40 protein-coding genes and 1 riboswitch are annotated in these 52,470 nt (G+C 62.7%); of the genes, 23 read left to right on the forward strand and 17 right to left on the reverse strand.

The genetic code is table 11. The features are described from left to right. Positions 1 to 137 precede the first annotated feature (137 nt). Entirely contained in the window at positions 138 to 239 is a 102-nt protein-coding gene (locus SB822_RS46870; RefSeq protein ID WP_410857893.1) for a SymE family type I addiction module toxin, read from the forward strand. Positions 240 to 272: 33 nt separating this feature from the next. Here SB822_RS46870 and SB822_RS46875 read toward each other — a convergent pair whose 3' ends face one another. From SB822_RS46875 to SB822_RS46910, 8 genes are all read right to left on the reverse strand, one after another. Further along, positions 273 to 602 carry a hypothetical protein gene (locus SB822_RS46875; RefSeq protein WP_131542572.1) on the reverse strand — a complete coding sequence of 110 codons (330 nt, stop codon included), beginning with the start codon at positions 600 to 602 and terminating at the stop codon, positions 273 to 275. Beyond that, entirely contained in the window at positions 589 to 1,299 is a 711-nt protein-coding gene (locus tag SB822_RS46880; protein WP_410857894.1) for an RHS repeat domain-containing protein, read from the reverse strand. The genes SB822_RS46875 and SB822_RS46880 overlap by 14 nt, the downstream gene beginning before the upstream one ends. A gap of 143 nt (positions 1,300 to 1,442) precedes the next feature. Further along, complete coding sequence (locus tag SB822_RS46885) at positions 1,443 to 1,763, reverse strand: hypothetical protein (protein WP_410857895.1); 321 nt, start codon at positions 1,761 to 1,763, stop codon at positions 1,443 to 1,445. After that, the gene (locus SB822_RS46890) at positions 1,760 to 2,179 is read right to left on the reverse strand and encodes a hypothetical protein (protein ID WP_201762735.1); all 420 of its coding nucleotides are present in this window, start codon (positions 2,177 to 2,179) and stop codon (positions 1,760 to 1,762) included. The genes SB822_RS46885 and SB822_RS46890 overlap by 4 nt, the downstream gene beginning before the upstream one ends. A 115-nt stretch (positions 2,180 to 2,294) precedes the next feature. Continuing rightward, positions 2,295 to 2,705, reverse strand: a complete 411-nt coding sequence (locus tag SB822_RS46895) for a hypothetical protein (protein WP_114222592.1) — start codon at positions 2,703 to 2,705, stop codon at positions 2,295 to 2,297. After that, complete coding sequence (locus tag SB822_RS46900) at positions 2,698 to 7,638, reverse strand: RHS repeat-associated core domain-containing protein (RefSeq protein ID WP_410857896.1); 4,941 nt, start codon at positions 7,636 to 7,638, stop codon at positions 2,698 to 2,700. The genes SB822_RS46895 and SB822_RS46900 overlap by 8 nt, the downstream gene beginning before the upstream one ends. A 141-nt stretch (positions 7,639 to 7,779) precedes the next feature. Then, entirely contained in the window at positions 7,780 to 10,674 is a 2,895-nt protein-coding gene (locus tag SB822_RS46905) for a type VI secretion system Vgr family protein (protein ID WP_410857897.1), read from the reverse strand. Positions 10,675 to 10,751: 77 nt separating this feature from the next. Then, positions 10,752 to 11,009: a PAAR domain-containing protein gene (locus SB822_RS46910; protein WP_007742210.1), complete on the reverse strand. Its 258-nt coding sequence runs from the start codon at positions 11,007 to 11,009 to the stop codon at positions 10,752 to 10,754. 362 nt (positions 11,010 to 11,371) lie between these two features. On the opposite strand from SB822_RS46910, the gene SB822_RS46915 reads away from it, so the two are divergent. After that, entirely contained in the window at positions 11,372 to 12,550 is a 1,179-nt protein-coding gene (locus SB822_RS46915) for a TIGR03118 family protein (protein WP_410857898.1), read from the forward strand. A 105-nt stretch (positions 12,551 to 12,655) separates the two neighbouring features. Here the strand turns inward: SB822_RS46915 and SB822_RS46920 are convergent, their stop codons facing one another. Then, complete coding sequence (locus SB822_RS46920) at positions 12,656 to 14,161, reverse strand: RNA polymerase factor sigma-54 (RefSeq protein ID WP_079488355.1); 1,506 nt, start codon at positions 14,159 to 14,161, stop codon at positions 12,656 to 12,658. A gap of 424 nt (positions 14,162 to 14,585) precedes the next feature. Here SB822_RS46920 and SB822_RS46925 point away from each other — a divergent pair, with 424 nt between their 5' ends. Further along, entirely contained in the window at positions 14,586 to 14,924 is a 339-nt protein-coding gene (locus SB822_RS46925) for a BON domain-containing protein (RefSeq protein ID WP_007576590.1), read from the forward strand. Between the two features lie 99 nt (positions 14,925 to 15,023). Here SB822_RS46925 and SB822_RS46930 read toward each other — a convergent pair whose 3' ends face one another. Then, positions 15,024 to 15,476, reverse strand: a complete 453-nt coding sequence (locus SB822_RS46930) for a PA2169 family four-helix-bundle protein (RefSeq protein WP_410857899.1) — start codon at positions 15,474 to 15,476, stop codon at positions 15,024 to 15,026. 284 nt (positions 15,477 to 15,760) lie between these two features. On the opposite strand from SB822_RS46930, the gene SB822_RS46935 reads away from it, so the two are divergent. Further along, positions 15,761 to 16,033 (forward strand): hypothetical protein, encoded by a 273-nt coding sequence (locus tag SB822_RS46935; protein WP_410857900.1) that lies wholly within the window; start codon positions 15,761 to 15,763, stop codon positions 16,031 to 16,033. 73 nt (positions 16,034 to 16,106) lie between these two features. Here the strand turns inward: SB822_RS46935 and SB822_RS46940 are convergent, their stop codons facing one another. Then, on the reverse strand, positions 16,107 to 16,733 hold the full coding sequence (locus SB822_RS46940) for a DUF1488 family protein (RefSeq protein WP_410857901.1): 627 nt from the start codon (positions 16,731 to 16,733) through the stop codon (positions 16,107 to 16,109). A 189-nt stretch (positions 16,734 to 16,922) separates the two neighbouring features. Here SB822_RS46940 and SB822_RS46945 point away from each other — a divergent pair, with 189 nt between their 5' ends. Then, a complete protein-coding gene (locus SB822_RS46945) occupies positions 16,923 to 18,134 on the forward strand; it encodes a DNA topoisomerase IB (RefSeq protein WP_410857902.1) in 1,212 nt (403 codons plus the stop codon). Positions 18,135 to 18,149: 15 nt separating this feature from the next. Here SB822_RS46945 and SB822_RS46950 read toward each other — a convergent pair whose 3' ends face one another. Beyond that, positions 18,150 to 18,443 carry a hypothetical protein gene (locus tag SB822_RS46950; RefSeq protein WP_410857903.1) on the reverse strand — a complete coding sequence of 98 codons (294 nt, stop codon included), beginning with the start codon at positions 18,441 to 18,443 and terminating at the stop codon, positions 18,150 to 18,152. A gap of 348 nt (positions 18,444 to 18,791) precedes the next feature. Between SB822_RS46950 and SB822_RS46955 the strand changes: the two genes are divergently transcribed. The 12 genes from SB822_RS46955 (at position 18,792) to pelG (ending at position 35,476) form a co-directional block, all read left to right on the forward strand. After that, positions 18,792 to 19,466 (forward strand): HAD family hydrolase, encoded by a 675-nt coding sequence (locus SB822_RS46955; RefSeq protein WP_007576581.1) that lies wholly within the window; start codon positions 18,792 to 18,794, stop codon positions 19,464 to 19,466. A gap of 106 nt (positions 19,467 to 19,572) precedes the next feature. Beyond that, the gene (locus tag SB822_RS46960) at positions 19,573 to 19,710 is read left to right on the forward strand and encodes a hypothetical protein (RefSeq protein WP_165489446.1); all 138 of its coding nucleotides are present in this window, start codon (positions 19,573 to 19,575) and stop codon (positions 19,708 to 19,710) included. Between the two features lie 78 nt (positions 19,711 to 19,788). Continuing rightward, the gene (locus tag SB822_RS46965; protein ID WP_410857904.1) at positions 19,789 to 20,283 is read left to right on the forward strand and encodes a PRC-barrel domain-containing protein; all 495 of its coding nucleotides are present in this window, start codon (positions 19,789 to 19,791) and stop codon (positions 20,281 to 20,283) included. A 66-nt stretch (positions 20,284 to 20,349) separates the two neighbouring features. Next, positions 20,350 to 20,799, forward strand: a complete 450-nt coding sequence (locus tag SB822_RS46970; RefSeq protein ID WP_410857905.1) for a DUF3175 domain-containing protein — start codon at positions 20,350 to 20,352, stop codon at positions 20,797 to 20,799. 22 nt (positions 20,800 to 20,821) lie between these two features. Then, positions 20,822 to 22,156: a cation:proton antiporter gene (locus tag SB822_RS46975; RefSeq protein WP_410857906.1), complete on the forward strand. Its 1,335-nt coding sequence runs from the start codon at positions 20,822 to 20,824 to the stop codon at positions 22,154 to 22,156. A 325-nt stretch (positions 22,157 to 22,481) separates the two neighbouring features. Then, complete coding sequence (locus SB822_RS46980; protein WP_410857907.1) at positions 22,482 to 25,310, forward strand: bifunctional glycoside hydrolase 114/ polysaccharide deacetylase family protein; 2,829 nt, start codon at positions 22,482 to 22,484, stop codon at positions 25,308 to 25,310. After that, positions 25,285 to 29,226, forward strand: coding sequence for a tetratricopeptide repeat protein (locus SB822_RS46985; protein WP_410857908.1), 3,942 nt, complete (start codon positions 25,285 to 25,287; stop codon positions 29,224 to 29,226). Before SB822_RS46980 ends, SB822_RS46985 begins: the two co-directional genes overlap by 26 nt. Before the next feature lie 21 nt (positions 29,227 to 29,247). Next, positions 29,248 to 29,799, forward strand: coding sequence for a hypothetical protein (locus SB822_RS46990; RefSeq protein WP_007576574.1), 552 nt, complete (start codon positions 29,248 to 29,250; stop codon positions 29,797 to 29,799). A 58-nt stretch (positions 29,800 to 29,857) separates the two neighbouring features. After that, the gene (locus SB822_RS46995; protein WP_410857909.1) at positions 29,858 to 31,336 is read left to right on the forward strand and encodes a PelD GGDEF domain-containing protein; all 1,479 of its coding nucleotides are present in this window, start codon (positions 29,858 to 29,860) and stop codon (positions 31,334 to 31,336) included. Continuing rightward, on the forward strand, positions 31,323 to 32,492 hold the full coding sequence (locus SB822_RS47000) for a sugar ABC transporter permease (protein WP_410857910.1): 1,170 nt from the start codon (positions 31,323 to 31,325) through the stop codon (positions 32,490 to 32,492). Before SB822_RS46995 ends, SB822_RS47000 begins: the two co-directional genes overlap by 14 nt. Before the next feature lie 10 nt (positions 32,493 to 32,502). Then, entirely contained in the window at positions 32,503 to 34,089 is a 1,587-nt protein-coding gene (gene pelF / locus SB822_RS47005; RefSeq protein ID WP_410857911.1) for a GT4 family glycosyltransferase PelF, read from the forward strand. Positions 34,090 to 34,105: 16 nt separating this feature from the next. Then, a complete protein-coding gene (pelG, locus tag SB822_RS47010; protein ID WP_410857912.1) occupies positions 34,106 to 35,476 on the forward strand; it encodes an exopolysaccharide Pel transporter PelG in 1,371 nt (456 codons plus the stop codon). Positions 35,477 to 35,518: 42 nt separating this feature from the next. Here pelG and SB822_RS47015 read toward each other — a convergent pair whose 3' ends face one another. Further along, complete coding sequence (locus SB822_RS47015) at positions 35,519 to 36,574, reverse strand: aldo/keto reductase (protein WP_410857913.1); 1,056 nt, start codon at positions 36,572 to 36,574, stop codon at positions 35,519 to 35,521. Between the two features lie 424 nt (positions 36,575 to 36,998). On the opposite strand from SB822_RS47015, the gene SB822_RS47020 reads away from it, so the two are divergent. Further along, positions 36,999 to 41,501 (forward strand): DEAD/DEAH box helicase, encoded by a 4,503-nt coding sequence (locus SB822_RS47020; protein WP_410857917.1) that lies wholly within the window; start codon positions 36,999 to 37,001, stop codon positions 41,499 to 41,501. A gap of 1,109 nt (positions 41,502 to 42,610) precedes the next feature. Further along, complete coding sequence (pdeR, locus tag SB822_RS47025) at positions 42,611 to 44,614, forward strand: cyclic di-GMP phosphodiesterase (RefSeq protein ID WP_410857914.1); 2,004 nt, start codon at positions 42,611 to 42,613, stop codon at positions 44,612 to 44,614. Between the two features lie 191 nt (positions 44,615 to 44,805). Here the strand turns inward: pdeR and SB822_RS47030 are convergent, their stop codons facing one another. The 3 genes from SB822_RS47030 to SB822_RS47040 all read right to left on the reverse strand — a co-directional run bounded on the left by SB822_RS47030 (position 44,806) and on the right by SB822_RS47040 (position 48,785). Beyond that, positions 44,806 to 45,684 carry a crotonase/enoyl-CoA hydratase family protein gene (locus tag SB822_RS47030; protein ID WP_410857915.1) on the reverse strand — a complete coding sequence of 293 codons (879 nt, stop codon included), beginning with the start codon at positions 45,682 to 45,684 and terminating at the stop codon, positions 44,806 to 44,808. A 437-nt stretch (positions 45,685 to 46,121) separates the two neighbouring features. Then, positions 46,122 to 47,222, reverse strand: coding sequence for a malate/lactate/ureidoglycolate dehydrogenase (locus SB822_RS47035; RefSeq protein ID WP_410857916.1), 1,101 nt, complete (start codon positions 47,220 to 47,222; stop codon positions 46,122 to 46,124). Positions 47,223 to 47,324: 102 nt separating this feature from the next. Continuing rightward, complete coding sequence (locus tag SB822_RS47040) at positions 47,325 to 48,785, reverse strand: M20 family metallopeptidase (protein WP_103254598.1); 1,461 nt, start codon at positions 48,783 to 48,785, stop codon at positions 47,325 to 47,327. 193 nt (positions 48,786 to 48,978) lie between these two features. Between SB822_RS47040 and SB822_RS47045 the strand changes: the two genes are divergently transcribed. Next, positions 48,979 to 49,284, forward strand: a complete 306-nt coding sequence (locus SB822_RS47045; RefSeq protein ID WP_007743449.1) for a superinfection immunity protein — start codon at positions 48,979 to 48,981, stop codon at positions 49,282 to 49,284. Between the two features lie 35 nt (positions 49,285 to 49,319). Next, positions 49,320 to 50,474: an epoxide hydrolase family protein gene (locus SB822_RS47050; protein WP_410857918.1), complete on the forward strand. Its 1,155-nt coding sequence runs from the start codon at positions 49,320 to 49,322 to the stop codon at positions 50,472 to 50,474. 18 nt (positions 50,475 to 50,492) lie between these two features. Here the strand turns inward: SB822_RS47050 and SB822_RS47055 are convergent, their stop codons facing one another. Continuing rightward, positions 50,493 to 50,906 carry a winged helix-turn-helix transcriptional regulator gene (locus SB822_RS47055; RefSeq protein ID WP_079501956.1) on the reverse strand — a complete coding sequence of 138 codons (414 nt, stop codon included), beginning with the start codon at positions 50,904 to 50,906 and terminating at the stop codon, positions 50,493 to 50,495. A gap of 82 nt (positions 50,907 to 50,988) precedes the next feature. Here SB822_RS47055 and SB822_RS47060 point away from each other — a divergent pair, with 82 nt between their 5' ends. Next, positions 50,989 to 51,306 carry a DMT family transporter gene (locus SB822_RS47060; protein WP_007743452.1) on the forward strand — a complete coding sequence of 106 codons (318 nt, stop codon included), beginning with the start codon at positions 50,989 to 50,991 and terminating at the stop codon, positions 51,304 to 51,306. A 46-nt stretch (positions 51,307 to 51,352) separates the two neighbouring features. Continuing rightward, a riboswitch (ZMP/ZTP riboswitch) is annotated at positions 51,353 to 51,450 on the forward strand. Positions 51,451 to 51,489: 39 nt separating this feature from the next. After that, positions 51,490 to 52,122, forward strand: coding sequence for a LysE family translocator (locus SB822_RS47065; RefSeq protein ID WP_131244596.1), 633 nt, complete (start codon positions 51,490 to 51,492; stop codon positions 52,120 to 52,122). The last annotated feature ends 348 nt before the right edge of the window (positions 52,123 to 52,470 follow it).

Raw genomic sequence — 52,470 nt, forward strand, 5'->3', positions numbered from 1 at the left:
TCGTCTTCAACCTGCACCTCTGAGTTCTCTTCAAATGATGAAAATTCAGAGGCGACAACTAGTGTGACGCCGGGGGCTTCCAGCGCAACTGGAACCGACCGTTACATCTGCGAACCGAGCCGCCGCTTTATCCGTGGATGAAGCTCGCCGGACGGTGGATCGAGACCGCCGGATTTGCAGCAGGGCAGCGCGTCAGGATCAACGTTGAACACGGACGCCTGAACATTACCGCCGAGTAAAAGCATGAAGGGCCGCGTATGCGGCCCTTCGTGCTAACGCAACGTTTGGGGAACCTGAACGTCAATAGCAACAACGGTTAATAATGGCTCGTCGTTCCATGCGGAAATAAAACTAAACTCCTTGAACCCATCCGCCGGTTCCTCTGCTGCTCTACATGTCTCAACGAGATACGGGCTCTCAGCACTCTCGGCCAAATGCGACAAATCCTGTCCTTCAGGAGAAGTCGCTTTCATGCCAAGAACCGTATGGAAGATAACTTCGAATGCTCCTCCATCAGTCCGTATAAGGACAGTTAGACAATTTCCTCTGTAAGAGAACGTCTCAATCTGACCATCGGCAACAAGTACCTCACTGCTTTTCATTTTTTAACTTCCCGGAACGTTTTCTCCCGGAGTGAAGCCAGTACCGCTTCCTGGCGTGTAGCCATCCGGTTTTGAATGTGCCAGTTAATCCGTGCGGATCGATCCATTGCACCGGGTTGGGCGCATACGCATACAGATTGATGCCGCCGCGCAGCCCAATCGGATCCCTACTTATGAACCGCCCCGCATGCGGATCATAGTACCGATACCGGTTGTAACACAGCCCCAGTTCCTCATCATGATACTGCCCCTGCGCCCGTATCAGATTCCCGGTTTCCGCCGCCTCCCCATTGGCCAGCTTCGCACCCCTGAGCGCGCCCCACGCCCGGTACCGCCCCAGCCACACCACCTTGCCCGATTCATCCACCAGTTCCTGCGGCGTCCCCAGATGATCGTTCTGGTAAAAGTACGTCGCGTGCCGCGTGCGCGCCTTGAGCGTGCGTCGCCCGAACGCGTCATAGCGCAGCAGCACGGTCACCTCGGGCTGCACGTTGCCCGGCACGAACCGTACACTGTCGGCGGTCCGCACGTGATGATCGACCTCATGCGCCGCGGGCGGTCGCGCATAGCGCCGTGCCTCCTTCAGGCGACCGGCCACATCCCACCCATACAGCCATGTCAGCTCGCCCGCTTCCCTGCGCCGCGCAAGATTCCCGTGCGCGTCATACTCGTACGTCGCCCCGAAATACTCGCCCATTGAGTTGTCGAGCCAGCTCGCCGGCGATGGGTCGAGCAAGCGGGGTTTGAAGCAGGGCTACACGCAAAGGTCAGCGTTGAACAAGGACGTTGACCATTACCGGAGGGCAGACCCACAAAGAACTGCGTCAACGGCCCTCGCATTTACTTCACAAACGAATCAATGTCATCAAGAGCATCTTGCGCTCTTCCTGACAGAGACTCATTACTAAGCTGGTGTTCCAAGACCGGCATCACCTTTTTTCGGTTTATCTGCGAGTACATTCTTGCTACATGCCCAATGCACGTAATACCCAAGCCCCTAACATCCTCATCCTTCCCACTTTCAATCGCTTCAATGCACTTGTCTTGAATCCACTCGGGATCGTCGATGTTGAAGCACAGATACATAAGCGCATCGATAACGATATTCTTATCAGTAGATTTCAACAGCCTGTCAAGCTCTTCCTTGCTGTAATGACTCATTTTATTCTCCCTTTGCTCGTGACCTTCCCGGCCCTTCTCAGCGCAGATTGTTGATCATTATGCAGATCACACCAGCAACGCACGTGTCCGTGGAATTCTTCATCCCCGTTAGCATGCGTTCTTGTCTTGTCCATCACAACAAGCTCATCATTTGCGGTATCAACGCCTACGCGCCTCGGCGACGTGTCTTTGACCTGTACTGAGTTATCAAGGGCAGCTTGTCCATTAGCTGGTGCCTTACTCTTGACGGCGTTATCTGTAGTTCCGTGATACGGCGCGTCTTTGTAAATACGTGCCAAGCCAAGCGGATCAATCCACGTGACCGGATTGGGCGCATATTGATAAACATTGATCCCACCCGCCAACCCATCGGGTCTTGCCAGCGGCACGAACGTGCCCGGCTCGTACAGATACACCGACGCCGCCTGCCACGAAGCAGCGCGTCAGGGTTACGGTTGGTCGGGGACGGCTGACCATTACCGCCGAGTAGAAGAATGGAAGGCCGCTTTCGCGGGCTCGTGGATTTGTTACTCAAGCAATGCTTGGCAAATGAATTTTGTTCTGTTCCAGTATCTGCATCGTCTTATCCAAGAATTTCAGCGGCAAATCTGTACTTGCGCCGTATAGGTCAACGATTCCGACTTCGACCACACTATCAACTAGAACCGCAAATTCGTTCAACCCTTCTTCCGATAGCGCAGATTTAAGACTCTCAGGGATCGGATCACCTCGTCCGTTCAAGCCAAGCAACGCTCCTCTTGCATCCCATACGGATAGATTCCGGCTTGCAAGAATGGAGTCAAGATGATCTAACAATTCAGTAACAGCCGGGTGCGAGATATCTTTGATCTCACAATAGCGACGCAAACAGGAAGACGCATAAAGCTGCTTACTCTCGATAGAGCAGCTTGCCAATTTTACGAGAAGCTCATTTCTATTCATGGTGACTGCATCGTTGAATCAGGTTCATATCGAATTTTCTGAGCAGCGGATTGCATACTGAACACGGTAGCTTATCTGCACCATGAACCCCGCTCGTACTGTTTTTCCCACGCACGTTCGCGACAGAAATTGAGGCCCCGGTTAGATCGAGACCCTTGTTCCTTGCCCTGGATATTGCATTCACCTCAGCGCATTGAGCATCGAACTCATTAGGTGGAATGTCCTTTAACGCATCTTGAACCTCGGGATTGGTAACTCCCCCTTGGTTTCGCCCAACCACAATACGACCGTCTTGGGAAACGATCACGGCTACTGTATTCGGCCGCTGTGACGCGGGCAACCTTTGAGCCTTATCAGCCAATCTACCAGCGAGTGTCCCACTCAATCCGAGCGGATCAACCCACTGCACCGGGTTGGACGCGTATTGGTACTCATTGACCCCACCCGCAATACCAATCGGGTCTTTACTGATAAACCGCCCACTGTGCGGCTCATAGTACCGATGGCGATTGTAGTGCAGCCCCAGTTCCTCATCATGATACTGCCCCTGCGACCGTATCAGATTCCCAGTTTCAGCCGCCGCCCCATTGGCCAGCTTCGCACCCCTGAGCGCGCCCCACGCCCGGTACCGCCCCAGCCACACCACCTTGCCCGACTCATCCACCAGTTCCTGCGGCGTACCCAGATGATCGTTCTGGTAAAAGTACGTCGCGTGCCGTGTGCGCGCCGGATACTCAACAAAGCGCCCATCCGTGCCCGTAGCCGGATACGCCGCCTGCTCCAGCGTCTCATCCAGCCGCGCCAGCGGCACGAACGTGCCCGGCTCGTACAGATACACCGACGCCGCCTGCCACTGATACTGCCTCACCCCCAGCGTGTGCTGGCGCTGCGCCACGGGTAACGCGTACGCATCATCAGAGTCCTCACGCACCAGACGCACACCACCATACGTACGCAGCCCCTCATCCCTGCGCCCCGCCGGCGCCTCATGAAACCGCTCCTCAAGCAGCATCAGATCACCGTCCCACGTAAACACCGTGCGATCGATACCGCCGCCCGCGCGCTCCACTTCCTTGAGCGTGCGTCGCCCGAACGCGTCATAGCGCAGCCGCACGCTTACCTCGGGCTGCACCTTGCCCGGCACGAACCGCACACTGTCGGCGGTCCGAACCTGATGATCAATCTCATGCGCCGCGGGCGGCCGCGCATAGCGCCGCGCTTCCTTCAGGCGACCCGCCGCATCCCATTCATACAGCCATGTCAGTCCGCCGGGCTCCCTGCGCCGCGCAAGATTGCCGTGCGCGTCATACTCGTACGTCACCCCGAGATACTCGCCCATCACGTTATCGAGCCACTTCGGCAGCGACTTACGCCACGCCTCCACCTTCTCGCGATCCTGCACGCCGCGCGCATCGTGGCGCGAGAACGGCTTCTGCCCGGGATGTGCACGCATCCACTCCGCATCCTCGGCCGCTTCGCGTGCGTACCGTGCCGTGCGCTCGTGTTCCGTTTCCAGCCCGTCCGGATACGGCGGGATCTTCGCCGGATCGACCGGGTTGCCGGCAGGATCGAACGCAAAGATCTCCGTCAGTTCAGGCGTCACCGCCTTCAGCAACCGGCCCACCGGGTCATAACCGTATTCCGACGCGCCACGCGTGCGGTCGTCGATGCGTGCCAGTTGCCCAGCCGCGTCATAGCGCAGCCGACGCTCCGCGAGCCACTCATGTTGCACGGACGGGTGTGCCGCCATCACCGAGAAACGCGTCAGACGCCCTGAGGGATCGTATTCGCGCTGCTGGCTAAACCCCGCATGTACCCGACCCGTCTCGCGATGCAGCCGGTCGCGCTCGAAGTCCAGCAGCGGCCGCCCATCGAGCAGCACGCCATGCACATGTCCCGACCCGTAGCGAAGCCAGTCAACAGTGCGGGTGTTAGGCAGTGTCGTGCGGATGCGGTTGCCCAGTGCGTCGTACTCATGCCGCGAGACCGTGACGTACGATTCGCCGAGAGCGAGGCTGACGTGCTGCTCCTCGGCAACGAGATGGCCCGCGTCGTCGTAGTGAAGGCGTACGGTGCTGTCTTCCGTCTGCGCCGTGGTGAGTCGCCCGCGCAGGTCATGGAAAAAGCGCTCGCTGACTGCGCCGTTCGGCCCGCGCATATCACGCTGCGTCAACCTGCCCAGCGCATCGCGTGTGTATACCGTCCACGCGTCGCCCTGACGCGACTGTGCGAGCCGGCCTGCCGCGTCGTACCCGTACTGCGTGACGCTATCGTCGAATCCCGTCTCCTCAACCAGCCGCCCGAGCGCATCGTAGCGAAACCGCATCGTCTCGCCGTTCTCGTTGCGCAGTTGCGTAAGACGCCATTGACGATCGTAGTTGTACGCAAGCATGCGGCCTGCCGCGTCGGTACGCGAATACGGCTGGTGATTGCCGTTGTAGCTGTAGCGCGTGACCTGGCCCGCACCGTCCGTATAGGTCGTGAGGTTGCCTTCGGCATCGTAGGCCAGCCGCTCGCCGATGCCATCCGCACGCGTCACCTGCAGCAACTGGCCGCGGGCATCGTGACGATACGACGTCACCTGCCCAAGCGCGTCCGTACGCGCGAGCAGATAGCCGCGCGCATCGTATTGATAGCGCGTTTCGTAACCCGAACAGTCCCGCGCCGACACGAGACGCCCTGCGCCGTCATAGGCAAACTCGCGCGTGCCGCCCTTCGGGTCCGTCAGCGCGATCAGCCGCCCGCTGTCGCTCCAGCGGTAGCTCGTCGCGCCCGCGGCGTTCGTCACCGATGCGGGACGGCCCAGCGCATCGTAAGCGGTGTGCGTCACGTCGCCTGCCGCGTTCGTGACCTGCACGGGCAGACCTGTCGCGTTGTATTCCGTGCGCGTCGTATTGCCGAGCGCATCGGTGACGGCGGCGATACGGCCCGTTTCGTCATAAGCAAACCGCTCGATCTGGCCCGCGCCGTTTTGCATCGCAATCAGCTGGCCGCGATCGTCCCAGGTATAGGTGTCGCGCGATCCGTCGGGCTGCTCGACCCGCACGATCTGGTTGTGATAGTCATAGCGATGAATCGTCGCATGACCATCGGCATCGGTGACCTTCGTGTACCAGTGCTCGCGGTGGTACTCGAAGAACAGTTCGGCGTAGCGCTCGTCTGGATAGCGGTCGTTACAGCGCCATTCGTGCACGCACTTCGCATCGGCGGGCGCGGGCGCGCCCGCGCGCCGGGCAGGCCAGTCCCATTCGAGACAGGTCGCAAAGCCGTTGAAATCGGTGTAGCGGGTAAGCAGATGCTGTTCGTACGCATAGGTCCGGCGATGACCTAGCACATCCGTGTGCGCAATCAGGTCGCCTTCGCGACTGTATTCGTAGCGCGCGAGCACATCGAGCGTACCGCCTGCGGCATCCAGGCGCCGGATCGCTGTCACCCGTCCGTCGGTGTAATCGAGTGCGACAGCGAGGCCGTGCCCATCCGACAGGCCGGCCAGCTCGCCCGCCGCGTTATAGGCGAGCGTCACGCCCAGGCCATCGCGTCCAATGCGAGCCGTCAGAACATAGCGGCGCACGGAAGGTGTCGCATGCAGTTCGTAGTCTTCACGCGAGCCGTCCAGAAAACGCAACTGCACTCGCCGCGTGTCCGGGCGGCTGACCGTCATCTGCTCGCGCGGCACGTCGAGCGCCTCGCCGATTGCCACGCGCGGCAGTTCGACCGCGCGGCCATCGGCGTCGAAATAAGTCAGTACGTCTTCCTGCCCGGTCAGCGACAGGTGATATGGGCTGCTCCAGCGCGCGCCCAGCGCGCTGCCGTCGTACGCGACGAGGCTCGAACGATAGAGCCGCGTCCACACAATGGGCACTACACCATCGAGCGCGAAGTCGGTCTGCTCGAGGTTCTCGTCGCCCATCGCGTAGTTGATCGAGCCGCCGCCTTTCACGGGCGGGCAGCCGCAGCCGTTCTTCGCCGGCGTCCGGCTGGCTTCGGCGCCCTGCTGCGTGCGCTGCTCGTGGGTTCCGGGCTTCTGGTCGGGTTCCGTTCGCGCGCCCGTCGACACCTGCGCTTCGTGCGACGGCGCGGGCTGATGCGGCTCAGGGTTTGCGCCGCCCTTGTGCCCGGCGGGAGGGTGCACGCCTTCACCATGCGGCAACGACGCCTGCGGCTCGGACAGCTTGCCTCGGTGGCCGATTGCCTGAGCGATCTGCCATGCCATGCACGCCAGCGATCCGGCCTCCCCGACCGTGCCGATCGCCTGGCCGATCATCGCCGGCGTGTTGCGGTCGAATTCGGCAAGCCACGCCAGGATCTTCGATTTCAGGCCCGTATGACTGAGCAACTGATCGAGCGCCACCAGCGCGATATGTTCCTGCGAGGGCACCCACGAGAAGAATCCATCCTTCTTCCCGACGCGCTCCATCTGATCCTCCACCGAGGTCGGGTCCTCGATGAACCGCGCGAAGCTGCGGCTGATGGTGCGCAGGCCATTGATGATTTCATTCTTCCAGCTCTCCAGATGCTTATCGAGCGTCAACATGAAATCCTGGGCATCGCCTCCCGCCGCCGCCCACAGCATGTCCACCGCGACGCCCAGCCCACCCGACGCAAATGCCAGCAGCACATCCTTGACCACCGCGCGCGCCGGGCGGCTCGCATTGCCCGCGCCGGGAATGACACCGATTGCGTCGATGGCGAGCACGCCCCAGTGCAGCACGTTCTCCGCGTATTTCTTGCCGCTTGCGGGGTCAGGCTCATTCCTGAATAGCCGGTACAGGTCCGTCCCCACATCCGCGAGCGACATCGCGTTGCCCACCAGCGGGACCATATACAGACACTGGATAAAAATCTGCTGCGCGTGATCCTTCACCGATTCGACGGCGACCCGCTTGAGCTCGGGCTGTGCCGCGACGGCTGCGGCCGGGACCTGGCTTATCAACAGACGGCGCTGCTCTGCGTTGCTGTGGAGGACGGCCGGAACCGCGGCGGCCGCGGTAACCGTGCTGGCTGGAACTTGCGATGCCATATTCAAGGTGCGTTGTTGTTCTTTATCGAATTGCGCGAGATGCCGCCAAACGGCCTAGCGCATTGTTCTTGCGAGCGAAACCGGCGATTGGCTATGGATTTCTCCAAAACCGGATGACGGCTGGCCGACCGCGTGGCCCGCTTGAGCAGCAAGCGCGCCGATCGCGGCCTGGCTCGCAGCAGCGCTGCCTCCCATCGCTGCCGTCGCGGCGGCCGACACAATTGGGCCCGCGACATCGGCCGGCACGCCGGCTGAATGCATCGCCGTGCCCGCAACCTGCGCGAGTGCATCGGCGCCAGCGCCTCGACCGGGCTTGATCGCACCATCGATGCCGCCGCCGGCCGCCGCCCCGACCAGGGCAGGCGCCGCAGAAAGGGCTTGAGCCGTCATGCTCGGCAGCGCAGGTGTGTCCCCGCTGGTCGTGGTCTGCGGACGCCCGTCGGGGTCCGCGAATCTGCGGCTTTGCGACTCGAACGAACCGTCCTCTTCGAAGTACTGCACGCGACCGCCACCTCGCGGGACGTCTGCAACTGTCGCCTTGCCATTGGCATCGAGACGACCTGCCCGGGAGCTTCCGTCCGGAAAGACAATCTTGTATTTCGCGTTCTTTACCGGGTCGCCATTGGGATACGTGTGCCACAACTGCATGCCTGTGTCCTGCTGCGTCGGCAAAACAGGCAATGCAGCGTGTTGCGTGGCCGAGCCGCCGATGCGCAACGGCCCCTTCAAAGCGATCTCTCCCGCACTGCCAATCTCGACCTGTGAACCCTCGAGCTTGATATACGCGCCACCACACATCAATATCAGCGACTTGCTCGCGTTCAACGTGACCGTATCTTGCGTGCTGGATATGGAAACGCCTTTTAGTGCCGTGAGTTCTAGCGCGTCGGACTGGGACTGCATCTCGACCTTGCCTTTACCCGAAAAAAGCTTCATTCCCTGCGCGTTCGCGTACAGCGACACCGCATTGCCGGCCGCGACCGTGTAGTTGCCGCCAACAGCCGCATCTGCATTCCCGCCCGCCGTCGTGAACAGATGGCCTCCCGCCGCGATCTGCATGTGTTCGCCGCTCGTGAACGCCATGCCGTGCGGGGCGGAAGCGAGAATGACGGCCTGCTGGAGGTTCCTGATCTGACGATCGAGCAAGTTCTGTTGTTCCTCACATGCCGCAACGACCGCCTTTGCCTGGGTCACGGACTCCGAAAGGCTTCGCATCCGGGCATGGGCCGTCGACAGTTGCTGCTGGGCCTGCTGCATGTCGAGCGCCTGTCCCTCTGCCTTGCTCTGGGCGTCCGCGCTGATGAAGATGCCTTTACCGGCGCGTAATACGCCCCAATCGTCCGTGCGCAATTCATATCCGTCGCCGCGCTGTTGCCTGTTGCGATCGACGAGAAACCCCATGTTCAATTGCGTCTTGCCGTACTCGGTGGCAAGCTTGACGCCCTCCTGGCCCTGCCAGTCCTCCATGCGCAGCTTGTTGTTGCTTTGCGTGCGGATGACATTGCGCGAGAGCCATCTGTCGTCGCTCGTCACGTGGTCGGTCGACTGACTGTTGTGCATCGCGTGCGCGATATAGGGCCGGTCGGGATTGCCATCATGAAAGGCAACCGCTACCTCGGTGCCGTCGATGAGCGGAAAGTGAAAACCCGTCTGCAGCGCCCCGGCGAAAGGTTTGGCAAGGCGCAATGGCACGCTCTCTCCGCCCGGACTCCAGGTCGAGAAATCCAGATCGAAACGGACGACGTAATACCCTTGCTGGGTGAGATACGCGTATTTGTATTGCCCCGGCGACGTCACGCGCGCGCTCAGCGTGCCGGTGATCTTCGGCCATCCGGCTTCATCGCATTTCAACCGGAAACGCCGATCGGCTGGAATCGCCTCATACCTGTTGGTGTACGCCTCATCACGCGAGCCACGGTGTGAAACGGCGATAATGACCTGCCCGTTAGGCGCATCCGGCAAGACCTCATCCGTGTGCAGCACGCGCGCCGGCCGTAGTCCGACGACATTGCTCTCGCCTTCATAGAGAACCTGCCACGCAACTTCGACTTCGTGGCGCAGTTGCGCTTCCCACTGCGCGCCGTTCCCGTCCTGATGATGCGTACCCCAGATGTACTGCGGGCCGTATGTCGTCTTGTCATCGCGCGACACGTTGGCTTCGGCCTTGAATCGCTCGAATGCCTGGTCGGGATTGTAGTCAGCCACCGTGACCGATTGCGCGATCGTGCGGGCCGCCGTCCTGAGCGAGAACACAGCCTCGATGCCCGCCTCCAGTCCCGATGTCTCACGGTATGGCACGTGCAGCGCAGGCGTGTAGATATAGTGGTCGACGTCGTCGCAAAAATTCAGCACGTCGCCGTGCTCACCCTCGTTGATCTGGCAGAAAATACCTTCCTTCTGCATCAGCATCTGGACGTACGAGAGGTCGTCTATCTGGTAAGCAAAGCGGAATGCGTGCTGCGGGTATTGCCGGCGCAAGGTGAAGCTGAACTGGTGGCCCTTGAAGCCATGCTCGCGCAAGATCGATTCAATGATCTCCGGCGCGCTTTGATGCTGAAAGATCCGGCTCGCACGGACCCGCGCAAGCTTTGCAAAATGCGCTTCGACGACCATCTCGTAGCTGCTGAAATCGTGCGTCGTCTTCAGTTTCGTGAAACGCGTGAGCCACCCCGAAAACGCCCTACGGTCCCCATCCAAGGGAACGATCGAGAATACGGCATCCTTGCCAAGATAGTCGGCGCGCGGCAGACCCTCGGGATGCGTGAGCCTGATCGTGACGCGCCACGGTTCGCCAAGCTTTTCCGTGGCTTCGAACGATACGACCGATAGTTGCGATGCGCTTGCCGTCCCGGGCACATCGAGAAAGTAAGTCTGACGTCCAGTCTCTGAGCTGCGGTTCAGCATTTCGCCAACCGTGCCACTGCCCGCTTCGATCATTCCACGTTTCATGACTTCGCTATTTTTGTTACTACTGGTGTTGATGCCCGGGGATGTGGCCTCTTCGCCTCACGAATACTGCAGGCGCCCTATCGGACAGACGCGAACGATCCGCCTGCAATCACCGAGCAACCGCAGGCACATCGATGTCCATCGAGCGCAACCATCCTGCCGTTGTCCAGCACCATGTCGGAACCTTCGATGATCTCGTTGACTCCGTGCATGGGACATGAAATCAGATCGAACTGCCGTGCCACCTGACGCCCCAGCACGAGCATCGTGCTGGAGCCGGTGATAATGAATCCGCCATGCGTGTTCGCGTCGCCGACGCAAGCAATAGATGTCATCTGAACGCCCTCATAGCTTGCCTGTTGATCCGGGCAGAGGAACACCGATCGTTCATGGCCAGACTCGATCCTGGCCGGGATCGCCTCCCTCGCCCAGAACACTAACCTGGTAGATTTCCGTTGAGTATGGATTTATGTAAAAATTGATTAGGATGATTAATCTATAGAAAGGAATTACGTCGACCTAGCACGCCTTCCATTGAAACGCGGCGCAGCAAAAACTTTTCGATGCAGCGGAATATTTTCGCGGCCGCTTCGTTACTCGCCGGAATGTGGAAAACACATCGCCGACAGGGAATAAACCCCACCCCCACCCCGTTCAATGACCGTCACGACCTTTCGACAAAGCAAGGAGTGCGGTCATGAAGTCTCTATTCGAGGTGTTCGGCATCGCAGCCTGTGGCGCGGCTTTAGCGACGCTTGTTTCATGCGGCGGCGGTTCCGGGTCGAACAATATGAGCACGCCTGCGGTGTCGTCGTTCACCGCGGCGGCTCTCGTCTCCGATGGCGCCGTGTCCGCGCCCCACACCGATCCGAACCTGAAAAACCCCTGGGGCGTTGCATTCAATCCGAAAGGCTTCGTCTGGGTCGCCGACAACGCCACCAATCTCGCAACGCTCTACGACGGCAACGGCGTGCCGCAATCGCTCGTCGTCACGATACCGGCAGGCACCAACGGCGACGCAGCACCCACGGGCATCGTGTTCAACGGCACGCCAAGCTTCACCGTCACGCAGAACGGCAAATCAGGCGTCGCGGCCTTCATCTTCACGGGCGAAGGCGGCACGATCACGGCGTGGGCGCCCGCTGTCGGCCCGACCAATGCCTTCACGATGTACGACGATGCCGCAGGCGGCGCCGTGTACAAAGGGCTCGCGCTCGCGGCAAACAATGGCAGCAACTTCCTTTATGCGACGGACTTTCATAACAACAAGATCGACGTGTTCGATACGAACTTCACGAAGGTGACGATGCCCGGCGGCTTCAAGGACAGCGCCATTCCAGCCGGTTTTGCACCGTTCGGTATCCAGTTGATAGGCTCGAACCTGTTCGTCACCTACGCGATGGAGGACACGGCCAAACATGACAACGTGGCGGGCGCAGGCCTCGGCATGGTCGATGTATTCGACACGGCGGGCAATCTCAAGCAGCACTTCGCGACGGGCGCACCGTTGAACGCGCCGTGGGGTATCGCGCAGGCACCGAGCAATTTCGGCACGTTCAGCGGCGCGATTCTGATCGGCAATTTCGGCGACGGCACGATCAACGCGTTCGATGCGTCGAGCGGCAAGTCGATGGGACCGCTGAAGTCGTCGAATGGCAACACGATCGTCGAGCCGGGCTTGTGGGGCATTGCGTTCGGCAACAACCTGAGCAACCAGCCTTCGAACACACTGTTCTTCACAGCCGGGCCGAATGACGAAGCGGACGGCGTCTATGGAAGAATCGATCTGAATCCGGCTTCCAGTTCGGGCACGGGCAACAGTTCGGGCTCCGGCACGGGCACAAGTTCGAGCGGCGGTGTGGGTATCGGCATGTAGCGCTCTGGCCTTTCTTTCTTCACGCAAAACACAATGGCCGCTCCTTCAACGAGCGGCCATTGTGTATCTCACGTATGTCGCGCTTTACGCACAAGCCAGCGGGCATCAAACCTGTCGACGCAACTCCGCAGGCGGCACCTTCATCAGATGGCGGTACTTCGCCACCGTACGGCGCGCAACGAGCACGCCCTGATCGGCGAGCATCTTCGCGAGCGCCACGTCGGACAGCGGATCACGCGCGTTTTCCGCGGCGATCATTTCCTTGAGCAGCGCACGCACGGCCGCTGCCGAACACGTGCCGCCGCTCTCCGTACCCAGCTCGCGCGGGAAGAAATGCTTGAACTCGAAGATGCCGCGCGGCGTCGCCATGTACTTGTTGCCCGTCGCGCGCGAAATCGTCGATTCGTGCAGGCCGAGTTCTTCGGCTACGTCGCGCAACACGAGCGGTTTCAATGCGATCTCGCCGTACTGGAAGAACGGCTTCTGATGCGCAACGATGCACTCGGCTACGCGCTGAATCGTTTCGAAGCGCTGCTGCGCGTTGCGGATCAGCCAGCGCGCTTCCTGCAACTGCTGCGCGAGCGGCGAGCGGCTCGCGCCTGCCGACTGCGCGAACAGTTCCGCGTACATACGGTGAATGCGCGCGCGCGGCAGCACAGCGGGATTCACGGTCACGACCCACTTGTTGCGCACACTGCGCACGATCACATCCGGCACGATGTAATTGTCATCGGCGCGGCCATATGAATTGCCCGGCTTCGGATCCAGCTTGCGCACGAGCGCGCACGCCACGCGCAATTCCTCGGCATCGCAGCCGATCTGCTTTTGCAACTCGGCATGCTCGCGGCGCGCGAGACGGTCGAGATGATGCTCTACCACCTGCTTCGCCACGTCGCGGCCCGGCGTATCGGCGGGCAACGCATCGATCTGCAGCGCGAGACACTCCGACAGCGACCGCGCCGCGAGTCCCGGACGGTCGAGCGTTTGCACGAGCCGCAGCGCGACCAGCAAATCGTCTTCCGTCAACGCGGGTTCGATGTCGAAGACGTCCGTGAGATCGGCGAGGTCCTGGCGCAGATAGCCGTCGTCATCGAGTGCTTCGATGATCAGGCGCGCCACTTCGCGGTCGCGGTCCTCGAGCCGATAGAGACGCAACGCGTCGTGCAACTGCTCGTGCAGCGTCGGTTGCACGCGCGCCCATTCGGTCGGGTCGGCGGCATCCGAATCGCCGTTGTAGCGCGACGGGCCACGGCCGTAGGCGTCGCCTGAATAGTCGCCGCTTGAATAGTCGCCGCTTGAATAATCTCCGCCTTCATCCGACGAGGACGCAACGCTTTCTGTAGCCGGCTCCGCCGACGTGCCTTCCATCGCGTTGTCGCGTTCGTTCGCAGGCAGTGTTTCGCCGTCGGCGCCGTTGCTCTCGGCCGTCTTGCCTGCCGACAGATCTTCCGAAACAGACGGGTCGTATTCGAGGAAGGGATTGGTGTCGAGCGCGTTGCGCAGTTCCTGCTGGAATTCCAGCGATGACAGTTGAAGCAGACGCACGGACTGCTGCAGACGCGGTGTGAGCGCGAAAGTTTGCTTCGCGCGTAGTTCGATTGTAGGCGGCATACAGACTCTTCCTGTGATTGTTCAAACAGCTTCGCGCCCTACCTACGCAACTGTCGTACCAGTTTTCGCAACTGTCTGTTTTGATTCGCCTTTGTGTTGCCGAGGCGCACGCCGCGTGCCCGTTCCCCGCGCGCATTTTACAAACGCTCTGAAATTCGAACCGAATCATGCGGCATCGGTGCGAACGCCCGGACAACGCTACACGCGACGACATTCAAACCGTGACGGGTACGACGCTTGCTGACCGTCTCACAGGGACGCGCCATTGAGCAGGATCGAAGCGCGGCGCGTCCTGTGTCGGCGACGGACCAGACGGAACCGCGGCGGCAGTGTTCTTTGGTCGGGTCATCGGCGGCATCGAGCCGCGATCGATCGCACGGACAACAGGACCGCAACCCTGATCATCAACCGAGAAGGAGAAACCATGAAAACCATCCAGTTCCTCAAGGCCGCAGGCAGCATTGCATGTGTTGCATTCGCACTGAACGCTACGGCGCAAACGACGGCCTCCGCGCCGCCCGCCACTTCCGAGAGCGTTGGCCAGCATATCGACGACGGCACGGTGACCACCAAGGTCAAGGCCGAGCTGCTCGGCGCGAAGAACGTGAAGTCCACGCACATTCACGTGAAGACCCGCAAGGGCATCGTCTGGTTGTCGGGCTCGGTGCCATCGGCTGACGACAAGACTGCTGCGCAGGATGTCGTGCAAAACGTGTCCGGCGTGAAGGGTGTGAAGAACCATCTGAAGATCGCAGCCGATTAAGCGTTTGACGCTTGGGCGTGTTTAACACGCTCGCGTTAAAGCGTTAAAGCGCCAGAGGCCGCCCTTGATTGGGTGGCCTCTTTTTCTTTGCTGCCGTGCTCAGCCTTTCATCGCTGCGTACTGATCGCGCATCGCGCGAATGCGGTCATGGTTTTGCAGCACGCCGTGATATAACCGCTCGACCACTGCGCGCACGTTTGCTGGCAGGTCTTTTTCGAGCGCTTCATGAAAGCGCTTCTTCGCGGCGCCCTCGCCCTTTTCGCAATCGGCGAGAATCGCGTGATCCGCGCGGCTGCCTACGGCCGACTTCACATCGAGCCATCCGCGATGCAATGCGCCAGCGACGCTGCCACCGCCCTCCGGTTTGCCGCCCAGTTTCAACACGAGGTCTTGCAGTTCGCGCGCGCATCGCGTGCAACGGTCCGCGCTTTCGAGCAACGCGTCCTTGACGCTCGCGTGATTCGCGTCCTCGGCGGTTTTCATGAAGCCGCGCTCGCCGTCCTTCGACGTCTCGATCAGACCGTTCAGCACGGCAATGACATTCGTCGTCATACGTTGCTCCTTTCCGTTATGCGTGGGATGCGAGCTGTTGCGCACTCGTCATGCCCGATCTCCAGGCGTGCGTGTCGTCTTTGCCATTGCGGCGAGTAATTGCTTCCAGCCGGATGCCGGCATTACACCGTTGCGGCCGCGAATGCAGGCCCCGCGCGTAAATGGCAGAAAGGCATGGATATTGCTCGAAAGCGATGCTGGACCCTCGCGCGACGCGCAAAGGCTTTAACAAAGCGCGGTCGATACATAACGCGGGCCAGCCATCGACAAGGGAGAACTTCACCATGAGGATCAGGAGCGCGGAATGCCTGCTGTTCGTGGCCATTGCCACGTCAGCCATCGTTGCGCAGGTACGCGCACATACGCTGTCATCCAGCCAAACCAACGTGCCGGCGCAGACAGCCCCACATACCACTCGCATGCAAGCTTGCGATGAACCGCACAACGGGATACTGCGGGCAGCGTGCGAAGCGCAGAGCGAGCGTCGTCCCATCGAAAGCGACGATCGCCCGACCAACGGCGTCGATACGCCACACGCGGGCAAGCTCTGGGTTTGATCGTTGGGTTTGATGCAGATTAGGCGCGCGGCTGCCGGGTGCATTACGGCAGCCGCCTTTTTTGCGCGCCCGGTTATGTCTTCAACCGCCGGTCCGACTCCATCCCTTCGACACGGAACAGGCCGCTGTGCAGAATGACGCTTTTGCCAGCGTTCTGATCGAGCGCTTCCGCGCATACGGATCGGATACGCGCGCGGCCACGCTCGTACGCGCCGATCAGTGTGTCTTCGAGTGGCGAGTCCGCGCCGAAATGGTCTTCGAGCGCCTCCGCCGAAATCGCGCAGGCGACAGGCTCACCATCGACGCACGCGTTGAAGCGCACAGTCAGGCTCGACCCATCGAACACGGGAGCATCATCGGTGAATGTGATGTGCATGAGAGAGTCCTCGTACGCCGCGCGCGGCATGAACACCTTGACGATTCCGTTCATGACGAAGCCTTGCGCGCATTGGCGAGTTGATGTGCCATCGCGAGATGGTGACGAATGGTCGGGTGCGCGCGGGTCGAACATCGCATCGACGTCGACGCGATCGCCCTTGTCCACATGCCTGTATCCCTGGACCTTTCCGGCCCTGGCAGAAATTACGTGCACGGTCGCGCCTGCTTCCGTGAGCGCGCGGCGCGGTTCGATCGGTTCGGCCTGTTCGAATCCGTCCAAGGCCAATACCGCAACCTTGCATCCCGCCAGAGTGCTAGTCATGTGCGTGTCCTCCCTTCGCATCTTGTGTATGTGAGCAATCAGCGTTCGTTCACGTTCATATAGCGAGCAAGTTCGATGCCCAACACGTGCAACGCGTTCGCCTGCAACAGTGACGCAGGTTCAGGCATTGCTATTGCACAAAGTTAGCGTGTCAACGCATGTCCGTCACAAGAGACCGGAAACCGCGAAATGAAAACGATGACACGCAACGCGATCGACGCGATCGACGCGATCGCCAAAGGACTGTCCACCGCGATGCCTGCGGGACTGCGGCATGCCGACGACACACGGCCCGGCTATACGCGCAGAAAGCTCAGAAGCGTATTCGTTTATTTCGATCTCGACGGCAGACGCATTGACGATGAAACGCAGATCACGCGCATCAACGCACTGGCGATACCGCCCGCCTACACCGATGTCTGGATCTGCCCCGACCCGCGCGGCCACATTCAGGCGACGGGCCGCGATGCGCGGGGCCGCAAGCAGTACCGTTACCACCCGCAATGGCGCGAAACGCGCGACGCCGACAAGTTCGGCCGCATGGCCGCGTTCGGCCATGCACTGCCGAAGATTCGCGCGCGAGTCGCACGCGATCTCGCGCGCGAAGGCATGCCGCGCGAGAAGGTGATCGCGGCCGTCGTGCATCTGCTCGATACGACGCTGATCCGGATCGGCAGCGTCGAATATGCGCGCGACAACCAGTCCTATGGCCTCACTACGCTGCGCAAGAAGCACGTGAAGATTCGCGCGGGCGAAGTGCGTTTCCGGTTCGCGGGAAAGAGCGGCATCGAGCACGACGTGACCGTCGACAATGCGCGCGTCAAGCGCATCGTGCGCAGGTGCGCGGAGTTGCCGGGCCACGATCTGTTCCAGTACATCGACGATGACGGCGCGCGCCATACGATCGGCTCCGCCGATATCAACGAGTATTTACGCGACATCAGCAGCGCGGACTTCTCGGCGAAGGACTATCGCACGTGGGCGGGCAGCGTGTATGCGATGGCGGCATTGCGTCAGCTGGTGTGCGAGAGCGCTGCGGATACGCGCCGTCATGTCGTCGCGACAGTGAAAGAAGTGGCCACGTTATTGCGCAACACGCCTGCTGTATGCAAGCGCTGTTATATCCACCCTGAAGTGATTGCGGCCTTTGAAGCCGGCGAATTGCAAAGCCTGCTGCCGCAGCGCGCGAAGCGCCACATGAAGGTCGACGAAGCGGCATTCGCCGCGCTGCTCGTTCAAGTGGAAAGGCGCGTGCGGCTCGCAGGCCGCAGCGCGCGCAAGGGCGGCAAGCCGTCTGCGTCGGTGGACGTGGAGAGCGCGCGGCTCGCGACGCTGCTCACAAAGTCGAGCGCGCTGCGCAAGCAGGCGAGCACGCGAAAGCGCGCTGCCCATCCCGCCTGACCCTGTGTCGCCGCCTCACTCTTCGTACGCCGCCATGACCAGCCACATGTCGCGTTCGCTGCTGTGAATCTGTGCGGCCAGCGCGTAGTTATCGTTTGGCCCGCACGTCTTCGCAAGCGTACGCTGCGCGACTTCCGCATCTTCGAATACGGAGTCGCCCGCAAGTGGCCGAACTTCACGCTTGCCTTCGAACCTCTGCTGGCTCATCCGGTACGCGAGCGGCTGCTGCTTCCACGCATGGAAGCAGTCTTTCTCATGCTGAAAATCGCCGCCGCCGATATTGCTCTGATACTGAATCCCCGATCGCATCACCTCCACATGCTGCGCCGTGTGTGTTGCCGCGGCCGATCGTAGTGCCGCGCAACGGTGCATCGCCGGTCGAACGGAACGCCATTGTGTGCTCCCCGACCGCGAAAATCCTGTTGCTGTCATCGCCGGATCGATCAAGCGGTGTGCCCCGCGAAGGCGCGCCCGCTCTCGCTTTGCGGCCGGAAGACGCTGATTTCCCGGCGGCTTTCATGCGCGGTCAGATGCCGCAGGGCCGCACGCATGCGCTCGCGGCGTCTGATAATTACAAAGAGGACGTAAATCTTTCGTGCGATAAATGGCGCAATATGAAGTTGCGCTGCACGCCATTCAGACCAAGGAGAACACTTCATGCGTATTTCGACATCTTTTCTGTTCGACCTCGACGGCACGCTCGTCGACAGCGTGTATCAGCATGTGCTCGCATGGAAGGAAGCGCTCGACGAAGAAGGCATCGAGCTGTCGGTATGGCGCATCCATCGCAAGATCGGCATGAGCGGCGGGTTGTTCACGCATCAGCTGCTGCGCGAGACGGGCGGCGACATGAGCGCCGAACGCGTCGAACGCTTGCGGCGCGCACATGCTCGCGCTTACAAGCAACTGCATGCACAAGTGCGTCCGCTGCCCGGCGCGCAGGCGCTGCTGGCCGCGCTGACGGAAAGCGGTACGCCGTGGGCGATCGCAACCAGCGGCCGCATGGAGACCGCGGCCGTCAATCTCGAAGCGCTCGGCGTCGATCCGTCGAAGACGGTCGTCGTGACGCGCGACGACGTCAAGTACGCGAAGCCCGATCCCGACCTGTTCGTCGCCGCAGCGCATCGGCTTAAGGTGCAGATCGAGCACGCCGTCGTGGTCGGCGACAGCATCTGGGACATGCTGGCTGCCCGCCGCTGCCGCGCGCTCGGCGTGGGCCTGCTGTCGGGCGGCTACGGCCAGGAAGAACTCGAGCGCGCGGGCGCGCTGCGCGTCTACGAAGACCCTGCCGATCTGCTCGAACATCTCGACGAGATCGCCGCGCGTCCCTGAATCCTCAACACCCCTCGTATTCGTCCGACACTGCAAGGCGTGCCGCGTGGCACGCCACGTGCAGCGCTCCTGTCATGAGCATTCCCACACAGACAGGAGCGACATCATGGCCCGTGACCCAACCTCCCACGACAACTCGACCGCCCGCCCGGACAACGCGCCGCGCGGCGAGCCGGAACCGCCCGACACATCGAAAGATCTGCCCGAATTGCCCGATCCCGTTGAAGTAGGCGAAGACGGTTGATAGGAATAGCAGTTGCTTGAAGGTTGCTTGAACCAGCGGTACGCATGATCCGTACGGACCAACACAGGGAGAACCATCATGACGTTGCAGAACCAGACACGCGGTGGAGCGGATATCGTCGGCACGAGCCGCGGCAGGAGCCGCGGACCGGGCCCGGAAGTGATGGCGGCCGATACGCTGGACGGCGACAAGGTATTGAGCGCCGACGGCGACGACATCGGCAAGATCAAGGACATCATGCTCGACGTGCGCTCGGGCCGCATCGCGTATGCGGTGCTGTCGAGCGGCGGCTTTCTCGGCATCGGCGACAAGCTGCTCGCTATTCCATGGAGCGCGCTCACGCTCGACGCGGACCGCGAGTGTTTCCTGCTCGACATGCCGACTGAAAGCGTGAAGAACGCGCCGGGCTTCGACAAGGATCATTGGCCGTCGATGGCCGATTCCACATGGGCCACGTCGATCCATCAATACTACGGACGCGAGCCATACTGGGGTCGAGAGGACGAGTTCGGCGTCGGCGACGTCGCGCCCGGAACGTCGAATGCGCCCGAAGCAGGCGGCGTGAAGCTGTAGGAACACGCCGAACGCAGTACCGTCCGCTCGCTACGCAACGCCAGCATAGCGGGCGGATTTCCGTTGATGGGGAATACGATGGCCAGCACCAGCAAACGCAGCGGAACATCGCGCGCGAAAAAGCGTACGACGGCCCACGCGTCGACACGCGCCCGAGGCGGCCGTCCGCCGCGCCAGCGTCATTCGCAGGCGAGAGCCGCGCACCACGCGCGAACGGCGGCATCGAGCCGCTCGGGGAAGAACGCGAAGTACTGGTCGCATCGCGTGATGGAGACCAGCGACGCGATGGACATCGAGAAGGATATCTTCAGAACAGGGACCGCCGACGAAATCGCGCAATCGCTAAAACGCTCGTCGACGCACAGCAAGCGGCGCAAAGGCACGCCATATCAGTCGGCGATGTCGATGCTCAACTTCTATATCAACCGCGCAGGCCGCAACCTGCCGAAATCGCGCAAGAGCACGCTGGAGCAGGCCAAACGCAAGCTGCGCGAAGCGTTCGGCCGCGCGCCATGAACGCGCCGCGCGCCACCTGCTGATGCACGAAGCGACCGTCTGGTGGTATCTGATCGTCGGCGGCGTGCTGATCTTCATGGGCATCGCCGCCACGACGTTCAAGCGTCTGCCATTGTCCGCGGCGATGCTGTACCTCGCCATCGGCTATGCGCTTGGACCGTCCGGTCTCGGGCTGCTGCAACTCGACCTCGCCCGCGACGCGCACATACTGCGCCCCGTCACGGAAGTCGCATTGCTCGTCTCGCTGTTCGCGATCGGGCTGCGTCTGCGGCTGCCGCTCTTCGCGCCGATGTGGACGTTGCCGCTGCGGCTCGGCTTCGTCGCGATGGTGTTGACGATACCGCTTCTCACGCTCGTCGGCGTACTGCTGCTCGGTCTCGACTGGGGTCCGTCGTTACTGCTCGCGGCCATCCTTGCGCCGACCGACCCCGTGCTCGCGCATGACGTGGGCGTCCAGGATTCCGACGATCTGGACCTGCTGCGCTTTTCGCTATCGGGCGAAGGCGGACTGAACGACGGCATCGCGTTGCCGTTCGTGCTATTGGGACTCGCCCTATGCACGTCCGGCCCGGCGCACGGAAACGAGGCGAGCGGCTGGCGCATCGCATTCGAAGCGATCGCGGGGATTCCGGGCGGCCTGGTGATAGGCGGCTTGCTCGGCTGGATGACCACCAAGTCCGTCGCATGGTTACGCACGCGCCACGCGCAGGCACTCGGCCTCGAAGGCTTCTTTGCGCTCGGACTGATCGGCCTCGCTTACGGCGCTGCCCTGCTTGTGCACTGCAATGGCTTCGTCGCCGTCTTCGCAGCGGGCGTTGCGATGCGCGGCGTCGAGCATCGCGCGAGCGGCAGCCGCTCGGCGCGCGAAGCGATCGGCACTGTCGACTCGGAAGACGTCGTCGCGACGGCCTCCGATCCGCGAAAGGCCCACGCCTTTATGGCCGAATCGGTGCTCGGTTTCACCATCGAACTGGAACGCATCGCGGAAGTCGTCGTGATGATGATCGTCGGCAACGTGCTCGCGACTTCCGGCGCATCGCTCTTCACGTGGCAAAGCGCGATACTGATCGCGGCGCTCTTTATCGTGGTGAGGCCACTCGCCGTCGAAGCATCATTGCTCGGGTCGAATGCCGCGCATGCGCAGCGCCGCTTGATGAGCTGGTTCGGCATTCGCGGCATCGGGTCTTTCTATTACCTTGCGCTCGCACTTGAGTCGATGCAGCAACGTCACATGCAAGACCTGCTTCCCCTCGTGCCGTTGACGCTCGCCGTCATCACTTCTTCCGTCATCGTGCATGGCATAAGCGCAACACCATTGATGAACTGGTATCACCGTATCCGAAAACCGGACCGGTAATCTCACTCAAAATAGCTTTAAGCGTTTTATTCGCTTTAGCACAAACCCCTATGTTTCGCGAATTTAAAAGCGCATCACTTTTATAACACGCGCTTCATTCGCAACAGAGTGCGCTCTCAAGCAAGAATGAGGCTAGGCGCACACCTGAATGTTGTCTATCATAGGCGCTGACGCAATTGAGCAGAACAAGACGTCACAACATCAATCTGCCCGTTCAGATCAGCAGAACACTTTTCTGTCAATGACGCCAAGCGAATTGCATCGTTATTTGAGGAAAATCATTTTCGCATTCATGCGAGTGTGCCTGGCGGTTTGCACTGCGCGTTTGCAGCGAATTGGCACGCCAGGTTTTCTCGTCATTGCACTGGTATTGCCCTTTCATTCCGCCTTTGCCGACGACATTACCCCGTCCGCCACGCAACCTTCATTTGCGCTCTATTACGGCAAGTCACCGCCCGTAGAAATGCTTTCTGCATTCGACGCAGCCGTTGTCGAACCCGATAGCGGTTTCGATCCGCTTGCGCATCGTTTACCGCATACCACGTGGTTTGCTTACGCGAGCGTCGGCGAAGTGCTGCCCTCGCGCAGCTATTACGCCGATCTGCCGAAGAACTGGCTGGCTGGAAGCAATGAAGCATGGGCATCGCGCGTGATCGATCAAAGCCAGCCCGAATGGCCCGCGTTCTTTGTCGATCGTGTCATCAAGCCGCTTTGGGAAAAAGGCTATCGCGGCTTCTTTCTCGACACGATGGATTCGTGGCAACTCGTTGCGAAGACCGACGAAGCACGCGCTCGGCAGATACAAGGGCTGGCCAATGTGATTCGCGCGATCAAAACGCGCTATCCCGATGCAAAGCTGATCTTCAATCGCGGCTTCGAGATTCTCCCGCAGGTGCACGACCTCGTGTATGCGGTTGCGTTCGAGTCGCTGTATCGCGGCTGGGATCAATCGCAGCAGCGCTATACGGCAGTCTCCGAACAGGACCGCGCATGGCTGCTCGGACAGGCGAGGACGATACGCGAGCAATATCATCTCCCCGTCATCTCGATCGACTATTGCGCGCCCGCCGATCACGCATGCCAGCAGGACACCGTAGCGAAGATCAGGGCGCAAGGCATCGTGCCTTACGTGACAGACGGCGCGCTGGCGACGATGGGCGTCGGCGCCGTCGAACCCGTCAAACGTCGCATTCTGGTGATTCAGGACCCGCCGCTGCGCACGGACCTGAACGTGTCGCCCGGTGTGCGTTTTCTGGCCATGCCGCTCAACTACCTCGGCTACCGGATCGACTATCGCGATGCGCGCGACCCGATGCCCGAAGGCGATCTGCGCGACCGCTATGCGGGCATCGTGCTATGGCTCGAAGGCCAGGTGCCGAACAGCAAGGCGTATCGCGACTGGCTCACAGCGCAGATCGACGCGAAGATTCCCGTTGCGGTGTTCACGACTTTCGGCACGCAGATGGACGCCGATCTCGCGAAGAAACTCGACCTCGAAACGGTGGCCGGCGCGCCGTCGAACGGCAAGCTCGACGTCGAATCGTACGATCCGAAGATGATGGGCTTCGAAATGAAGCCGCATCCGCTGGCACGCGACTTCACACCCGTCCGCGTCGGTCCGCATAGCCGTTCGCTGCTGCGGCTGCGCTCGGGCGACTTCGTGATCGACGGCGCGGGCATCACGCCTTGGGGCGGCTATGCGATGCGCCCGTTTGGCGTGTACGAGCTGGATGCCGTCAATCAGGCGCGCTGGGTTACGCAACCCATCGAATTTCTGCGCGCCGCGTTGCGCCTGAACCATGACATGCCCGTGCCGGACACGACGACAGAAAACGGCCGGCGTCTGCTGATGTCGCATATCGACGGCGACGGGTTTGCCTCGCGCGCCGAGTACACGAACTACACGCCGCCCAACTCCGACATTACGCCGCAATACTCAGGCGACATGCTGTATGCGCTGTTGCGCGACTCCGGCATGCCCACCACCGTCTCGCTGATCGAGGGCGAGGTAAGCGACGAAGGCCCGTTCAAAAGCTTCGCGCCGCACCTGCGCACGATCGGCAGACAGATCTTCGAGTTGCCGAATGTCGAAGTTGCGACCCATACCTACACGCACCCGCTGCAATGGATGCGCGTCACGGGCCTGGGCGTCTCCGACACACGCGACACGCCGACGGAAGGCAGCAGCCAGACGAACAGCAGCGGCCTGTCCATCGACATTCCCGGCTACCGGTTCAATATCGACCGCGAGATCAAAGGCTCGATCGACTATATCGACCGAAATGTCGCGCCCGCGTCGAAGCCCGTGCGCATGGTGTTGTGGAGCGGCGATTGCCAGGTGCCCTCGCCGGTTCTCAAGGCGGCGTACGAAGCAGGTGTGCTGAACCTGAACGGCGGCGACACGCTGATCACGAAGCGCTTTCCGAGCTGGGCCGCGATTGCGCCGCTTGGCGTGATGAAGAACGGCTACTTTCAGATCTTCGCGCCCAATCAGAACGAAGAGTTATACACGGACCTCTGGCATGGCCCGTTCTATGGATTTTCGCGCGTGCTCGAAACGTTCGCGATGACGGACAAGCCAATTCGCTTCAAGCCGATGGACATCTACTACCACATGTTCACGGGCACGAAGTACGCTTCGATGAAAGCGCTGCAGCAGATCTTCGATACCGTGCTCAAGCAACCCGTCACGCCCGTCTTCACCTCCGAATACGCGCGCAAGGTGCTCGACTGGCTCGACACCAGCATCTATCAGGAGCCGGGCAGCAACGTCTGGGTCGTGCGCAACGAGGCAAATCTGCGCACCGTGCGACTTCCCGCCGGCAAGGTGCCCGACATGTCGAATGCGACGGGTGTCGCGGGCTATCTGCCGGGACCGGGCGGCACCTATGTGCACCTGACGGGCGACGGCACCGCGCGCTTCGCCGTGATCGACCAGTCGGCGGCGCGCCCTGTGCCCTATCTCGCCGAAGCCAACGGCATGCTCGACCACTTCGTGCGCACACGCAACGGCTTTTCGTTCGATCTGCGCTCGCACATCGCACCGATGTTCCGCGTCGCCAACGCCGGCGCATGCCGCGTGACGAAGCGCCCCGTGACCGGTTCCACCAACGCGTATCGCCAATTGCATGTCGACGTCGCCTGCGACACCTGAGCGGCAGCGGCTCTTTTCGCCCGCTGTGATTCTCGTGCTCGGCCTGCTGGTCGGCGTGATGCTGGCGCTCGCCTTTCCGCGCGAGAGGATCGAATCGCGGCTGCTCGAAGGTGCCAAGGTCGACAGTCTCACGATCGCCTATCTGGAAGCCTGGCTGCGCGTCGATCCGAACAACGCGGAAGTCCTCTCCGAACTCACGCGTGAATACCTGAAGGGGCAGCGCATCTCGGATGCGACGCGCATCCTCGACCGTCTGTCGCGCTCCAACGATCCGAACGCGCGGCAAAGTGCGCTCGCCATCCGCGTGTCGCTCGCGCAGCAACGACTGTATTCGCTGAAACCGAACGACCCGGCGCGGCCCGCGCGCATTCGCGAACTCGATGCGCGGCTGCACGAAGCACTCAACTACAAGTGGGATATCGAGCAATTGAAGATGCTCGCCCAGCAGGCGCGCGGGTTGAATGACAACGATCTCGCCGCGCGCTACTACACGCTGCTCGCGCAGTCCGATCGGGAGCATGCGCGCAAGTGGCTGGCCGAACTCGCGCAAACGCAACTGGGGAACCAGCAGCATCGCGCCGCCGCCGACGCGTGGTTCGCGATACAAGCGCAAGCCACCACGCTTGACGAGAAGCGTGCCGCGTTCGTTGCCGGTTTGCGCGCGCTTCAATCGGGCAACGACATGCCGGCGACGATGCAGGCGGCCGACCAGCATATCGGCGATCTTGCCGACGATCCTGAAACGCTGCGCTTTCTCGCCAATCTCGCGTTGGCTGCGGGGCGTCCCGATCTCGCGTCGAAGTACGTGAAGCGATTGATGAAGATGTCCGCGCTGGATCATGAGCAGGCGCTTGCGCGGCGTGCGTCGTTCGTGCCGAAGCGCTCGGCGGACCCAGGCACCGTCGAGCATCGCACGACGCGCGGCGTGTGGCTGCGCGCGGCGTGGTATCGCCCGCACGTTTCGCGCAGCACGGCGCTGCGTCGTGCGCTGAGCAACGCTTCCACCACTCAAACCACAGCCCGCGTCGTACGCATTGCAACGACAGCACCCGCTGCTGTTCCGCCGACCCCGACCCCGACGCCCGCGAGCGACGCAACCGCGTCCGATTACGAACTCGCGTATCGCGTGTTCCTCGCGAACGGCGACGTCGCGAACGCGCAGCGCATCGCGCAAACGGCCGTCGACCGCGATCCGCAGTCGATCCCATGGCGCGAGCGTCTCGCGCAAGTCGCTGAGTGGAACCGGCGTCAGGACATTGCGCTCGCCAACTACGTCACCATCGCGAAGATGCGCGGCACCGACGACGACTGGAAGAAGGTCGCGCGTCTCGCGCCCGGACTCAACGACAACACCGCGATGCTCGCCGTCACGCTGCACCAGGCCGACCAGCAGCCGGGTAATCTGAAGCTGCTCGATGCCGTCGTCTTCTCGTACGAACGCATCGCCGATCCCGATTCCGCGTTGAGCTTTCTGCGCACGCGCTTCAACGGCCCGTTGCGCCGCCAGGCAATGGAGCGTTACGCGCAAGTCGCCGAACGCAAGGGCGACGACGATCTCGCGCTACGCACATGGCGCGATCTCGAACGCGAATATGGGCCGAACGCAGCCTACGGATTGAAGATCGGCACGATGCTGTACACGCGCACGCAGTTCGACGGGGCGCTCGCCGCGATGAATGAAGCGAAGCGCGGCGCGCCCGCATCGAACGATGAATTCTGGCGCTTCTACTCGCTGCTTGCCGACTCGAACCAGGACACGCGCGATGCGAGACTTGGCTATCGCCAGTTGATCGCGGGCGGCAAAGCCGACGCGCAAGACTACGAGGCGATGACGAACTTCTTCAACGACTCGCCACTCGACGCGGGCCGCCTCGCGGAATACGCGTATCGTCATGGCGGCCCGCCGCGCATGCTGTCGGAAGCGTTGTACGGCTATCAGCGCGCGCACGCGTGGGGCCGCATCAGGATCCTGCTCGCGTCCCTCACGCCCGAGCAACTCACGGCCGCCGAGCAGTCAGCCACGTTCCTGCTCGCACGCGCCGAATACGAACGGCAGACGGGCGCCAACGATGCCGCGCTGCGCGACATCGAACGCGCTGCCGCGCTCGATCCGAACAACTCGGAAGCGCGCGCGGCCTACATCTGGGTGCTGAACGAGCGCGGCACGGATGCCGCCCTGCTCGCTGCGCTGCGCCGTCATGCGGGCGACGCGGAGAGCGATCCGCAGCTATGGCCCGCGTACGGCGCGGCATGGTTGCGGCTCGGAGACGGGCGTAAAGCGTGGCACTATCTCCACAAGCAGGCTGCGCAAGCGCAGCAAAGCCTGTTGTGGCGTCTCACGTTCGCCGACGCACTGGAACTGAACGGCCGCGTCGACGAAGCGTGGCGCGTGCGCAAGCAGGTCTGGCTCGAACTGGCGCGCCGCCGGCGCGATCCGTCGAAAGCAGCGCCGCTGCCCGCCGCCGAGCAGGACGATCTGCGCGGCCGCTATGTCGCGCTTACGCAGCTGTACGCGAGCGGCGACCGCTCGCGCGCGGTGTTGATCGACCTGCTGCGCGCCGATCGCAACGGCGCGGGCGACAACCAGGCGGCTGCGTCCGAGCTTGGCGACATCGGCCAGTTGCCGCCCGCGAAGCAGGACGAGATCCGCAAAAGCCAGCGCCTCTATTCGGCCATCGCGCGCGAGGCGGCCATTTCCTGGGCGCAGAACGAAGAGGCGTCGGACATGGAGCGCGCCTGGCTCGAAAAGCAATATATCGACGACAGCCAGCGCCCCATCTACGCCGAAGCACAACTCGCGATCAACGACGGCGACGTCAACGAACTGTCGCGCCTGCTCGACACGCTGCCCGATCTGATTCCGAGGCAGACACGCGTCGATGCGCAGGCGCTCACGGGCCGCACGTCCGCCGCACAAACCACCGCGGTCGACTCGATCACGCGCCAGCCCAACGACGAAGTGATGCAGGCGATGGCGCGCGAGCAACTGCTCAGCAATGCGCAGGCGTTGGCGGGCGCATTCCGCTATGTCGATCAGGGGTCGCTGCGCTTCACCGAGGAATCCGCGACGGGCAGCGTGCGTCTCACACCCTCGCAGAACCTGCAGTTTCGCTACCAGCAGCGCGACCAGACCGTGGACGGCTCGCAGCTCGCTTTCGCGCCGAAACACGACCGGCTCGCCGAGGCGATCTATGGCCACAAGGGCCAATATGACGAAGAGCACGTCACGCTAGGCCGCCGCAATGCGCTCGAAGACTTCACGACGGCGCGCGTCGAAGGCACGTACACCGTCACACAGCGCCTCACGCTGACCTATGCGCTCGGCTACAACCAGGCCGCGACGGAATCGACGCAACTGACGGTGGGCGGCACCAAGGACCTCGCGACGCTCGGTTTCAACTACCGGCTCGATCCGCACTGGTTCGGCGGCGCGCGCTACGAGTACGCGCGATTTCACGGCCAGGACCGCTCGTATCTCGGCAACGGCAGTCTCGTCGAAGCGAACATCGGCTACAAGATCAAGGCCGATTACCCCGACTACACGATCCGCGCCGTCTTCGCGCACGGCCAGTACAACGCGACGGGCACACCGGGCGACCCGCTGCGCGTGCTGCTGCCGGAGAACACGCCGTTCACGGCCGCGTCCTTCATGCCGCAGACTTTCACGCAAGGCGGCCTGCTGTTTTCGTTCGGCGACGATCTGCCCGAGCAGTATTCGAAAGGATGGCGGCCGATATTCGCGGGCGGCCCGATCCGCGACTCGCGCGCGGGCTGGTCGGGCCAGGCTGAACTCGGCGTGGCGGGCAGCGTGTTCGGCAACGATCAGATGCTGCTGTACGGCGCGTATCAAGGCGTCTCGTCGAATCATTCGACTTCCGTGAAGGAAGTCGGCATGCGCTATCGGTATCTGTATTGAAGAGCCTTTGAGGAGAATGACATGGACCACAGCAAGAACCTTCGCGCACGCGCGTCGACGTTGTTCGCATCAGCGTTGGCGTTGATGGCGCTCACGCTCGCGGGCTGCGCCGTCGTCGATCGCAGCGCGCCACCCGCGATCGCGAAGACCGACAGCCTCGCGATCCTGCCTATCGCGAACAACACCGAGACGCCGCAGGCGGGGCAGCGTGCGGCGTCGATTGCACAGAGCCTGCTGGCGTCGTACGGCTTCACGAATCTGTCGCGCTACCCGGCGAGCGCCGACGACGAAACGCTGTTCGACGCCGCGAAGCCGGACGCTCAGCAAAACGCGCTGAACTGGGCGCGCCAGCAGAACGCGCGCTATGCGCTGACGGGTGCCGTCAACGAATGGCGCTACAAGGTCGGCGTGGACGGCGAGCCGGCCGTGGGCCTCACTTTCGATGTGCTCGACGTGCAGACGGGCAAGGTCGTGTGGACGGGCACGGGCAGCCGCACCGGCTGGAGCCGCGATGCCGTGTCGGGCGTTGCGCAGAAGCTGGAGCGCGATCTGCTGTCGCCGCTCGCGCGGTGACGCATGCCCTGCTCCGCACGACTATCATCGAAGCTGGCTTCGATTTAAGGCGAACGCCATGAACACGCAGGCTAACGAACACTCCGCGCCGCCCGGGCGGCGTCGACGCCGCGAGGCGCAAAGCGTCGGCGCGGGCTCCTGGTGGGCCCGCGTGATCGCGCCGCCGCGCGGTTCCGCGCGGCGCCGCACGATCGCCGCGCTCGAAACGATCGTCGCAACGCTGATCGCGATTGCCATCTGCTGGGCCTTCGATCACGCCGATCCGCTGCTGGTCCAAAGTGGCTTCGGCTGGATCTGGATCGTGCCGCTCGTGATCGCGCTGCGTTATGGATCGATTGCGGGGGTGTTTTCCGGGCTGATTCTGCTGGCTTCGTGGTACGTGTTGTACCCCGGGTACAGCGGCGCGTCCGCGCCCATTTCGCTCGCGCGTGCGTTGATCGAGACGCCGCACACACGGCTCTTTCCTGTGAGCTTCTTCCTTGGCGGCTTCGTCGTCACGATGCTGTGCGGGCAATTCGGCGACATCTGGATCACGCGCCTGCGGCAAGGCCGCATCGCCAACGACTATCTAGCCGAACGCCTGTCCATTCTCACGCGCAACCAGTTCATGTTGCGCATCTCGCACGAACGGCTCGAACAGGATCTGCTCGGACGCCCCGCCACGCTGCGCGATTCGCTGGCGCGGCTGCGCACCGTGATCCTCAATCAGGAGCCGACTGAGGCACAGCAAGGCGTCGTCGATTTGCGCGGCGCGCAGCCGTTTCTCGAAGCGGCCGCGCAAGCCTGCCAGATCGAGAGCGCGAGCGTGCATGCGTGGCGCGGTGGCAAGGCTGCGACGGCTGCGGGGGCATCGATTGGCGCGCCATCGGCGTTCGATCCCGACGATCCCCTCGTGCGCGAAGCGCTCGAAACGCGCACGCTGGTACATGTCGAATCGAAAGCGAATCAGGACATGTCGCTGAGCCGCTATGTCGCCGTCGTACCGCTGATCGATGCACAGAAGAATCCTGTCGGCGTGCTCGCCGTCGAGCGCATGCCGTTTCTCGCACTCACGCGCGACAACCTGCAGTTCCTGCTCGTTCTCTGCAACTTCTACGCGGACGGCGTGCAGCACGCCGTCATCACGCGCGACACGCTCACGGCCTTCCCCACTTGCCCCCACACCTTCGCGCTCGACTATGCGCGGCTCGTGCATCTGAAGCGCGATACGCAGGTCCAGTCGTCGATCGTCGCGCTCGTGTTTCATAACGACGAACGCAGCACGACGCTATACGAACATGTGCTGCGCACACGCCGCGCGCTCGATGTGCAGTGGCCTTTGCGCGACGAACGGCATCGCGTGGTGCTCACGCTGATGCCGCTTTCCGGCGACAGTGCCGTCGACGGCTATCTGCTGCGGATCGAAGAGAATCTGCGTGCGCAATACGGCGTCGACTTCGAAACGGCGCGTGTCGCCGTGCATTCGATGGCCGTGTCCGCCGACGAACCCATCGCCGCCCTGCGGCGCCTGCTGGAGCGCTGCGATGTCCGCTTCTGACAGCGTCGCAATCGATCGAAGCCGTCCCGTGGGCGCGCGCATCACGTTGGTCGGCGTGCTGCTCGTCGCGCTCGGGCTTGCGTTGCAGATCGCCGTCTTCATGATCGCCACACGCAGCACGCCCGACACGTCTGCCGAATGGCTCGGCGGTCTCGTCAACACAGACGTGTCGACGCTGCAAGCCGGCGCACATCTGAATACACAGACGCTGTTGCTATGCCTGCTCGTGCAGGCCTGTGCCGCGCTCGCGACTTCGCTCGGTCTCGCGGAGATGATGCCCGCGCGCTACCGGCTGCCGCGCGTGGGACTGCTCGCGTCGCTATGGTTTCTGAACTTCGCGGTGCCTGTCGGCGGGATGCTTTGCTCGATCGGCGCGCTCGCGATTGCCGCCGCGTTGCCACGGCCACGCGCGCAGTTGCCCGTCGTGCTGGTCGAGGAACCTGAGTTCGCCGCGAATCTGATCGGCACTGTATCGTATGGGCGCGGTGCGCGCCTGAAGGCGGAATTGCAGAACGCGGAAGCGGGCACGTCGTTTCGCATGACCGCCCTGCTCGCGATGCAGACGATGCCCGCACGCACCGTCTCGCCGCTGCTGCAAGGCATGCTCGCCGATCCGCTCGACGATATCCGCCTGCTCGCGTACGGCATTCTCGACAACCGCGAGAAAACGCTCACGCAGCAAATACTCGTCGAACGTCCGAAGCTCGATGTGAAGGTGCATCCCGAATTGAGCGATGCGGAGCGCGCGCACGCGAACAGGACGCTCGCGCAGCTGTACAGCGAACTGATCTACGAAAATCTCGTGACGGGCGACGTGTACCGCAATGCCGCCGACCAGGCCGACGGCTTTGCGGCCGCCGCGCTCGAACACGATCCGAACGACGCGGCGCTGTGGCGTCTGCGCGGCCGTCTTGCCATCGCGCGACTCGATCTCGACGGCGCGGACACGATGCTGCAACGTGCGATCGATTGCGGCTTCCCGCGCGAGCGCATGCTGCCCTGGCTCGCCGAAACGGCTTACCTGCGCCGCGATTTCGCGCGCGTGCGCAAGCTGCTGGCCGAAATGGACAACCGCGCCGCGACGCCGACGCTGGCGGCCGTCCTCGACTTCTGGAAGCCGCGCGGCCCGGGCGCCGCGCAGCCCCGCTCCATCTGAGGCCGCCCTCATGTTTTCATCTAAAACGCCGTCACTGCCGCACGCGGATTCCGCCGATATCGCCCTGCTGCTCGAAGGCACGTTCCCCTATGTGAGCGGCGGCGTGTCGAGCTGGGTCAATCAGGTCATCCGCGCGTTTCCCGAGTATTCGTTCGCGCTGTGCTTTCTCGGCAGCCGTCCGCAGGACTATCCGAAGATGCAGTACGCGCTGCCCGACAACGTCGTGCATCTGGAGAATCACTATCTGTACGATTTCGCGCCGCCGCCGCTGGTGAACAAACAGCGCGGCGACGCGTCCGCGTTCATGCGCTCCGCGCATCTGCACGACGCATTGCGCAACCCGGCAATGCGCCACGCGGCAGGCCGCATGCTCAAGGACATGCTGAACGACCTCCGTCCGGGCGGCGCATTGGGCGAAGACGCGTTTCTCTATTCGAAGGAAGCCTGGCACTATCTGACCGACCAGTACCGGCAGTTCTGCACGGACCCGTCGTTCGTCGATTACTTCTGGACCGTGCGGATCATGCACAAGCCGCTTTGGCAGCTCGCGAAGATCGCCGAGGGTTTGCCGCGCGTGAAGATGTTCCATACGGTATCGACGGGTTATGCGGGCTTTCTCGGCGCGCTCGCGCGCTATCGCCATGCGCGGCCCTTGCTCGTGTCGGAGCACGGCATCTATACGAAGGAACGCAAGATCGATCTGTTCCAGAGCGAATGGATACGCGACAACCGCAGCATCTTCGAGCGCGACGTGTCGCAGATCGGCTATTTCCGCGACCTGTGGGTGCGCTTCTTCGAAACGCTCGGCCATGTGTGCTACGACGCGGCTGAAGACATCATCGCGCTCTATGAAGGCAACCGCCGGCGGCAAATCATCGACGGCGCGCCCGAAGCGAAAACGGCCAACATTCCGAACGGCGTGAATCTGCCGAAGCTCGCGCCTTTACGCGCACAGCGCGCCGCCGGTGTGCCGAAGACGTTGTGCCTGATCGGCCGCGTGGTGCCGATCAAGGACATCAAGACTTTCATCCGCGCGATGCTGACCGTGGTGCGCCGCATGCCCGATGCCGAAGCGTGGATTGCCGGCCCGGAAAACGAGGACGCGTCGTATGCGGCCGAATGCCATGCGCTCGTCGAGAGCCTCGGTCTGAACGACAAGGTGAAGTTTCTAGGCTTCCAGAAGATCGACGAATTGCTGCCGAAATGCGGCGTGCTCGTGCTCAGCTCGATTTCGGAGGCGCTGCCGCTCGTCGTGCTGGAAGGCTTCGCGGCGGGCGTGCCGTCCGTCACGACGGACGTGGGCTCGTGCCGCCAACTGATCTATGGGCTGGATGGCGACGACGCTGCGCTCGGCGCGGCGGGCCGCGTCGTACAGATCGCCGATCCGCGCGCGCTCGCCGAAGCCGCGCTCGATCTGCTCGACGAAGACAACTGGCGTGCCGCGCAACAGGCGGGCATTTCGCGCGTCGAGCGCTATTACACGCAGGACCAGATGGTCGGCTCGTACCGCGATCTGTATGCGCGCCTCACCGCGCAGGCGGATCTCGCCGATCCACCCGCATCGGAAGCCGGTCTTCTGATGCAGATGCCTCACTGAACGGGAACACGCGACCATGGCAGGCATTGGTTTCGAACTGCGCAAGATGCTCCGGCGCAACACGCTGCTGGGGCTGATGCAGGCTTACACGTACGCGGGCCTGATCGGCGCGGGTCCGTGGGTGCTGTCGATCGTCGGCATTCTGCTGATCGGCGTGCTCAGCATTCCGTTCGTGTTGCCCACGGGATTGATCACGCAGTTCCAGGTGTCGGTCACGTATCTGATCTCGCTGTCGCTCGTGTTGACGGGGCCGTTGCAGCTTGCGTACACGCGTTTCACATCAGACCGGTTGTTCGAAAAGCGCCGGGATCTCGTGCTGCCGAATTTTCATGCGGTGATGTTCATCGTCACGGTCGCTTCGACTGTGCTCGGCGGGCTCGCTGTCGTCTTTCTGTTTCCGCAGCAGACGGCCGCCTATCGCCTGCTGATGCTCGCGGGCTTCGTCGTGATGGGCAACATCTGGATCGCGACGATCTTCCTGTCGGGCATGAAGCAGTACATGTCGATCATCATCGTGTTCCTCATCGGCTATGCGGTGACGACGGGTGCGGCGCTCTCGCTGAACCGGTTCGGCCTGACGGGCTTGCTGTCGGGCTTCGTGATCGGACAGACTGTGTTGCTGGTGGGCCTGCTCGCGTTGATCTATCGCGACTATCGCAGCGACCATTTCATCTCGTTCGAAATGTTCCGCAAGCAGTACCGTTACCCTTCGCTGATGCTGACGGGCTTTCTGTACAACCTCGGCATCTGGGCCGACAAGTTCATGTTCTGGTATTCGCCGGGCACGGGACAGCCGGTGATCGGTCCGCTGCGCGCATCGATCATTTATGACATTCCCGTGTTTCTCGCGTATCTCGCGATCATTCCGGGCATGGCCGTATTTCTGATGCGCATCGAAACGGACTTCGTCGAATACTACGACGCGTTCTACGATGCCGTGCGCGAAGGCGCGTCGCTGCAGCATATCGAGCGCATGCGCAATGCAATGGTCGAAGCGTTGCGTAACGGCATCTGGGAGATCATGAAAGTGCAGGCGATCGCCGCGATGATGCTGTTCGCGGCGGGCACGATCCTGCTGCAATGGCTGCAGATATCGACGCTGTATCTGCCGCTGCTGTATATCGACGTGATCGCGGCCAGCATGCAGGTCGTGTTCATGGGCACGATCAACGTGTTCTTCTATCTCGACAAGCGCAAGATCGTGCTGTTGCTGGTGGGTACGTTCGTCGCTTCGAACGTGGTGTTCACGGCGATCACGCTGTCGTTGAACCCTGGTTACTACGGCTACGGATTTGCAGGTTCGCTGCTGCTCGTCGTGCTCGCGAGTCTTTATCTGCTCGACCGCAAGCTCGATTCGCTGGAGTATGAGACGTTCATGCTGCAATGAAAGCGCGGCGTGAATTGGCACGCCGCGCGCTTCACCCTGCGCTCAAACCTCGTCACCAAAGCGCGTTTCCGCGATCTGCTGACGGCGCTGATCGCCCTGCCGCTCCAGCATCCAGCCCGGATATTCGGACGGCAGGCGGCTCACTTCGTCGAGCTTCTTGAGTTCTTCCGCACTCAGTTCAACCTTCGTCGCGGCGATGTTGTCATCGAGTTGCTCGACTCGCTTTGCGCCGACGATCACGCTCATCACCGAGCGTTGATGCAGCAACCACGCCAGCGCAATCTGCGCGACCGACACGCCCTTCGCTTCGGCGATCGTGCGCATCACGTCGACGCAATCGAATACGCGCTCGCGATTCACGGGCGGAAAGTCGAATGTCGTGCGGCGACTGCCTGCTTCGCCTTGCTCGTCGCGTTTATATTTGCCGCTGAGCAAGCCGCCCGCGAGCGGACTCCATACCATCAGGCCCAGGCCCTCGCTTTGTAGCATCGGCACCAGTTCGCGTTCGAGATCGCGGCCCGCGATCGTGTAATACGCCTGCAACGTATCGAAGCGCGCGAGGCCAAGGCGCTCCGAAATGCCTAGCGCTTTCGCGATCTGCCACGCGGCCCAGTTCGATACGCCGATATAGCGCACGTGGCCGTGCTGCACGAGCGTATCGAGCGCACGCAGCGTTTCCTCGATTGGCGTGGCGGGATCGAAGCCGTGGATCTGATACAGATCGACGTGATCGAGTTGCAGGCGCTGCAGGCTCGCCTTGATGCCGTCCATGATGTGGTAGCGCGACGCGCCGCGCGCGTTCGCGAAGTCGCCCGTCTGGCCGAATACTTTCGTCGCGACGACCACGCTGTCGCGCGGTACTTTCAGGTTCTTCAGCGCCTGACCGGTGATCTGCTCGGAGACGCCGGACGAGTAGACGTCGGCTGTGTCGATGAAATTGATGCCCGCGTCGATCGCGCGGCCGATCAGACGTTCCGCGTCGCTCTGCTGCAGATCGCCGATGTGCTGCCAGATGCCGCCCGTGCCGCCGAAGGTCATCGTGCCGAGGCACAGTTCCGACACGAAAACGCCAGTGCGGCCAAGCTGGTTGTATCGCATGGTTTGAGACTCCAGGTGGGTGATGATGCGGTGCTGGGGCGATCAGAATACTCAATGCGTGGCAATGCTGCTGGTGCGTTGACATGGCTTTCGCAGCCGTCCCGTGCAATGCAGCATTGATGCATGCCACGCCTTTCGAGAACCCTTTCACGGCGTTTTCAGTCCGCACACGAACGCATTTCTTCCGTTATGCCGTTCGTTGGCTCATGTAGCATCGGCGTCATGTTCTATAGGCTGATGAGGTTTGCGCGCATCAACACACCATCAAGGGCACTGCAGGCGTGCGTCGAGGGTTGGTGACCGGTAGTTGCGTTATCCACCTGCCCGGCCGAACGCCCAATCGCAACCTCGGCACGCCCCCGCGAAACCTGCGAGACTGAACAGGTCTAACGGTTTTACGGGCGTGGCACGCCGTGCACTGGATATGCGGCGCCCCGCCCCCATCTTCGATCTGATGACTTCCGCCTCTCCCGCCGCCTTCGGGCTGGCCGACCCGCTGGCCGATTTCCATCCGGCCGTCGCGGGCTGGTTCCAGAAGACCTTTGCCGCGCCCACGGACGCGCAGGTCGCCGCATGGCCGTTGATCCGCAATGGCCGGCACACGCTCGTCGCCGCGCCGACAGGTTCGGGCAAGACGCTGACCGCGTTTCTCGCCGCGCTCGACGAACTCGTCCGCGACGGGCTCGCGCACGGCGGCGCATTGCCGGACGAGACGCTGGTGGTCTACGTGTCGCCCCTCAAGGCGCTGTCGAACGATATCCGCGTCAATCTGCAGACGCCGCTCGAAGGGATCGCGAACGAACTCGCCGAACGCGGCCTGCTCGTGCCCGAGATTCGCACCGCCGTGCGCACGGGCGACACGACGCAACAGGAACGCGCCGCGCTGAAGAAGCGCGCGCCGCACATTCTCGTCACCACGCCCGAATCGCTGTACGTGCTGCTGGGCTCGGCGTCGGGCCGCAAGATGCTCGCGACGGTCCGCACGGTGATCGTCGACGAAATTCACGCGATGGCGGGCAGCAAGCGCGGCAGCCATCTCGCGCTGTCGCTCGAACGGCTCGATGCACTATGCGGCCGGCGCCTGCCGCGCATCGGCTTGTCGGCGACGCAAAAGCCGATCGAAGACGTCGCGCGCTTTCTGGTCGGCGGCGCGCGTGTCGACAGCGACGAGCCCGCCGACTGCGCGATCGTCGATGTCGGCCATGTGCGCGAGCGCGATCTCGCGCTGGAGATTCCACCCGTGCCGCTCGAAGCGGTCATGTCGAACGAAGCGTGGGAGCTCGTCTACAACCGGCTCGCCGAACTGGTCGCGCTACACCGCACCACACTCGTGTTCGTCAACACGCGGCGCATGGCCGAGCGCGTCGCGCGGCATCTGACCGAGCGTCTCGGCAAGGACGCCGTCGCCGCGCATCACGGCAGCCTCGCGAAGGAACATCGCCTCGACGCGGAGCAGCGTTTGAAGCGCGGCGAGTTGCGCGTGCTGATCGCAACGGCATCGCTGGAACTGGGCATCGATATCGGCGACGTCGATCTCGTCTGCCAGATGGGCTCGCCGCGCGCGATCGCGCCGTTTCTGCAACGCGTCGGGCGTTCGGGCCATCATGTGGGCGGCATGCCGAAGGGGCGGCTGTTCCCCGCTTCGCGCGACGATCTGATCGAATGCGCGGCGCTGCTCGATTGCGTGCGGCGCGGCGAACTCGATCTGCTGCACATTCCGCGCGCGCCGCTCGACGTGCTCGCGCAGCAGATCGTCGCTGAAGTCTGCAACGCCGAATGGAGCGAGGACGCGCTGTTCGAATGCTTTCGTCACGCCGCGCCGTATGCAACGCTCGAACGCGAGCAATACGACGCCGTGCTGCGCATGCTCGCCGAGGGCTACACGAGCCGTCACGGCCCGCGCGCCGCGTACGTGCATCGCGACGCCGTCAACGGCACATTGCGCGGTCGGCGCGGCGCGCAGCTCTACGCGGTGACATCAGGCGGCACGATTCCGGAGAACGCCGATTACACGGTGGTGCTTGAACCGCAAGGGCTCAACATCGGCACGGTCAACGAAGACTTTGCCGTCGAAAGCCTCGCAGGCGACGTGTTCCAGCTCGGCAATGCGTCGTACCGGATCATGCGCATCGAAAGCGGCCGCGTGCGCGTCGAGGACGCGCAAGGCCAGCCGCCGAACATTCCGTTCTGGCTCGGCGAGGCGCCGGGGCGCAGCGATGAATTGTCGGCGGGTGTCGCGCGACTGCGCTCGGAGATCGAGCGGCGGCTCGCCGTCGCGAAGACCACTTCGTCATTTACTTCGGATACCGATTCATTTAGCGATTCGCACGACGGCGTCGCAACCATCGCCAAGCAACCGGCCACGGTTGCGCTCGATCTCGAACCCGCCATCGGGTGGCTGGTCGAACAGACTTATTTACCCGAAGCGGCCGCGCGACAGATCGTCGAATATCTGGCGCGCGCTCGCCAGACGCTCGGCGCTCTGCCGACGCAAGACACGCTCGTCATGGAGCGTTTTTTCGATGAATCGGGCGGCACGCAGCTTGTGATTCATACGCCCTTCGGCAGCCGCGTCAATCGCGCGTGGGGTCTCGCGTTGCGCAAGCGCTTTTGCCGCACGTTCAATTTCGAGTTGCAGGCGGCCGCAACGGAGGACGCGATCGTGTTGTCGCTCACGGGTGCGCACAGCTTCGCGCTCGATGAAGTGTGGCGCTATCTGCGCTCGGAGACAGCCGAGCACGTGCTGGTCCAGGCGCTGCTCGACGCGCCGCTGTTTGGCGTGCGCTGGCGCTGGAACGCGACGACGGCGCTCGCGTTGCCGCGCTACACGGGCGGACGCAAGACGCCGCCGCCGTTGCAGCGCATGCGCAGCGACGATCTGCTCGCGACCGTGTTTCCCGATCAGGCCGCGTGCCTCGAAAACATCGCCGGTGAGCGCGAGTTGCCGAGTCATCCCCTCGTCGATCAGACACTCGACGATTGTCTGCACGAAGCGATGGATACGGATGCGTGGCTCACGTTGCTGCGCCGGATCGAAAGCGGGCATATCGCGCTTGTGAGCCGCGACCTGCCCGCGCCGTCGCCGCTCGCCGCGGAAATCCTCACGGCGAAACCGTACGCGTTTCTCGACGATGCACCGATCGAAGAACGCCGGACACAGGCCGTGCTGAATCGCCGCTACACGAGCGGCCCCGAATCCGCCGATGATCTCGGCGCGCTCGATGCCGACGCGATTGCAAGTGTCGGCGAAGAAGCGTGGCCGCAAGCGCGTAACACCGACGAGATGCACGAAGCGCTGACGGGCCTTGCGTGCATCACGGAAGCCGAGGCGCAGCGCAACGAAGGCTGGCCCGCGTGGCTCGCGGAACTCGCTAAAACAGGCCACGCCGCGCGCATGCAGATCGCGCAGCACGACGCGTTGTGGCTGCCCGCCGAGCGCCTGACGTGCCTGCGCGCGATTTATCCGCAGGCTGAAGTCAAACCGGCGCTGCGTGCGCCGAAGGGTTTCGACGAAGCCTGGACGGAAGACGACGCGCTCGTCGATGTGGTGCGCGCGCGGCTGACGGGATTCGGGCCGCTGCCGCTTGCTTCGATCGCCCGCGCGCTGGCGCTGCCCGCTTCGACCGTCGCGCAGGCGCTCACGCGGCTCGAAGCGGAAGGTTATGTGATGCGCGGCCGCTTCACACCGGGCGCCACGGATGAAGAATGGTGCGAGCGTCATCTGCTCGCGCGCATTCATCGCTATACGGTGCGGCGCTTGCGGCGCGAGATCGAACCCGTCGAGCGGCACGACTTCATGCGCTTTCTGTTCGCGTGGCAGCGCCTGACGCCCGATACGCGCGGCGAAGGGCGCGACGCGCTCGCCGCAGTGCTCGATCAGCTCGAAGGTTTTCAGGCGGCCGCGAGCGCATGGGAAGACGACATCTTGCCCGCGCGGCTGAAGGACTATTCGATCACATCGCTCGACGAGCTGTGCCGTTCCGGCAAGATCGTCTGGACGCGGCTCACGGATCGCGCGCGCGGCGCGAGCGGTCCGGTGCGCAGCACGCCCATCGTGCTGTTGCCGCGCCGCGCGCTGCCCGTGTGGACCGCACTGCTCGATACGTCGAAACAGCCGGAGCTGTCGCCGAAAGCGCAACTGGTGTTCGATACGCTGACGCAGCATGGCGCGATGTTCTTCGACGAGCTATTGGGCGACGTTCGCCTGCTGCGCGTCGAACTCGAAAACGCGCTCGGCGAACTGGTCGCGGCGGGCCTCGTCAATTCGGATAGTTTCGCGGGTTTGCGCGCGCTGCTGAAACCCGTCGCGAAGCGCAACGCGTCGTACTTTCCGAGCCGGCGTCCGCGCGGCGCGGGCGCGTTGATCGGCGGCATGGACGATGCGGGACGCTGGGCGCTGTTGCGGCGGCCGGTCGCCACTGGGCCGGATGAACCCGCGCCCTCTCCTTCTCGACGTTCTTCGACTTACGCGCCGGAAGTGATCGAGCATGTCGCGATGGCGTTGTTGCGGCGTTATGGCGTCGTGTTCTGGCGGCTGCTGGAACGCGAAGCTGAATGGCTGCCGCCGTGGCGCGATCTGCTGCGCGTGTATCAGCGACTCGAAGCGCGCGGCCAGGTGCGCGGCGGGCGCTTCGTCAACGGTCTCGCGGGCGAGCAGTTCGCGCTGCCTGAAGCGATACCACTGTTGCGCGAAGTGCGCCGTCATGCGAACGACGGTGCTTTTGTGTGTGTTGCGGGTACTGATCCGCTGAATCTGGTCGGCACGTTGCTGCCGGGTAACAAGGTGCCTGCTGTTACGGGCAATCGCGTGCTGTATCGCGATGGTGTGCCCGTCGCGTCGCTCGTGGCCGCCGAGTTCAACCTGCCCGATGATGCCGATGGCGAGACGAAGCAGTTGATGCGTATGAGGCTCGCGCGGCGATACTGAATAGATGGTGTTTTGGTTTTGGTTTGCGCTGGCATCCGCGATTTGCCTTCGCGCTTCAAGCGTCGCCCCTGTGCGGGGCGGCACCTACTTTTCTTTGCCGCCGCAAAGAAAAGTAGGCAAAAGAAAGCGGCTCACACCGCCAACATTTCTTCTTGCCTGAGGGCCCCCAAAGGGTCTTACGCTTCACACGGCAGCATTCCTGTTCGCGTTCGTTGCCAACGCTTCGAATGAGCGCCTCACCCACTTCAAACACCCGCACAAAGGCGAGCGGCAGCGAATGGTTTGCGCCGCCCAGGTGGCAAACTGTGTGTAGGTTGTCGCGTCGTATAGGGTAGCGCTCTTACAGGGTGAAACGCATGCGCTATCGGTCCGGAGTGAGGCGTGCGAGGCACTACGGCCTACACACAGTTTGCCACCTGGGCGGCCGTGGAATATCTGGCACGCATGGTGAAGCGCGGGTGCGTGAAGCGGGTGAGGCGCACCGCAAGAGCGTTGGCAACGAACATGGGTCACGTGATTGCCGCGTGAAGCATAAGACCGTGTGGGGGCCCTCAGGCAAAAACTAGGACTAGCGGTGTTAGCCGCTTTCTTTTGCCTACTTTTCTTTGCGGCGGCAAAGAAAAGTAGGTGCCGCCCCGCACAGGGGCGACGCGTGAAGCACGAAGGCATAACGCGGATGCCAGCGCAAACGCAAAAACGCCAAACCGGATACCAGCAAAAACCCAACCAAACCAAACCAGCGGCGGAGCCACTGACGGCCCTGCCACGAACAGACGACAGCGTACTCATCTCTCCCCCCTCGGAAAGGTGGACAACCGGCCAGGTCTGCCGTCGCGCTTTTTGATTGCCACGCGAGCATCGCAAAGGAGCACGTGCGTGCGCAATCGCGCGTGAACGTTTGCGGAACCAATCCCTGAAATGCATCATTTTTTTCTATGCTTTCTGGTTAAAGAAAGCTGATCCAAAGGTCGTTAATCAATTCGGAGCCGTACGTCCGGCCGCTTCGTTACAATGAAGCAAGTCAGTCATCGATAAAACTCTTCGCCGCCGCGTGCTGTACTCGTATTCGGAGCTCGACTGGAGGCAACTTTTTTGCCCGGGGACCCTTCATGAACGACGATCAACACGATCAGGTGCTTTTCGCCCGGTTCGGAACGAGCAGCCCCTGCTGGCGGCTGTCGAGCGACAGCAATGCGCTCGAACTGACGCCCGAAACGGATGACAACACGGCCACGGTCGCCATTGCCCTATCGGGTGCGCAGGCCGCGCAGATTCGCCGGCTCACGGGCGTCACCGCGCACCTGACCATGGACGTACGCCTGTTCGGCGAAGCGCTGCGTCTGCATCTGGTCGGCAAGAAGCTCAACAGCAGCACTTGGGCGGGCACGGCTTCGGCGTATGAAGACACCGAATCCGTCGCGCGCGATCTGGTGCATGGGCTGTCGTTCGCCGAGCAGGTCGTGTCGGAAGTCAATTCCGTGGTCGTGATCGTCGACAAGAACGGCCGCATCCAGCGCTTCAACCGGCTCGCCGAAGAACTCACGGGCATGAAGGAAGAAGACGTGGTCGGGCGCAGCGTGTGGGCGCTGTTCATGTCGTCGGAAGCGGGCGCGGCGTCGAGCCAGAACATTTCGGGCTTTTTCAATCAGGGCGTCGCCTATGAAGTCGAGCGGCGCGTGCGCACCGTGCACGGCGAGCGGCTTTTCCTGTTTCGCAACAAGTTCGTGATGAGCGGCAGCGGCGTCGACGAACAGTTTCTGATCTGCTCGGGCACCGACATCACGGAGGAACGCCGCGCGCAGGAGCGTCTGTCGGAACTGGCGAACACCGATTCGCTGACGGGCCTGCCTAACCGCAACGCGATTCACGACAAGACGCGCGCGGCCATCGCCAGCGCGGCGGCGGGCGAATCCGTCGGCATTCTGTTTCTCGATCTCGACAACTTCAAGAAGGTCAACGACCACTACGGCCACGTGTTCGGCGACCGGCTGATCCAGGATGTTTCGTCGGCCGTGCGCGAGTGCCTCGCCGACGAGGACACGCTTGCGCGGCTGGGCGGCGACGAGTTCATCGTGCTGTCGCCCGTTGCTTCCGTCGGGTCGATGGAAGCGATGGCGCAGCGCATTCTGGAGCGGCTGCGCGTGCCGTTCAGCCTCGGGCTCGTCGAGGTCTACACGGGCTGCTCGATTGGCATCGCGATGTTCCCCGAGCATGGCGACAGCCTCGAAGCGCTGATCCGCGCCGCCGACACCGCCATGTACGTCGCCAAGGACGACGGCAAGCGTACCTATCGCGTGTTCTCGCCGGAGATGAACCGCAAGGTCGCCGAGTACATGTGGCTCGATACGAACCTGCGTCGCGGGCTCGAAGAAGGCCAGTTGACGCTGCACTATCAACCGAAGCTGTCGCTGGCCACGGGCACCGTGTACGGCGTCGAGGCGCTGGTGCGCTGGAATTCGCCGGAGCGCGGGCAGATCATGCCCGCCGCGTTCATTCGCTACGCGGAAGAGTCGGGGCTGATCGGGCCACTTGGCCGCTGGGTCATGCAGACGGCGGCCGAACAGGCCTCGCAATGGAAGGCGCGCGGGCTGTCGCTGCGCGTGGCGATCAACGTGTCGGCGCGGCAACTGGTGGATACGGCCGTGGTGTCGCATTTCACGGAGGCCTTGCAGCGCGCGCAGCTCGATCCTTGCCTGCTCGATATCGAGCTGACGGAGAGCTGCCTGATCGAAGACGAAGCGGCCGCGATCGACCTGATTACGCAATTCCGCGATCTCGGCGCGCAGGTCCATCTGGATGATTTCGGCACAGGCTATTCGTCGCTGTCGCAGCTTGGGCGCATACCGCTCGACGTCATCAAGCTGGACCGCAGCTTCGTGAGTTCGATCAACGCGGACAGGAAATCTCAGGCGCTGGTGCGCTCGATGGTGGCCGTCGCGCAGGCACTGCAACTGAAGGTGGTGGCGGAAGGAATCGAGACGGAGTCGGAAGAGCTGTTCATGAAGGGGCTAGGCGTCGAATACGTGCAGGGGTTTCTCTACGGCAGGCCGATGCCCGCAGCCGAATTCGAGCGCTGGCTGCATGACAGGCAGAAGATCCGCTTGATCGCCTGAACCCCCGAAAAGTTCGCTGGACCTTTGGAATCTCCCGCCTGTCGGCCGCTCATACGGCTGGCTACTGCGTATTGCATGCTGCTTGATGCCTTTACTACGTTGATAGTTGCGTCAATACCTGACGGGTGCAGACGGAGCGCGTAACGCTAAGCGCGGGGGCGTTCTGCCAATCAGACTACTGTCCTTCCTGCTTACGCAACGTTCATCGCAGCCGGGCGCAGATTGCTCGCGCGGCGGTTTTGCAGCATCACGAGCCGCTCCATGAAGGCGAGATCCTTCTCCTCGATCGTGAACGCGGACTGCACCCAATCCTCGGTAATTTCCATCAGTTCGGCGCGCGACAGCTGCAGCACGCGCTGACGCGCCCGCACCATCGCGCGGATGCCGTTGAGTTTGGGGCGCAACGTGTCGATGAAGGTGCGCGTCGCGATATACGCCTCGCCCGGCTCGAACAGATGGTCGACGAGGCCGCGGCTTTCGTGCCACTCGGCCGTGTGCGATTCGCCGCCGCCGATCAGTTCTTCCGCGAGGCGCATGCCCGCCTTGCGCGCGACGAGCGAATAGCCGCCCATGCCCGGGAACAGGTTGAAGGCGATCTCCGGGAAGCCCATCCGCGCGTCGTTCTGCGCGAGCACGAAATGATGCGCGAGCGCCGCTTCGAAGCCGCCGCCGAGCGCGCTGCCCTCTATCATCGCAATCGAAATCGCGCCGGTGTCGAAGCCACGCGCGGCCGCATGCACGCAATCGACACAGGCACGCGCATACGCCATCAACTCCTGGCGGCGGCCTGCGCGAATCGCGTCGGCAAAAAAGCTGAGATCGCCGCCGACGTTGAACATCGTCGGAATCACGGAGCCTGTCACCCAAAAATCGATGCGCACATTGGAATCGCGCGCGGCCCGCGCGAGTTCAAGAATGTCGTGCACCAGTTCGAGGTTGAAGCATGGACGCGGTTGCGCGCGCAACATCATCCACATGACGTTGCGCTCTTCTTCGTAATACGCGGAGATTTGCGACAGCTTGCCAGCTTCGAGGAACGGACGGCAGGCGTGATGGTTTTGCAGATTCATTTTGAATGGTCCTTTTTGAAGTTAAAAACTCGGGTGAAGCATTGCGAGCCTAAAACAGACCAGAATCTGATGGGGCGGCCTAACCAACAGAAGAATGCAGTTCTTCATAAGTATGGCGACGCCCGCTGGACGGGCTTCTTGCCAGGCGCGGCTGGCGCAAACGATTGCCGTCCAGAATAAAACTTCAAACAAACGTTCTCGCCGTCGCTTTAATAAGGGCGCAAAGCGGTAATTAGAATATCTGTTTTAATTTGAGGTGAATTGTCGAGGCAAACGTTTTAATGCAATCCGAAGTTATTCTGATTGCATTGTTTTGCGAATTCGTGGCAAGGAGAGGCAAAAAGCGGCAAAGCGGCGAGGCCGCGCTTTTCAGTCGGTGTTTGACGTGCGTCGGTCGATCGATGCGCGTGCAATTGCATCCGCAGTGACGGCGCGCTTTACTGCAAGCGCGCGGACCAGCTATCAGCGTTTTCCTGCGACAGTCCCGCCGCGAGCGCCGCCTCGCGGATCTGCCGCCACGTCTGCGGATCGACGGGAATGCCGTTGGCCTCGCGCTCGGCACGCGTCGCGCGCTCCGGCTCGCCCGGCGCATAGATGCGCTCCGCTCCGCCGGCGAGCGGCGACGCCTTCACCCACTCGACGAACGCATCCGCCTCGGCCTCGGCGTTGGGCGCATCGAAGGCGGCGGGATCGGCGATCACCGACAGCATGCAGTTGATGATCGCGTTGGTCTTTTGCAGCGTGTCCTCGTGCGTCGTGTAGCCGCCCGACAGCGCGCCGCCGAAGATCTCGCACATAGCCGCAAGCCCGAAGCCCTTGTGTCCGCCCGCCTGTCCGCCAACGGGCATCAGCGCGCCGAACGGCGCCTCCATCATCACTTTCGGCTCGACGGTCGGTTTGCCTTCGTGATCGATCAGCGCGCCGGGCGGCACCTGCTTGCCCTGGTTGTACGCGACGCGCGTCTTGCCGTACGCGACGGCGCTGGTCGCGAAGTCGAGCACGAGCGGCGCCTTGCCCTCGCGCGGAAAGGCCGCGCAAAACGGATTGGTGCCAATGCGGCGGTCCGCGCCGCCGAACGGCGCGACGAGCGGATCGCCCGCCACGTTGACGAAGTGAAACGACGCGAGCCCCGCCTTCGCGCACTGCTCGGCCCAATGCCCGATCCGGCCGATGTGATGCGCGTTGCGCAGCGCGACGGCACACACGCCGAGCTTTTTCGCGCGCTCGATGCCGAGTTCCATCGCCTCGTGTGCGACGACCTGGCCGAAGCCCTTGCCGCCATCGACGGTCAGCACCGCGCCGACGTCCTTCACGACGCTCGCGTGCGCGTTCAACTTCAGCTCGCGATCGCGCAGCGAATCGACATAGCGCGGAATCATGCCGACGCCATGCGAATCGTGTCCCGTGAGATTGGCTGCAACGAGATGATCGGCGACGAGCTGGGCTTCACGCGGCGAACTGCCTGCCTGCTCCCATATCGCGCGCACGTAGGCGTGCAGTTGATCGACGGGAATACGGGGAGCGCGCGTGTCGTTCATTCGATGATCGGTTCGTCAAGGAAAACGGATGGACAGTGAGAGAAGCCGGCCGGCTTCTCTCACGGGGGAAAACGCTTCAGCGTCGAACGTTCGGGACAGACATCAAGGCGCGGCGGCAATCACCTCGGCGACAGCCGCCGTCAGCTTCTTGCCGTACGGCACATGCAGGAACTCGTTCGGACCGTGCGCGTTCGACTTCGGCCCGAGCACGCCGCACACCATGAACTGCGAGGTCGGGAAGCCCGCCTTCAGCACGTTCATCAGCGGGATCGTACCGCCCTGCCCAATGAACGCGACGTCCGCGCCAAAGTGCTGGCGCGAGGCGTCGTTCAGCGCAGTGCCGAGCCACGGCGCGAGTTCCGGCGCGTTCCAGCCCGTCGCGGCGCCCGCGTCCGGCTTGAACGTGACCTTCGCGTTGTACGGCGGATCGAACTCCAGCAGCGACTTCATCTGCTGCACGGCATTTTCCGCATCGACGAGCGGCGGCAGACGCAGCGACAGCTTGAACGCCGTGCGCGGACGCAGCACGTTGCCCGCATCCGCGAGCGACGGCAGGCCCGACGCGCCCGTCACCGACAGCGACGGACGCCAGGTGGAATTGAGCAGCGCTTCTTTCGGGTCGGTGGTGGTCGGGAGCACCGGGCCGCCGTCCTGGCCGCAGGCCCACGGCAGTTTTTTCCACACATCGTCACCGAGAATCTTCGCGGTCGCTTCGGCTTCATCGAGACGGTCGAGCGGAACCGGGCAATGGAAGCCCTTCGGCAGCAGCGTGCCATCCGCAGCGTCTTCGAGACGCTCGAACATTTGCCGCATGATGCGGAAGCTCGACGGCGCGATGCCGCCGTAGCCGCCCGAGTGAATGCCCTCGTCGAGCACCTGCACTTCGAGGTCGCCGGATACGAGGCCGCGCAGCGACGTGGTGAGCCACAGCTGGTCGTAGTTGCCCGCACCCGAGTCCAGGCACACGACGAGCCCGACCTTGCCGAGCCGCTCGCGCAACGCGTCGACGTATGGCAGCAGATCGTAGCTGCCCGACTCTTCGCAGGTTTCGATCAGGCCGACGCAGCGCGGCCGCTCGATGCCTTGCGCGTCGAGCGCCGCGAGCGCGGTGAGGCTGGCGTAGATCGCATAGCCGTCGTCGGCGCCGCCGCGGCCGTAGAGCTTGCCGTCTTCGAGCTTCGGCGTCCACGGGCCGAGATCGTTGCGCCAGCCGTCGAATTCCGGCTGCTTGTCGAGGTGACCGTACAGCACGATGGTGTCCGTGCTGCCCGAGCGCGTCGCGGGCGATTCGAAGAAGATCACGGGCGTGCGGCCCGGCAGGCGCACGATTTCCAGCTTCAGTCCGCGCACCGGCTGCTGCTCCGCCCACTTCGCGGCCTCCGTGGTCACGCGCTCGATAAAGCCGTGCTTTTCCCAATCGGCATCGAAAGCCGGGCTCTTCGCGGGCACGGCGATGTAATCGGTCAGCGCCGGCACGATCTCATCGTTCCATTTGCGATCGACGAATTCGCGCAGTGTGTCGTGATTTAGCTTTTGAGCTTGTTGAGTGTCGTCGGAGATCATGATGGCCATATCCGGTGCAGTCGAAACGCACATGATAGACCTTACGGCGCGGCTTGCCGAATTCGTGTGAACCTCATGTGAACCTCATGTGAACAACAAGGGCGCCTGCCTTGCAAACACCCTTCAAACGGCAAGCGGACGATGCCCGATCGCGCGACAATGGACGGATAGATTCCGCGCCTGGGGAGGTTCGATGAACGAGATGATGATACAAGGCGTCGCGACCGTCGCCGCGCTGGGGCTGTACTTTTTGCCGTCGATCATCGCCGATCGCCGCAAGCGCTATGACATGCTGACCATTGCACTATTCAATGCGTGCATGGGCTGGACGGTGTTCGGCTGGCTGGTCGCGCTGTACTGGGCGTGGCAGCCGAATCCGCCCGTCAATCTGGAAGGTGAAGTGGTGCGCTCGCGCCGCACCCTCAGCATGCGAACCTTCACGAAGGGACTCGGCGAGCGCGTGCGGTGGCGCGAATCGCGCGACCGTTCGACCAAATAGCGCGCCGCCTGCCGCTCAACGACCAGGACCACATGATGCAGATCACTCCGTTCCAGATTTCGATTCCCGACTTCGAGCTTGCCGCGCTCAAGACGCGCCTCGCGCAAACACGCTGGCCCGACACGTTCGATAGCGCGCCGTGGTCGCTCGGCACCGACATGAACTATTTGCGCGATCTCGTCGACTACTGGGCGGGCGAGTACGACTGGCGCGCGACGGAAGCGCGGCTCAATCAGGAGCCGCAATTCGTCGCGCAGGTCGGCGATCTTGCCGTGCATTTCGTGCATCGGCGCGGCACGGGTCCGAAGCCCTACCCGCTCGTCATCACGCACGGTTGGCCCGGCTCGTTCATCGAGTTCGCCGAACTGGTGCCGCAGCTGTGCGACCCGGCGTCGTTCGGCGCGGACCCCGCCGATGCATTCGATGTCGTCGTCCCGTCGATGCCCGGCTATGGCTTTTCGGAGCGGCCTTCGAAGCCGGGCATGTCGGTGTTCGCGATCGCTGGCCTGTGGGTCGAGCTGATGCGCGGCCTCGGCTACGCGCGCTTCGGCGCGCAGGGCGGCGACCTGGGCGCGGCGGTGTCGATCGCGTTGGCGGCCAACCATGCGCAGCATGTCGACGGCATTCATCTCAACTTCCTGCCGAGCTCATATGCGCCGGGCGTCGCGCCCGACGATCCGTCCATCACGCAGGAAGAGCGGGATTTTCTTGCGTCGAAGGCGATGTTCGCCGATGCCGAAGGCGCCTACGCGCACATGCACGCGACGAAGCCGAACACGGCAGCGTTCGCCTTGAACGATTCGCCTGCGGGGCTCGCCGCGTGGGTCGTCGAGAAATTCCGCGCGTGGAGCGATTGCGACGGCGACATCGAGCGTGTGTTTTCGAAGGACCAGTTGCTGACCGATCTGTCGTTGTACTGGCATACGCAGACGATCGGCTCGTCGATGCGGCTCTACGCGGAAACGCGCGCGCGGCCATTGCGCTTCGAGCCGGGCCAGCGCGTCACGCCGCCGCTCGGCTTTGCGCGTTTTCCGAAGGAGATCAGCCAGCCGCCGCGCTCGTGGATCGAACGTGTCTTCAACGTCACGCAGTTCGCCGACATGCCGCGCGGCGGGCACTTCGCGGCGATGGAACAACCTGCGCTGCTTGCCGAAGAGATACGGCGCTTCTTCCGGCCGCTGCGCGGCTGAGCGTCCAACGGCGCGACGTTATCGACGCGACTGCGCAAGCGTATCGAAGCGCTCGCGCGCGGCATCGAGCGCGCCGCCATGCGTTTCGGCCCAGCGGTCGAGCGTGACGAGCGCGTCGCTCAACGACAGCCCGAGCGCGCTCAACCGATATTCAACATGCAAGGGTTTCGTGCCGCACACGTCGCGGATCACGAGCCCATTGCGCTCCAGCTCGCGCAGCGTCTGCGACAGCACCTTCTGCGAAATACCGCCAATCTTGCGCAGCAGCGCGTTATTGCGCATCGGCCCGTCCTGCAGCGCGGGCAGGATCAGCAGCGTCCATTTACTCGCGATCAGTTCAAGCGCGAGCCGCGACGAACAGGCCTCGTCGAACACGTTGCCTGGGTGCTGCGCCTCGTTCGCGGCGTCGACGGAAGGGTCCGGCGCGGGCATTGCCATGGTTACCAGAAGGTGCGTAATGGTCAGCGGATCACTATACCTCTACGCTGCGTCCAGTCTTTAAATGGAGGTAGTGATGGCGTGGTTAATCCTGCTCGCGGCAAGCGTCGTTGAAATCCTGATGGGCCTCGCGCTCAAGTATGCGAACGGCTGGACGCGTTTCTGGCCGAGCGTCGGCGGCGTGGCGGCCGCGCTTGCGAGCGTCTTCCTGCTGACGCTCGCGATGAAGCATCTGCCCGCAGGCACCGCGTATGTCGTGTGGACGGGCATCGGATCGATGGGCATCACGCTGCTCGGCATCGTGCTGTTCGGCGATCCCGTGTCGGCGCCGCGCATCGCGTGCATGGTGATGATCGTTGCCGCGGCGGCGGCGCTCAAGTGTATCGACGGGTAGTGCCGTTTCTGTATCTGGCGTGCGCCGGCAGCGCGCGGAACAATCGACCAGTTCGCGCGACTGGCGCTCAATCGAGGTGGATCACCACCGGGGAACGCGAACCGGGATGCAGATTCCGTCACGCCGCGCGCCTGGGCCTTGCCTTGATCCTTCGACCGGTCTTCCTTCAACGGAGCTCACGCAATGCCTCAAACCTCGCATCTCGTTGCATTTGCTTTTGTCGCGCTTGGGATGGCGCTCACGCCCGGGCCCAATATGATCTATCTGATCTCGCGGTCGATCTGCCAGGGCCGCGTGGCCGGACTGATTTCGCTTGGCGGCGTGGCGCTTGGTTTCGTGGTTTATATGTTCTGCGCCGCGTTCGGCATTACGGCACTGCTGCTTGCCGTGCCGTTCGCGTATGACACGCTGCGGTTTGGTGGCGCGCTCTATCTGCTGTATCTCGCGTGGCAGGCCGTGAAGCCGGGTGGACGCTCGCCGTTCCAGGTGCGCGATTTGCCCGTCGATAGTCCGCGCAAGCTGTTCACGATGGGCTTCATTACGAATCTGCTGAATCCGAAGATTGCTGTGCTTTATCTTTCGCTGCTGCCGCAGTTTATTGATCCGCAGCATGGCAGTGTGCTTGGGCAATCGCTGATGTTTGGCGTGATACAGATCGTGTTGAGCATTTCCGTCAATTCGACGGTCGCTATGACGGCGGGGTCGATTGCTGTGTTTCTCGCGAGGAAGCCGACTTGGCTCGTCGTGCAGCGGTGGATGATGGGAACGGTGCTCGCGGGTCTCGCTGTCAGGATGGCCACGGAAGCGCGGCGCTAGTTTTGGTGCTTTGTCTGCGACGGTTGGGGGTGTTTTGGCCTTTGCGCCGGCATCCGCGTTTTGTCTTCGTGCTTCAGGTGTTGCCCCTGTGCGGGCGGCATCTATTTTGTCTGCGGCGGCTGGGTGGTTTGCTTGGGTTTGCGCTGGCATCCGCGCTATGCCTTCGTGTTCAAGCGTCGCCCCTGTGCGGGGCGGCAGCGGCTTTGTCTGCGACGGCTGGCTGGCCTGCTTGGGTTTGCGCTGGCATCCGCGCTATGTCTTCGTGCTTCAAGCGTCGCCCCTGTGCGGGGCGGCACCTACTTTTCTTTGCCGCCGCAAAGAAAAGTAGGCAAAAGAAAGCGGCTAACA

The sequence above is a fragment of the Paraburkholderia sp. SIMBA_054 genome (assembly GCF_046534875.1).
GTDB classification, from domain to species: Bacteria; Pseudomonadota; Gammaproteobacteria; order Burkholderiales; family Burkholderiaceae; genus Paraburkholderia; species Paraburkholderia hospita.

What these genes read in the sequence shown, in the direction of transcription:
- SB822_RS46995 (WP_410857909.1), top strand. Translation starts at nt 29,858, where the DNA reads ATGAACACGCAGGCTAACGAACACTCCGCGCCGCCCGGGCGGCGTCGA.
- SB822_RS47050 (WP_410857918.1), top strand. Translation starts at nt 49,320, where the DNA reads ATGCAGATCACTCCGTTCCAGATTTCGATTCCCGACTTCGAGCTTGCC.
- pelG (WP_410857912.1), top strand. Translation starts at nt 34,106, where the DNA reads ATGGCAGGCATTGGTTTCGAACTGCGCAAGATGCTCCGGCGCAACACG.
- pelF (WP_410857911.1), top strand. Translation starts at nt 32,503, where the DNA reads ATGTTTTCATCTAAAACGCCGTCACTGCCGCACGCGGATTCCGCCGAT.
- SB822_RS47035 (WP_410857916.1), bottom strand. Translation starts at nt 47,222, where the DNA reads ATGAACGACACGCGCGCTCCCCGTATTCCCGTCGATCAACTGCACGCC.
- SB822_RS46875 (WP_131542572.1), bottom strand. Translation starts at nt 602, where the DNA reads ATGAAAAGCAGTGAGGTACTTGTTGCCGATGGTCAGATTGAGACGTTC.
- pdeR (WP_410857914.1), top strand. Translation starts at nt 42,611, where the DNA reads ATGAACGACGATCAACACGATCAGGTGCTTTTCGCCCGGTTCGGAACG.
- SB822_RS47000 (WP_410857910.1), top strand. Translation starts at nt 31,323, where the DNA reads ATGTCCGCTTCTGACAGCGTCGCAATCGATCGAAGCCGTCCCGTGGGC.
- SB822_RS47045 (WP_007743449.1), top strand. Translation starts at nt 48,979, where the DNA reads ATGAACGAGATGATGATACAAGGCGTCGCGACCGTCGCCGCGCTGGGG.
- SB822_RS46905 (WP_410857897.1), bottom strand. Translation starts at nt 10,674, where the DNA reads ATGAAACGTGGAATGATCGAAGCGGGCAGTGGCACGGTTGGCGAAATG.
- SB822_RS46885 (WP_410857895.1), bottom strand. Translation starts at nt 1,763, where the DNA reads ATGAGTCATTACAGCAAGGAAGAGCTTGACAGGCTGTTGAAATCTACT.
- SB822_RS46990 (WP_007576574.1), top strand. Translation starts at nt 29,248, where the DNA reads ATGGACCACAGCAAGAACCTTCGCGCACGCGCGTCGACGTTGTTCGCA.
- SB822_RS46870 (WP_410857893.1), top strand. Translation starts at nt 138, where the DNA reads ATGAAGCTCGCCGGACGGTGGATCGAGACCGCCGGATTTGCAGCAGGG.
- SB822_RS46930 (WP_410857899.1), bottom strand. Translation starts at nt 15,476, where the DNA reads ATGACGACGAATGTCATTGCCGTGCTGAACGGTCTGATCGAGACGTCG.
- SB822_RS46965 (WP_410857904.1), top strand. Translation starts at nt 19,789, where the DNA reads ATGACGTTGCAGAACCAGACACGCGGTGGAGCGGATATCGTCGGCACG.
- SB822_RS46985 (WP_410857908.1), top strand. Translation starts at nt 25,285, where the DNA reads ATGTCGACGTCGCCTGCGACACCTGAGCGGCAGCGGCTCTTTTCGCCC.
- SB822_RS46975 (WP_410857906.1), top strand. Translation starts at nt 20,822, where the DNA reads ATGCACGAAGCGACCGTCTGGTGGTATCTGATCGTCGGCGGCGTGCTG.
- SB822_RS47030 (WP_410857915.1), bottom strand. Translation starts at nt 45,684, where the DNA reads ATGAATCTGCAAAACCATCACGCCTGCCGTCCGTTCCTCGAAGCTGGC.
- SB822_RS46880 (WP_410857894.1), bottom strand. Translation starts at nt 1,299, where the DNA reads ATGGGCGAGTATTTCGGGGCGACGTACGAGTATGACGCGCACGGGAAT.
- SB822_RS46945 (WP_410857902.1), top strand. Translation starts at nt 16,923, where the DNA reads ATGAAAACGATGACACGCAACGCGATCGACGCGATCGACGCGATCGCC.
- SB822_RS47055 (WP_079501956.1), bottom strand. Translation starts at nt 50,906, where the DNA reads ATGCCCGCGCCGGACCCTTCCGTCGACGCCGCGAACGAGGCGCAGCAC.
- SB822_RS46960 (WP_165489446.1), top strand. Translation starts at nt 19,573, where the DNA reads ATGGCCCGTGACCCAACCTCCCACGACAACTCGACCGCCCGCCCGGAC.
- SB822_RS47020 (WP_410857917.1), top strand. Translation starts at nt 36,999, where the DNA reads ATGCGGCGCCCCGCCCCCATCTTCGATCTGATGACTTCCGCCTCTCCC.
- SB822_RS46970 (WP_410857905.1), top strand. Translation starts at nt 20,350, where the DNA reads ATGGGGAATACGATGGCCAGCACCAGCAAACGCAGCGGAACATCGCGC.
- SB822_RS46935 (WP_410857900.1), top strand. Translation starts at nt 15,761, where the DNA reads ATGAGGATCAGGAGCGCGGAATGCCTGCTGTTCGTGGCCATTGCCACG.
- SB822_RS47060 (WP_007743452.1), top strand. Translation starts at nt 50,989, where the DNA reads ATGGCGTGGTTAATCCTGCTCGCGGCAAGCGTCGTTGAAATCCTGATG.
- SB822_RS46940 (WP_410857901.1), bottom strand. Translation starts at nt 16,733, where the DNA reads ATGACTAGCACTCTGGCGGGATGCAAGGTTGCGGTATTGGCCTTGGAC.
- SB822_RS46920 (WP_079488355.1), bottom strand. Translation starts at nt 14,161, where the DNA reads ATGCCGCCTACAATCGAACTACGCGCGAAGCAAACTTTCGCGCTCACA.
- SB822_RS47015 (WP_410857913.1), bottom strand. Translation starts at nt 36,574, where the DNA reads ATGCGATACAACCAGCTTGGCCGCACTGGCGTTTTCGTGTCGGAACTG.
- SB822_RS46925 (WP_007576590.1), top strand. Translation starts at nt 14,586, where the DNA reads ATGAAAACCATCCAGTTCCTCAAGGCCGCAGGCAGCATTGCATGTGTT.
- SB822_RS46950 (WP_410857903.1), bottom strand. Translation starts at nt 18,443, where the DNA reads ATGCGATCGGGGATTCAGTATCAGAGCAATATCGGCGGCGGCGATTTT.
- SB822_RS47065 (WP_131244596.1), top strand. Translation starts at nt 51,490, where the DNA reads ATGCCTCAAACCTCGCATCTCGTTGCATTTGCTTTTGTCGCGCTTGGG.
- SB822_RS46915 (WP_410857898.1), top strand. Translation starts at nt 11,372, where the DNA reads ATGAAGTCTCTATTCGAGGTGTTCGGCATCGCAGCCTGTGGCGCGGCT.
- SB822_RS46895 (WP_114222592.1), bottom strand. Translation starts at nt 2,705, where the DNA reads ATGAATAGAAATGAGCTTCTCGTAAAATTGGCAAGCTGCTCTATCGAG.
- SB822_RS46910 (WP_007742210.1), bottom strand. Translation starts at nt 11,009, where the DNA reads ATGACATCTATTGCTTGCGTCGGCGACGCGAACACGCATGGCGGATTC.
- SB822_RS47040 (WP_103254598.1), bottom strand. Translation starts at nt 48,785, where the DNA reads ATGATCTCCGACGACACTCAACAAGCTCAAAAGCTAAATCACGACACA.
- SB822_RS46955 (WP_007576581.1), top strand. Translation starts at nt 18,792, where the DNA reads ATGCGTATTTCGACATCTTTTCTGTTCGACCTCGACGGCACGCTCGTC.